Consider the following 51,967-nt stretch of genomic DNA (forward strand, 5'->3'; position numbering starts at 1 on the left):
CGATCCCCTGGAAAACCCGTTGGTCAAAGAGGCCAGCGCCAAGGCGACCGAGGCCATGGCCGGTCGCGGTCGAGTGCTGCTGCGCAAGTCCGGTACCGAGCCGTTGGTGCGGGTGATGGTCGAAGGTGATGACGAAACCCAGGTGCGCGGCCATGCCGAGGCCCTGGCCAAGCTCGTTGAAGAAGTTTGTGCCTGAAAGAGGCTTGCCAGCGCAGATCGGGTTGGGTAAGATCTGCGCCCACTTTGACCGACGAGGTAAAGCATGCGTCGCCCCATGGTAGCTGGTAACTGGAAGATGCACGGTACCCGCGCCAGCGTCGCTGAGCTGACTCAGGGGTTGGGCAAAATGCTCATTCCCGACGGTATCGAAGTCGCGGTGTTTCCACCGGCCCTGTTCATCAATGAAGTTGTTGATGGGCTGAAAGGCAAGGGGATCATCGTTGGAGCACAGAATTCTGCGGTACAGCCCGAACAGGGTGCACTGACCGGTGAAGTTGCACCGAGTCAGTTGTCAGAAGTCGGTTGCAAGTTGGTGTTGATCGGCCATTCGGAGCGTCGCCAAATTATCGGTGAAAGCGACGAAGTGCTGAATCAAAAGTTTGCAGCCGCACAGAAAAGTGGTTTGACGCCAGTGCTCTGTGTAGGGGAAACTCTCGCCGAGCGTGAAGCAGGCAAGACGCTAGAAGTTGTAGGGCGTCAACTAAGCAGTGTAATCGACGTGTTCGGTATCGCCGCTTTTGCCAATGCAGTAATTGCCTATGAGCCTGTTTGGGCCATTGGTACAGGTTTGACGGCCTCGCCCCAGCAAGCCCAGGATGTGCATGCAGCCATCCGCAAGCAGTTGGCGGAAAAGGACGCCGAAGTTGCCCGCAAGGTGCGGCTTCTCTACGGCGGCAGCGTGAAGGCGGCTAATGCGGCCGAACTGTTCGGCATGCCGGATATCGATGGGGGGCTCATTGGTGGAGCGTCCCTGAATGCAGACGAATTCGGTGCAATTTGTCGCGCCGCAGGAAACTGAAAAATGCTGGAAACAGTCGTAGTTGTTTTTCATCTGTTGGCAGCACTGTCACTGGTAGTCATGGTGCTGCTGCAACAGGGTAAAGGTGCGGAAGCAGGTGCATCTTTCGGCGCAGGTGCTTCAAATACTGTGTTCGGAAGTCAAGGTTCCGCTACCTTTTTGAGTAAAGTTACTGCTATACTTGCTGCCACTTTCTTTTTGACTGCACTTGGGTTAGGATACTTCGCCAAGCAGCAAGCACACCAGCTGACTCAAGCCGGTTTGCCAGATCCAGCAGTGCTGGAAGTCAAAGAGCCAAAGCCGGCAGTCAATGATGATGTACCGGTGCTCCAGCAGCAGAAGAGCGAAACCACCAACTCTGGTGATGTACCTCCTCCAGCCAAAGAGCAGCAGTAACGGGTTTCAAATGTAGTATTGCCGAGGTGGTGGAATTGGTAGACACGCAACCTTGAGGTGGTTGTGCCCATAGGGTGTAGGGGTTCGAGTCCCCTTCTCGGTACCAATTGAAGCATGAGAGCCCGCTTTAGCGGGCTTTCTTGCAGGTGGAGGTCGGATTGACCCAGCACTGGGTTCAGTCTTATACTTTCGCCCCAGCTTTGTCGCGGGGTGGAGCAGCTTGGTAGCTCGTCGGGCTCATAACCCGAAGGTCGTTGGTTCAAATCCAGCCCCCGCAACCAGCTTCAGCAGAGCCCCTTTTCAGGGGCTTTTTGCTAGCCGAACAGTTTTGGCGTCGTTGTCCAACGGCGCTTTCAGGGATGGGCGCTTCGCCCATTTTTTATTTGCACAGCATGCACGAGGGGGTTCAGGTGTCGAGCAAGCTAGAACAGTTGCAGGCCTTGTTGGCCCCGGTTGTCGAGGGCCTGGGCTACCAATGCTGGGGGATCGAATACGTCTCCCAAGGCAAGCATTCGGTACTGCGTATCTACATCGACAAGGAAGGCGGCATCCTGGTGGAAGACTGCGAAGCCGTCAGCCGTCAGGCCAGCGCCATCCTCGATGTGGAAGATCCGATCAGCTCTGAATATACCCTCGAGGTGTCCTCTCCAGGCATGGACCGCCCGCTGTTCACGTTAGAACAGTTTGCAGCGCATGCCGGCGAGCAGGTGAAGATCAAGCTGCGTACGCCCTTCGAGGGCCGTCGTAACTTCCAGGGCCTTCTCCGCGGTGTGGAGGAACAGGATGTGGTGGTGCAAGTGGACCAGCACGAGTTCCTGTTGCCGATCGACTCGATCGACAAGGCCAATATTATTCCCAGTTTTGACTGAGACGTGCCGGGCCCGGCGGATGTTCCGGGGCCAATGGCTTGCGCAAGGCGAGGCGTACGATGAGCAAAGAAGTACTGCTGGTTGTTGAATCGGTATCCAACGAGAAAGGTGTACCGCCAGGCGTCATTTTCGAAGCGCTGGAAGTGGCCCTGGCCACTGCAACCAAAAAACGTTTTGAGGACGAAGTCGACCTGCGTGTGGAAATCAACCGCCACACCGGTAGCTACGAGACCTTCCGCCGCTGGACCGTGGTCGACGAAAACGACCTGGACGATCCGGCGATCGAGACCTGGCTGGAAAAGATCCAGGACACGCACCCGGATGCCAAGATCGGTGACGTGATCGAAGAGAAGATCGAGTCGATCGAGTTCGGTCGCATCGCCGCGCAGACCGCCAAGCAGGTCATCGTGCAGAAGGTCCGTGAGGCCGAGCGCGCCCAGGTGGTCGATGCCTACCGCGAGCGCGTGGGCGAGATCATCTCCGGTACCGTCAAGAAGGTCACCCGCGACAACGTCATCGTCGACCTGGGCAACAATGCCGAGGCGCTGCTGGCGCGCGAAGACATCATTCCCCGTGAGACCTTCCGTGTCGGCGTGCGCCTGCGTGCGCTGCTCAAGGAAATCCGCACCGAGAACCGCGGCCCACAGCTGATCCTGTCGCGCACCGCGCCGCAGATGCTGATCGAGCTGTTCCGCATCGAAGTGCCGGAAATCGCCGAAGGCCTCATCGAAGTCATGGCCGCGTCCCGTGATCCGGGTTCGCGTGCCAAGATCGCCGTCCGCTCCAAGGACAAGCGCATCGACCCGCAGGGTGCCTGTATCGGCATGCGTGGTTCGCGCGTCCAGGCCGTATCCGGCGAGCTGGGTGGCGAGCGTGTGGATATCGTCCTCTGGGACGAGAACCCGGCGCAGTTCGTCATCAACGCCATGTCGCCGGCAGAGGTTGCCGCGATCATCGTTGACGAGGACGCCCATGCGATGGATATCGCCGTTGCCGAGGACAACCTGGCCCAGGCGATTGGCCGTGGTGGCCAGAACGTCCGCCTGGCCAGCCAGCTGACCGCCTGGACCCTGAACGTGATGACCGAGAAGGACATCCAGGCCAAGCAGCAAGCTGAAACCGGCGACATCCTGCGTAATTTTGTCGAGGAACTGGAAGTCGACGAGGAGCTGGCGCAAGTGCTGGTCGACGAAGGCTTTACCAGTCTCGAAGAAATTGCCTACGTACCGTTGGAAGAAATGCTCAACATCGATGGCTTTGACGAGGAAATCGTCAATGAGCTCCGCGCTCGAGCCAAGGACCGTTTGTTGACCAAGGCCATCGCTACCGAAGAAAAACTGGCAGACGCCCATCCGGCCGAAGACCTGCTCTCCCTCGAGGGCATGGACAAGGACCTGGCGGCGGAACTGGCGGTGCGCGGCGTGGTTAACCGCGAAGACCTGGCCGAGCAGTCGATCGACGACCTGCTCGACATCGACGGCATCGACGAAGAGCGTGCCGGCAAGTTGATCATGGCCGCCCGAGCCCACTGGTTCGAGTAATTAGGCGCGGCCTGAGGAGAGAAGTGCATGACGCAAGTCACGGTGAAAGAACTGGCCCAAGAGGTCGAGGCACCGGTAGAGCGCCTGCTGCAGCAGATGCGTGAGGCAGGTCTGCCGCACACCGACGCCGGTCAGGTAGTGACCGACAATGAGAAGCAGACCCTGCTGACTCATTTGAAGAGCAGCCACAAGAGCAAGGCGGAAGAGCCGCGCAAGATTACCTTGCAGCGCAAGACCACCAGCACTCTGCGTGTCGCCGGTAGCAAGAGCATCAGCGTAGAAGTACGCAAGAAGAAAGTATTCGTGCAGCGCAGCCCGGAAGAGATCCAGGCTGAGCAGAAGCGCGAACAGGAAGAGCGCCGTGCGGCTGAGAACGCAGCCCGCGAGAAAGTCGAAGCCGAAGTCCGCCAGCGCAACGAGGAGCAGGCACGCCGTCAGGCCGCTGAAGCTCCGACCGCCGCGCCAGCGGCCAAGGCTGAGCCTGTTGCCGTTGCCGCTCCGGTAGTGGCCAACGCGCCGGTATCCGAAGACGCCGCTGCGCGTGCTGCCGAACGCAAGAAAGACGAGACTCGTCGCAACGAGAGCCGTAGCCGTGATGACGATCGTCGCGGTGGTGGCCAGGCTACCGCCGGCCGCGGCGAAGCGCCGCGCATGTCGGTCAAGGTCAAGGTCAAGGAGAAGGAAAAGGCTCCGACTCCGCGCGCCGCGCCGCGTACCACCGATGAAGAAAGCGATGGCTTCCGTCGCCGCGGTGGCAAGGGTAAAGGCAAGAAGCGCAATGCCCATGGCTTCCAGAGCCCGACTGGCCCGGTTATCCGTGACGTGGCGATTGGCGAGACCATCACGGTCTCCGATCTGGCCAACCAGATGTCCGTCAAGGGCGCTGAAGTGGTCAAGTTCATGTTCAAGATGGGTACCCCGGTCACCATCAACCAGGTGCTCGACCAGGAAACCGCTCAGCTGGTAGCAGAAGAGCTGGGCCACAAGGTCACCCTGATCAGCGACACCGCCCTGGAAGACTCCCTGGCCGAATCGCTGAAGTTCGAAGGCGAGACCACTTCGCGTGCGCCGGTCGTGACCGTCATGGGCCACGTCGACCACGGCAAGACCTCGCTGCTCGACTACATCCGTCGTGCCAAGGTTGCTGCTGGCGAGGCCGGTGGTATCACCCAGCACATCGGTGCGTACCACGTCGAAACCGACCGTGGCATGGTTACCTTCCTCGACACCCCTGGTCACGCTGCGTTTACGCAAATGCGCGCCCGTGGTGCCAAGGCGACCGACATCGTCATCCTGGTGGTGGCGGCGGACGATGGCGTGATGCCGCAGACCCGCGAAGCCGTGCAGCATGCCAAGGCAGCTGGCGTACCGCTGGTTGTTGCAGTGAACAAGATCGACAAGCCAGGCGCAGACCTCGACCGCATTCGCAACGAGCTGTCCGTCGAAGGCGTGACCTCCGAGGAATGGGGTGGTGACACGCCGTTCGTCAAGGTTTCGGCGAAGATGGGTACCGGCGTCGACGAACTGCTCGAAGCGGTACTGCTGCAGGCCGAGATCCTCGAACTCAAGGCCACCCCGACCGCACCTGGTCGTGGTGTCGTGGTCGAGTCGCGTCTGGACAAGGGCCGTGGCCCGGTGGCGACCATCCTGGTTCAGGACGGTACCCTGCGTCAGGGCGACATGGTCCTGGTCGGCTCCAACTATGGCCGCGTGCGTGCCATGCTCGACGAGAACGGCAAGCCTGTGAAGGAAGCCGGCCCGTCGATCCCGGTCGAGATCCTCGGCCTGGATGGTACGCCGGACGCCGGTGAAGAGATGTCGGTGGTTGCAGACGAGAAGAAAGCGCGTGAAGTTGCGCTGTTCCGTCAAGGCAAGTTCCGCGAGGTCAAGCTGGCCCGTGCTCACGCCGGCAAGCTGGAAAACATCTTCGAGACCATGGGTCAGGAAGAGAAGAAGACCCTCAACATCGTCCTCAAGACCGACGTGCGCGGTTCCCTCGAGGCGCTGCAAGGTTCGCTCGGCGGCCTGGGCAACGACGAGGTTCAGGTTCGCGTCATCGGTGGCGGCGTCGGTGGTATCACCGAAAGCGATGCCAACCTGGCGCTGGCGTCCAATGCTGTACTGTTCGGCTTCAACGTGCGTGCCGATGCCGGCGCGCGCAAGATCGTCGAGCAGGAAGGTCTGGATATGCGTTACTACAACGTGATCTACGACATCATCGAAGACGTCAAGAAAGCCCTGACCGGCATGCTCGGCAGCGATGTTCGCGAGAACATCCTGGGTGTCGCCGAAGTCCGTGACGTGTTCCGTTCGCCGAAGTTCGGCGCCATCGCTGGCTGTATGGTCATCGAGGGTACCGTGTACCGCAACCGTCCGATCCGCGTTCTGCGCGACGACGTGGTGATCTTCGAAGGCGAGCTGGAATCGCTGCGTCGCTTCAAGGACGATGCCTCCGAAGTACGCAACGGCATGGAGTGCGGTATTGGCGTCAAGAGCTACAACGACGTCAAGGTCGGCGACAAGATCGAAGTGTTCGAGAAAGTCCAGGTGGCTCGTACCCTGTAAGGGCCGAGCGTGGTGCAGGACCCGCCCCAGGGCGGTTGCCTGAACCTCTGAAGGTAGCGCCCGGTCAGGCTTCGAGCTTGACCGGGCGTTTGCCGCTTTAAGATACAGGTAGCAAGAATGGCAAAAGAATATAGCCGTACCCAACGTATCGGTGATCAGATGCAGCGTGAGCTGGCAGAGCTGATCCGCCGTGAAGTCAAAGACCCGCGTGTCGGCCTGGTGACCATCACCGCCGTCGACGTCAGCCGTGACCTGGGCCATGCCAAGGTCTTCATCACCGTCATGGGTGAAGAAACCCCGGACGCTGTCAAGCAGTCGCTCAAGGCCTTGAACAGCGCCGCCAGCTTCCTGCGACTGCACCTGGGCCGCTCGATGCAGCTGCGCAGCGTGCCGCAGCTGCATTTCCACTTCGATGAAAGCGTGAGCCGCGGTGTGCATCTGTCAGCGCTGATCGAGCGTGCGGTGGCCGAAGACCGCCAGCACCAGGATGCCGACGCGCCGGACACCAAGGAGTAAGTGGTGGCCCAGGTCAAACGTATCCGCCGCAACGTCAGCGGCATCATCCTGCTCGACAAGCCGCTGGGGTTCACCTCCAACGCTGCCCTGCAGAAGGTCCGCTGGCTGCTCAACGCCGAGAAGGCTGGCCACACCGGCAGCCTCGACCCGCTGGCCACCGGCGTGCTGCCGTTGTGCTTCGGGGAGGCCACCAAGTTCTCGCAGTACCTGCTCGATTCCGACAAGGGCTACGAGACGGTTATGCAGATGGGCCAGACCACCACCACCGGGGACGCCGAAGGCGAAGTGCTGAAGACCCGCGACGTGACCGTTGGTCGCGCCGACATCGAAGCTGTCATCCCGCGTTTTCGCGGTGAAATCCAGCAGGTGCCGCCGATGTACTCGGCCCTCAAGCGCGATGGCCAGCCGCTGTACAAACTGGCGCGCGCAGGAGAGGTAGTGGAGCGTGAGGCGCGTTCTGTTACTATTGGCCGGTTGGACCTGCTGGAGTGCGAAGGCACCCGGGCACGCCTGTCGGTTGGCTGCAGCAAGGGCACCTATATCCGCACCCTGGTGGAGGATATGGGCGAGGCGTTGGGCTGTGGTGCCTACGTCGCCGAGTTGCGCCGCACCCAGGCCGGCCCTTTCGAGCTGGCCCAGACCGTCACGCTCGAAGAGCTGGAACAGGCTCACGCCGAAGGTGGCAACGAAGCGCTCGATCGCTTCCTGATGCCCTCGGACAGCGGCTTGCAGGACTGGCCATTGGTGGTATTGTCCGAGCACAGCGCGTTCTACTGGCTGCATGGCCAGGCAGTACGTGCGCCGGACGCACCGCAATTCGGCATGGTCCGCGTACAGGATCACAATGCCCGCTTCATCGGTATCGGTGAGGTGAGCGAAGACGGGCGCATTGCGCCGCGTCGACTGATTCGGTCGGAATGACCGATACCACAGGGCGAGGTCAACGCTTTGCCCTGCGGATTCGAGGATGGCTGTCAGTAGGCACGGTCATTACTCTTTTTATTAATACAGGGATCCAGTCCCTGGCCTATTGGACCCCGCTTGCGGGATCCGTTTATCAGGAGAAGCCAAATGGCCCTCAGCGTCGAAGAAAAAGCTCAGATCGTTGCAGACTATCAGCAAGCCGCCGGCGACACCGGTAGCCCGGAAGTACAGGTTGCCCTGCTGACCTTCAACATCAACAAGCTGCAAGGCCACTTCAAGGCCAACGAAAAAGACCACCACTCCCGTCGTGGTCTGATCCGTATGGTCAACCAGCGTCGTAAGCTGCTGGATTACCTGAAGGGTAAAGACACCACTCGTTACAGCGCCCTGATCGGTCGCCTGGGCCTGCGTCGCTAATAGCGGCCTGGCCAGTGGTGTTGCATGGTGTGTCGCATTCTTCGGCAACGCTGTCTATCAGCGCTGCCGTTGGACACGCCGCGCGATCTGCGAGGTTGGCAGCCTGGTGTGCCGAGCGGTTTATCCGCCCGGCGCCAGGCTCCCAGCCTCGTGTTGTATCTGGACGGTCAATGGGGCCGATTCCCCGTTCTGCCCAAGAATTCGCAAGAACCAGTTCCCCCAAGAGCCACTGAAAAAGGTAGGAAACCGTGAACCCGGTAATCAAGCAATTCCAGTTCGGTCAATCGACCGTTACCCTCGAAACGGGCCGCATTGCCCGTCAGGCCACCGGCGCCGTGCTGGTCACCGTCGACAACGATGTCACCGTGCTGGTGACCGTGGTCGGTGCCAAGCATGCCGATCCGAGCAAGGGCTTCTTCCCGCTGTCCGTGCACTACCAGGAAAAGACCTACGCCGCTGGCAAGATCCCAGGTGGTTTCTTCAAGCGTGAAGGCCGCCCATCCGAAAAAGAAACCCTGACTTCGCGCCTGATCGACCGCCCGATCCGCCCGCTGTTCCCTGAAGGTTTCATGAACGAAGTGCAGGTTGTCTGCACCGTGGTTTCCACCAGCAAGAAGACCGATCCGGACATCGCTGCGATGATCGGTACCTCGGCTGCCCTGGCCATCTCGGGCATTCCGTTCGAAGGCCCGATCGGCGCCGCCCGCGTTGCCTTCCACGAAAGCACCGGCTACCTGCTGAACCCGACCTACGAGCAGCAGGCCGCTTCGAGCCTGGACATGGTCGTTGCCGGTACCGAGTCGGCCGTACTGATGGTTGAATCGGAAGCCAAAGAGCTGACCGAAGACCAGATGCTGGGCGCCGTGCTGTTCGCCCACGACGAATTCCAGGCCGTGATCAAGGCTGTCAAAGAGCTGGCTGCCGAAGCCGCCAAGCCGACCTGGGACTGGAAACCTGCCGTTGCCAACACCGAGCTGTTCAACGCCATCCGCGCCGAGTTCGGCGAAGCGGTGTCGCAGGGCTACACCATCACCGTCAAGGCCGACCGCTACGCGCGCCTGGGTGAGCTGCGCGATCAGGCGATCGCCAAGTTCTCCGGTGAAGAAGGCCAGCCATCGGCCGGTGAAGTCAAAGACATCTTCGGCGAGATCGAATACCGTACCGTTCGCGAAAACATCGTCAACGGCAAGCCACGTATCGACGGTCGCGACACCAAGACCGTGCGCCCGCTGAACATCGAAGTCGGCGTTCTGCCGAAGACCCACGGTTCGGCCTTGTTCACCCGTGGCGAAACCCAGGCCCTGGTCGTCGCGACCCTGGGTACCGCCCGTGACGCCCAGCTGCTGGACACCCTCGAAGGCGAGAAGAAAGACCCCTTCATGCTGCACTACAACTTCCCGCCGTTCTCGGTAGGCGAGTGTGGTCGCATGGGCGGTGCTGGCCGTCGTGAAATCGGCCACGGCCGTCTGGCCCGTCGTTCGGTACAGGCCATGCTGCCGGCCGCTGACGTGTTCCCGTACACCATCCGCGTGGTATCGGAAATCACCGAGTCCAACGGCTCCAGCTCCATGGCTTCGGTCTGCGGTGCCTCCCTGGCGCTGATGGACGCGGGCGTGCCGATGAAGGCGCCGGTTGCCGGTATCGCCATGGGCCTGGTCAAGGAAGGCGAGAAGTTCGCCGTACTGACCGACATCCTGGGTGACGAAGACCACCTCGGCGACATGGACTTCAAGGTAGCCGGTACCGCCAAAGGCGTCACCGCGCTGCAGATGGACATCAAGATCAACGGCATCACCGAAGAGATCATGGAAATCGCCCTGGGCCAGGCCCTGGAAGCGCGCCTGAACATCCTCGGCCAGATGAACCAGATCATCGGCGAGTCGCGTACCGAGCTGTCGGCCAACGCACCGACCATGATCGCGATGAAGATCGACACCGACAAGATCCGTGACGTCATCGGTAAAGGCGGCGCCACCATTCGCGCCATCTGCGAAGAGACCAAGGCTTCGATCGACATCGAAGACGACGGCTCGATCAAGATCTTCGGCGAAACCAAGGAGGCCGCGGACGCTGCCAAGCAGCGCATCCTGGGCATCACCGCCGAGGCCGAGATCGGCAAGATCTACGTCGGCAAGGTCGAGCGCATCGTCGACTTCGGTGCCTTCGTCAACATCTTGCCGGGCAAGGACGGCCTGGTGCACATCTCCATGCTGAGCGATGCTCGCGTCGAGAAGGTCACCGACGTGCTGAAGGAAGGCCAGGAAGTCGAAGTACTGGTACTGGACGTGGACAACCGCGGCCGTATCAAGCTGTCGATCAAGGACGTTGCCGCTGCCAAGGCATCGGGCGTCTAAGCCTTTCAAGGCTAAAGGAAGGACCCCTCCGGGGTCCTTTTTTTATGCCCGCCGCAAAATAGTTGAGAGCATGCATCTTGCACGTGGCTTTTTTACCGGGATTGCAAAATGCACGGTAACGGCTTCCTCTATCTTTGCTTAACTCATTGATTTCAAAGGTTTTATAGGGCGTGCAAAAACTGGCACAGCCCCTGCAACTACCTTACTACCTGACGCCAGGACCCAAGGCGCAGACCTTTCGAAAAAACAGGAGTGACCCATATGAAGAAGTTCGCCATTGCTGCCGCTACTGCTACCGCTCTGACCCTGACCATGGCTAACGCGGCATTTGCTGCCCAGTCCACCCAGGCCCCGATGACGCTTGCGGCCGGTGAGGTGACCAAAGCCAAGGAAGCCACTTCCGACACCTGGATCACTACCAAGGTGAAGGCTGACCTGATGACCGAGAAAGGCGTGCCAGGCAGTGACATCAAGGTCGAAACCAACAAAGGCGTAGTGTCCCTGTCTTCGGACGTGGCCATTACCGATGCACAGAAAGACATGGCGGTTGCCATCGCCAAGAAGATCAAAGGCGTACAGGCCGTCTCGGCTGATGGCCTGAAAGCCGAATAAGGATTGTCCCGTCGGCCAAAAGGATTTGGCCACCCCTTCAAGCAAAAGCCCCGGCCATCGCCGGGGCTTTTCTATTGGCATTCAGGAAGGCCGCTTCAGCTCACCGGGTTGCGGGCGATCACATCGCTCTCGAAGCACACCTGCTCTTCGATCAGCGGCTCCACCAGGGGGCGGCTGTCGCGAAAATGTGCGGTCCGGGTATGCGCCTCGTACGCCTCATCGTCCTGGTAGATCTCGTACAGGTAGATGACTTCGGCATCATCCCGGTCCTGCGAGACATCGAATACCAGGCAACCCGGCTCGGTGGCGACCGACGCCGCTGCGTTGGCATTGATGGCTGCCAGGAAGGCATCGGCGGTACCGGGTTTCACCCGCGTCTTGATAAATAGGCAGTACACATGACGCTCCTTTTGTTTTAAATTCTATTATAAATTGTATACAAAAAAGGAGCCGCGCTCATGTCCGATCTACCTGCCCGCCCAGGCCGTCTCAATGGCCTGCGGCACATCGCCCTGCTGGTGCCCAACCTGGAGGAGTGCGAGCGCTTCTACGTGGATGTGCTGGGCATGGAGGTGCTCAACCGTGCCAACGAAGACCTGGTCTACCTCACTTGCGGCAACGACAACCTGTCGCTCGGGCGCGGCGCAGGCGCGGCCAACGGCCTACAGACCTTGGATCACTATGGTTTCATCGTCGACAGCGTGGAGGAACTGGAAGCCTGGTACCAGTACTTCAAGGCCCATGGCGTGACGCTGCTGGACCGCCCGTTCAATCACGGCGATGGCGCGCGCAGCTTCCATTTGCTGGACCCGGCGGGGAACAAGGTGCAGCCGCTGTATCACCCGGCGGTGTCGGGACAACGGCTGGCCTGACCGTATCTATCACTTGCGCTGCCCTTATCGCCGGCAAGCCGGCTCCCACAGAGGTACAGTGTGTATCTGTGGGAGCCGGCTTGCCGGCGATAAGGGCTACTCGGTCGAGAGCTACTCGGCATCCAGGTGCATCGGCGTCACCACGCGGCCATCGCTCTCGGCCTGGCCGAGGTTGGTGTCGATGAAGTACACGCGGTCATCTTCCAGCTGGCCCTTGTCCACCAGGTAGTCCTTGATGCTGCTGGCCCGCTCCTGGCCCAGGTTGCGCAGCAACACGGCGCTTTCGGCCCAGGACTTGATGACCGCTTCACGCAGCTTGGCGCTGCGCTCGTCACGGCCCAGGTTCTGCCAATCAGCTGGAGGCTGCTGTTTCAGGCGTGCACGATAGATGCCCTCGAGCATCGCCGGTTTGTCGCTGTCGTCCACCACCAGCAACGAGGCATTGGCTGGGACCTTGTCGCCCCGACGCTGTAGGATTTTGTACCAGGTGGCCTGGTACTCGCGCTCCAGGCGCTGCTGGGCGATCAGCGGGCCGTCACTGCTCTGGGCCGCCGTGCCTTCGATTTCCAGGCGCAATTCAGGGCGTTCCTTGAGGGCAGAGGCGAGCTTGTCCAGAGAGGCTTGCACATCCGGCGTGAGGTCGCTCGAGCCTGCGGCGAAAGACACGTTGCCGAGATCTTCCGCGCCACCACCGGAGACCAGCCCACCAAGCAGCTTGAAAGGCGCCTGGGCCGCGCGCAGCACCAGGTTGCGCAGCGTCTGCCAGACGATCGGCATCACGCTGAACTGAGGGTTGTTCAGGTCGCCCGAAACCGGCAGTTCGATGGAAATCTTACCTTCGGTATCCTTGAGCAAGGCCACCGCCAGGCGGATGGGCAGATCCACCGCGTCAGGGCTGTCGACTTTCTCACCCAGCTGCAGTTGCTCGACCACCACTTTGTTTTCGGCCTTGAGCTGGCCATTGGTGATCAGGTAGTGAAGGTCCAGGTTCAACCGCCCCTTGCGGATGCGAAACCCTGCGAACTTGCCCGAGTAGGGCGTCAGGGTGGTCAGCTCGACGCGTTTGAAGCTGGTGGCGATATCGAGACTGGCCAGCGGGCTGAACGGGTTTAGCGCCCCCTTGATGGTCACAGGCGCGTAACGGTCGACCTTGCCCTTGATGTCCACCTTGGCGGGTGTGGGCTTGCGGTTGTCGATGGTTCCGATCTGGCCGTTGAGCTGCTGTACCGCGGTGGCGAAGTTAGGCGTCAGGGTCAGGTCGGCGAAGTTGGCCGAGCCATCGTTGATGCCGATCTGGCCGATGCGGATGCCCAGCTCCTTGCCGCTACCGGCAGCGGCGGGCTTGCTCGGGGCCGAGGCAGGCTTGTCGGCGGGTTGCGGGATCAGCAGGTCGTCGACGTTGGTGGTGCGGTCTTCGTTGATGATGAAGCGCGCGTAGGGTTGCAGCAGGGTGACCTTGTCGATCGACAGGGCATCGCCATGCACGTACGACAGGCCATCGACGTTGACCTGTTGCCATTTGACGAAGTCGCGGTTCTTGATGGTGTCCAGGGTGTGCAGTTGGTTGGCCTGGGCCTTGCCGGTGATGGTGAAGGCCAGCGGCTCGGTGCTCTTGAGGTCGACCTTGAGGTCGCTGGAGAGCATGCCACTGCGCAGCTCCAGGCGGATGAACGGGCTGATGTAGGCCTGGGCCACCCGCAGGTCGATATCGCGGGTGGCAACGTCGAGCTTGGCCGAGACCGGTGCCAGGTTGACCTGGCCTGCGGCCTGCAGCTTGCCCTGCTTGCCCACGCCGGTGTCGAGCTTGAGGGTGAAGGGCGACTGGTTGAGGCTGTCGAAATTCTGCAGGTCGAGGTTGAGCGGGCCGACATCCAGGGCCACGGGCTCTTTCTGGCTACGATCGGTCAGGTGGACCATGTAGTTGCGCGCCTGCACGTCCTTGAGCAGGACCTGCCAGGGCTTGCTCGGCTCTTTGGCAGCCTGTTCTTCTGGGGTGGGTTCGGCGGCGGCGGGCTCGGCCTTTTCCTTTGGCGTGGCCTTGGCCGGCTGGCTGGCGAACAGCTTCTGCCAGTCGAGCTGGCCGTCCTTCTCCAGGGCTGCCCAGGTTTCCAGCTTGTCGCTGCGGATCTTGCCGACGGTGACCAACTGCTTGGCCAGGTCGATGGAGGTTTCACTGACCTCCAGGCTGGCCAGGCGCGCCAGTGGGCGGCCATCCGGTGCCTTGATGGCAAAGGGCGCGACCCGCACCGAGGTGTTGTCGAGCAGCAGCTCGGTTTCCTTGGAAAGGTTGAGCTTGTAGTGGGTGTCGAGGCTGACCATGCCGTCTTCCAGCACCAGCGGCACGGCGTCGCGCACGTAAGGCCAGAACAGCTTCATCTTGCCGTCGGTGACTTTCAGCGTGCCCTCGGAAGCGATCGGCGTCAGGCTGAGCGTGCCGCTCCAGTCGATACGCCCACCCGCCGGGCCGTTGGCCACCAGGGTCATGTCGGCGTTGTCGTCGGGGAGGGTGCTGAGGTTCTTCAGCTCCAGGTTCATCGAGTCGTAGAGAAACTCGATCGGCTCGCTCGGGCGTAGGTCCTGGAAGTGCAGGTAACCCTCGCTCAGCTTGATGCTGGCAATGCGCAGCGGGAACGGGTCGCTTGGCGGTTCCTCGGCCTTGGGCTCGCTGGGCGGGAGCTTGAACAGCTGGGCCAGGTTGAGGCTGCCGTCCTTGGCGAACAGCAACTCGGTACGCGGCTTGTCCAGCTCCACCGCGTCGAGGCGCAGGGCCTTGGTCCACAGGCTGTCGAGGGACAGGTTGGCGTAGAGACGCTCGAAGCCGACCTGCTCCTTGCCGGGCTCGCCGATCTGCAGGCCCCACAGGGTCAGTTCGAGGCTGAACGGATTGAGTTCGATGCGCTGCAGATGCGCCGGCACCGTGGCGTACTGCGCCAGTTGCTGGTTGGCGATGCGCAGGGCGATGCCGGGGAGAATGAAAAAGCCGAGCAGGCTGTACAGGGCCACGAGGGCCACGAGTGCGCCGAGGGCGCGGGTCAATCCTTTGGGCATGTGTCGCTTCGTCTGTATCAGGCTGGAGTGCTTGGAGTATGGCACGTTAAATCGGTTCCGATGAACGGACCAAAATACCTCATTCGACGCCCATGCGCCGCCTGGCGCGCTGCGCCGAGCCATTGCGCATGGCCCAGCGCAGCACCGGCGCGGTATTGCTCAGGCCCAGGCGTATCATGCGCCGCTCGACCGCGCCCTGGTGCAGGCCGAGCATTGCGCTGGCCCAGTCCGGCAGCAGGTCGATGCCGGCCTTGAGCATCAGCTTGCCCACCGGCTCGGCCAGGCGGCTGGGGGCCGGGGCCTTGAGCAGGATATCGACCACCTCGAGGCTACGCGCATCGCACTGCAACTGCGGGCGCATGCGCCGCAGGTAGGCATCCACCTCGGCACAGGAACGGGGTACGTCGCGCGCGCCAAGGCGTTCGGCGATCAGGGCGATCTCGTTGTAGTAGGCGTCCTGCGCGCTACGCGGCAGGTCAGGATTGCGGTAGCGCAGGTGGGCGGCGAGGAAGCTGCTGACTTCGGCCACATGCACCCAGGTCAGCAGGTCGGGGTCGCTGGCGGCATAGGGGCGGCCATCGGCCGCGGTGCCGACCACCTTGAGGTGGATGGTGCGGACCTTGTCGATCAGCCACTCGGCGTCACGGGTCGAACCGAAGGTGGTGCCGGAGATGAACTGGCTGGTGCGGCGCAGGCGGCCGAGCAGGTCCTGGCGAAAGTTCGAATGGTCCCAGACCCCGGCCAGGGCCAGTGGATGCAGCAGTTGCAGCATCAGCGCGCTGATCCCGCCCACCAGCATGCTGGGGAAGTCGCCGTGTACCTGCCAGCTGATGCTCTGTGGGCCGAACAGGCCGGGATCGCCCTTGGGCGACTCCAGGTCGAGCTGACCGAGGGCCAGCCCGGTGAGGCTCATGACTTGGGTTTCGATGCGGCGACGCAAGGCTTCCATGGCGACCTGTGCTGGCCGCCATGGCGGCCGTCTATGGGGTTGGGCGATTGTCGTCCAGTCGGGCACCGCCCGGGCTGGTGGGCGCGTGCGTTTCGAACGCGCCGCCCTGTACATGATAAACCGTGGGCTCCTCGGAAAAATATGGTGTCAGGTGGGCCATGAAGACCTGATGGTCTTCACTGGCCTCGAAACCCGGCGTGTGGTCCTCGAGTGTTTGCCATTGCACGATCAGGTTGAACTGATGAGGGCTCTCGATCCCTTGCGTGAGCATATGGCTGACGTGACCCTTGGCTCGGCTGAGCAACGGGGCGACCTCGGCGAATACGTGCGCGAAGGTATCGACGTGGGTCGGACGAATGGGAAGCAGGGCAATTTCGTAGATCATGGCGGTCCTTGAAGTCGAAAAGGGTGGCAGGTGCTTCAAGCGCTGGCGGGGTCGGCCAAGGGCACGACCGCAATGGCGATCTTCCCCTGCAGGCCATTGTTGGCGCTTTGCAGCCGGGCATGGGCGAGGGGAACCTCAGCGAGGGAGTAGACGGCGCCCACGTGTGGCTTCAGTTGCCCGCGTTCGACCAGCGCGCTCAACTCGTCGAGCTTGCCGCGGTGCTGCCGGGTGAAGACGAAGTGGTAACTCGCGTTGCGGCCCCAGGCCTGGATCAGGTTCTGCGGTTGCGCGATGTCCACGATCGACACCACGCGCCCCAGTTGCGCCAGGACGTCCGGGCTGCGTGCCAGGGTATCGCCACCGATGGTGTCGAAGACCACGTCGACGCCTTGGCCCCCGGTTTCCCGCTGGACGACATCGACATAATCCTGATGCTCATAGTCGATGACCACGTCCGCGCCCATTTGCCGCACGAATTCGGCATTGGCCTCGCGCACGGTGGTGAACACCCTTGCGCCCATGGCCTTGGCCAGCTGGATCGCCACGTGGCCGACACCACCTGCGCCGCCGTGAATCAGGATGCGCTCGCCCACCCTGAGCGCCGCACGCACTACCAGGGCCTCCCAGGCCGTGCCGCCGACCAGGCTCAGGCTGGCTGCCTCCAGGTGGCTCAGCGAAGGCGGCTTCAGGCCGATGATGTCTTCGGCGGCGACGTGGTACTCGGCATAGCTGCCCGCCCCGTCGAAGATCTGCGGCGTGTACCACACCTCGTCGCCCGGCCTGAACGCGGTCACACCCGGCCCGACGGCTTCGACCACGCCGGAAACGTCGTGCCCGGTAATGGCCGGGAGGGGCACCAGGTCGGGGTAGTCGCCACGCCGAACCTGGTAATCCAGGGGGTTGATGGAGGTGGCATGCACCCGGACCAGCACCTGTCCGGCCTGCGGCACCGGTTTGGCGACATCGCGATAGGCGAATGCGTGCGGGCCGCCAAAGGAATCCAGTATCAACGCTTTCATGGTGTTTCCTCGCTTCGATAAAAAGGGATATCGGGAAATGTCGATATATCAAGTAGAGTTAAGTTGCTGTTCTATGCCTTGGCACCTGCCAGGTGCCGCAGTTGTTGCCTCCTTGGGTTAGATAAAAGGGTTCGCTAAAACGGGATATCGGGAAAAGTCGATGTGTAGAGATAAAAGTAAAACCTACAACTCACTCCCGATCAGCTCGGCGAGCGCGCTGATGGCTGCTTCGTTGCGCTTGTAATAGGTCCACTGGCCAATTCGCCGGACTTCGACCAGGCCTGCACGCTGCAGGGTGGCCAGGTAGTCGGACACCGTCGACTGCGACAGCCCGACGCCTTCCTGGATGCTGCTCACACAGACGCCCACGGTATGAACGTCACCTTCGTCCTGGGGAGGAAAGTGTTTCACCGGGTCTTTCAGGCCTTTGAGGATCTCGAGACGGGTACGGTTCGAGAGTGCCTTGAATATGTCGAGCAGTTCCATGGCGCGATAATATCGGGATTTACCGATATGTCAATGCGGTAAAGGATGATCGGGGCGGCGGTGGCGGCCGCCCCAAGGGTTCTACTGGTTGAGACGTTTGTCGATCAGGCCCTGGACCACGCTGGGGTCGGCGAGGGTGGATGTATCCCCCAGGTTGTCCAGCTCGTTGCAGGCGATCTTGCGCAGGATGCGCCGCATGATCTTGCCCGAGCGGGTCTTGGGCAGGGCGGGCGCCCACTGGATCAGCTCGGGCTTGGCGAAGCTGCCGATTTCCTTGCTGACCAGGGCCAGCAGTTCGGCCTTGAGCGCATCATCCGGTTCTATACCGTTCATGGGGGTGACGAAGGCATAGACGCCCTGGCCCTTGAGGTCATGGGGATAACCGACCACCGCGGCTTCGGCGACGCTGTCGTGCAGCACCAGCGCGCTCTCCACCTCGGCGGTGCCGATGCGGTGGCCGGAGACGTTGATTACGTCGTCGATGCGCCCGGTGATCCAGTAGTCGCCATCGGCGTCGCGGCGGGCGCCGTCGCCGGTGAAGTAATAGCCGGGCATGGGCTTGAAGTAGGTGTCGACCATGCGCTGGTGATCGCCGTAGACGCTGCGGATCTGCCCGGGCCAGCTGGCCCTGATCGCCAGCAGGCCGGCGCCTGGCCCCTCGATGAGCTTGCCCTTTTCATCCAGCAGCACAGGCTGCACGCCGAACATCGGTTGGGTGGCGCAACCGGGCTTGAGCCTTTGTGTGCCGGGAAGGGGCGTGAGCATGATGCCGCCGGTCTCGGTCTGCCACCAGGTGTCGACGATGGGGCAGCGTTTCTGCCCGACCGCCTCGAAGTACCATTCCCAGGCCTCCGGGTTGATCGGCTCGCCGACGCTGCCGAGCAGGCGCAGGCTCTGGCGCGAGGTGCCCTGCAGCGGGCCGGAGCCTTCACGCATCAGGGCCCGCAACGCGGTGGGCGCGGTGTAGAAGATGTTCACCTTATGCTTGTCCACCACCTCCCAGAAACGCGAGGTGTCGGGGTAGTTGGGCACGCCTTCGAACATCAGCGAGATCGCGCCGTTGGCCAGCGGACCATAGACGATATAGCTGTGGCCGGTGACCCAGCCGACGTCGGCGGTGCACCAGAACACTTCGCCGTCGCGGTAATCGAATACCACTTTGAAGGTCATCGTGGCCTGCAGCAGGTAGCCGGCGGTGCTGTGCAGCACGCCCTTGGGTTTGCCGGTGCTGCCGGAGGTGTAGAGGATGAACAGCGGGTCCTCGGCGTTCATCGGTTCGGGCGGGCAGTCGTCACCGGCCTTTGCCGTTGCCTCGTGGTACCAAAGGTCACGGCCTTCGCTCCAGCTGACGTCGCCGCCGGTGCGCTTGACCACGAGCACACTGCTGACGGCCGGGCAGCTGGCCAGCGCCTTGTCGACATTCTGCTTGAGCGGTATGCGCTTGCCGCCGCGCACCCCTTCGTCGGCAGTGATCACGGTGCGGCAATCGGCGTCGAGGATACGGTCGCGCAGGGCATCGGGGGAGAAGCCGCCAAACACCACCGAGTGAATGGCGCCGATGCGGGTGCAGGCGAGCATCGCATAGGCGGCCTCGGGGATCATCGGCATGTAGATGCACACCCGGTCGCCTTTGTTCACACCCCGGGCTTTCAGGGCATTGGCCAGCCGGCACACCTGGCGGTGCAGCTCGCGGTAGCTGATGGCCTTGCTGTCCTTGGGGGCGTCGCCCTCCCAGAGCAGCGCGGTCTGTTCGCCGCGCGTGGCCAGGTGGCGATCGATACAGTTCTGGCTGACATTCAGCTGGGCGCCATCGAACCAGCGCGCCGTGCCGGTCTTCAGGTCGCATTGCTGCACGCTCGACCAGGGCTTGATCCAGTCCAGGCGCTTGGCCTGCTCGGTCCAGAAGGTGTCGGGGTCGTCCACCGACTGGCGATAGAGGCGGCGGTAGTCGTCGTCGGAGAGTGTGGCGGCCTGGCTGACGGCCAGTGCCTCGGGATAGTCGCGGATATCGAACATGGCGGGTGGTCCTGCTCTTGTTAGGGGCGAGGGACTGCAACGGCTATTCGATGGACAGTGTAGAAGGTGGGGGTGTTCCCGGGCCGAAAGCATCGCGGGGCAAGCCGCATCGGCGCACCGATGCGATTTGCCCCGCGATTGACGGCTACAGGGCGATCAGCCGCGGTGACGGCCGCGGAAGTAGTTGATCAGGCCTTGGGTCGAGCCATCCTCGGCGCTGTCTTCCTGGGCCCCGACCAGGCGCTGGTACACGCCCTTGCCCAGTTCCTTGCCCAGCTCCACGCCCCACTGGTCGAAGGCGTTGATGCCCCAGACCACGCTCTGCACGAACACCTTGTGCTCGTACATTGCCACCAGCGCGCCAAGGCGGCGCGGGCTGATGCGCTCGACCACCAGGGTGTTGCTAGGGCGGTTGCCTGGGATCACCTTGTGCGGCGCCAGCTTGGCGATGTCGTCCTGGTTCAGGCCCTTGGCGCGCAGTTCGGCCTCGGCTTCCTCGCGGGTCTTGCCGAGCATCAGTGCCTGGCTCTGCGACAGGCAGTTGGCGTACAGCCACTGATGATGGTCGGCCACCGGGTTGAAGCTCACCACCGGCACGATGAAGTCTGCCGGGATCAGCTGGGTGCCCTGGTGCAGCAGTTGGTGGTAGGCGTGTTGGCCGTTGCAGCCGACGCCGCCCCAGATTACCGGGCCGGTTTCGGTCTGCACCGGCGTGCCATCGGTCAGCACGCTCTTGCCGTTGGACTCCATGTCCAGCTGCTGCAGGTGCTTGGTGATGTTGCGCAGGTAGTGGTCGTACGGCAGGATCGCGTGGCTGCGGGCGCCCCAGAAGTTGCCGTACCATACGCCCAGCAAGGCCAGCAGCACCGGCATGTTCTTCTCGAACGGCGCGGTCTGGAAGTGCTGGTCCATGGTGTAGGCGCCGGACAGCAGCTCCTTGAAGTTGGCGGTGCCGATGGCCAGGGCGATCGGCAGGCCGATGGCCGACCACAGCGAGTAACGCCCGCCCACCCAGTCCCACATCGGGAAGATGTTCTCTTCGCGGATGCCGAAGGCCACGGCCGCAGCCTTGTTGCTCGACACGGCGATGAAGTGGCGGTACAGCTCGGCTTCCGAGCCGCCCTGGGCCAGGTACCAGGTACGCGCGGCCATGGCGTTCTTCAGGGTCTCGAGGGTGTTGAACGACTTCGACGACACGATGAACAGGGTGGTCTCGGCGCGCAGGTTGGCCGACAGTTCATGGAACTCGCTGCCGTCGATGTTCGCCAGGTAGTGGCAGCGCACGCCGCGCTGGGCGTAGGGCAGCAGAGCCTCGGAGACCAGCTCCGGGCCCAGGAACGAGCCGCCGATGCCGATGTTGACCACGTCGGTGATCGGCTTCTCGCTGTAGCCGCGCCACAGGCCATCGTGGATGCGCCCGACCAGTTCGGTGATCTGGTTGAGCACCTTGTGCACTTCGGGCATCACGTTGACGCCGTTCACGCTGAGCTTGTCGCCGACCGGGCGGCGCAGGGCGGTGTGCAGCACCGGGCGGCCTTCGGAGGCGTTGATGATCTCGCCGCTGAACATCGACTTGATGGCTGCTTCCAGGTCGACTTCCTTGGCCAGGTTGACCAGCAGGTCTCGGGTCTGCTCGGTGATCAGGTTCTTCGAGTAGTCGAGAAACAGGCCGCAGCTGCTCAAGGAGAATTGGTCGAAGCGCTTGCCGTCGGCGGCGAAGGCTTCGCGCATGCTGAAGCCCTGCATGGCGTCGCGGTGTTGCTGGAGCGCCTGCCAGGCGGGCAGCGCCGTCACATCGTGGGGGGTACGGTAATACGCCATTGCGGGTGGTTTCCTTGTTGCATGGTCAGGCTTGGACAGCGGCAGTCATTGCCGGTTGCAAGCTGGACATTATAGGCATTGGCGCCAAGGCGGGAATGGGGGGAGGCGGGCGGCGCGGATTAAAAATTGTCACCGGCCTGATACCCAAGGTACGCGTGGGGCGGCGTTGAGCCGCTCCCACGCGTCGAGCTCAGACGGTCTGCTCTTCCAGGTGCAGATAAAGATTGTCGATCAGCCGAGTGTTACCCAGGTAAGCTGCGGCGATCACCACCAGGTCACGGTCATCGACCTGCGCCGGGCGCAGGGTGACGGCGTGGCGCACTTCCAGGTAATCCTTACGGAACCCGGCGGCTTCGAGTTGCGCCTGGCCCTCGGCGATCAGCGCCGCGTAGTCGCGCTGGCCACGGCGCAAGGCCTCGACCATGCCGCCCAGCACACGGTACAGCGCCGGCGCGGCGGCACGCTGCTCCGGCGTCAGGTAGCCATTGCGCGAGGACAGCGCCAGGCCATCCTCGGCGCGCACGGTCGGCTCGCCGATGATCTGGATCGGCATGTTCAGGTCGCGGACCATGGCGCGGATCACCGCCAGTTGCTGGAAATCCTTCTCGCCGAACACGGCCAGGTCTGGCTGGACCATGTTGAACAGCTTGCTGACCACGGTCGCCACTCCCTCGAAGTGGCCAGGACGGCTGGCGCCGCACAGCCCTTCGGACAGTTGCGGCACGCTGACGCGGGTCTGCACGGTCATGCCGTCGGGGTACATCTCCTCGACGGTAGGGGCGAACAGCAGGTGGCAGCCGGCCTGGAGCAGTTTCTCCTGGTCGGCGGCGAGGGTGCGTGGATACTTGTCCAGGTCTTCGCCGGCGCCGAACTGCAACGGGTTGACGAAGATGCTGGCGACCACGAAGTCGGCGCGCTGTGCGGCCTTGGTCACCAGGGCGGCGTGGCCGCTGTGCAGGTTGCCCATGGTCGGCACGAAGGCGATGCGCTTGCCCTCGCCACGGGCGCGGGCCACGGCGGCGCGCAGCTCACGGACGGTCTTGACGGTATTCATGCGCTGAACCCATGTTCGCTGCCGGGGAAGCTGACGTCCTTGACCGCGCGGACATAGGCGGCCAGGGCACTCTGGATGTCCGGTTGGCCGACCATGAAGTTCTTCACGAACTTCGGCACGCGGCCGCTCAACGACAGCCCGAGCATGTCGTGCAACACCAGCACCTGGCCATCGGTGGCGCTGCCGGCACCGATGCCGATCACCGGAATGCTCACGGCCTGGGAGATTTCTGCGGCCAGCTCGCTGGGCACACACTCGAGCAGCAGCATGGCCGCGCCGGACTGTTCCAGGGCGATGGCGTCGGCGCGCATCTGACGCGCCTGGGCTTCCTGGCGACCCTGGACCTTGTAGCCGCCCAGCACGTTGACCGTCTGCGGGGTCAGGCCCATGTGCGCGCACACCGGCACGCCGCGTTCGGCCAGCAGGCGGATGGTTTCGCCCAGCCAGGCGGCGCCTTCGATCTTGAGCATGTGGGCGCCGGCACGCATCAGTTCGGCGGCGTTGGCGAAGGCTTGCTCGGGGGTGGCATGGGCCATGAACGGCAGGTCGGCGAGGATCAGCGACCCCTCGTTGCCGCGCTTGACGCAGGCGGTGTGGTAGGCCATGTCGCGATTGGTGACGGGCAAGGTGCTGTCATGGCCCTGCAGGACCATGCCCAGGGAGTCGCCCACCAGCAGCACCTCCACGCCGGCCTGGCTGGCTGCCTTGGCGAAGGTCGCGTCATAGCAGGTCAGCATGGTGATTTTTTCACCCTTGGCCTTCAGGCCGTGCAGGGTAGTCAGGGTTACTTCAGGCATGTAGGGGAGTCCTCGTTCAGGCGCTGTGAACAACAACTGCGTACAACGCGTGTATTCATCTTCCGGAGCGGCACATCATCGGTCGTGATGTTCGGGCACAGATCCGTCCGAGCCTAAATGGGTGATAGCGGCACAGTGGCGCCGCGGGACGCCTATAGTCGTGAGCGAGGTGGGGGAAGTCAACCAGCCGTGTTACCGCATTGTTACGGCGTGGGTGTTACTGGCGTTACCGCCGTCTGAAACGCCCGATTTACAGGCGTTCCAGGCCGACGAACGGGCAGCCCTCGAGCAATTGCGCGAGGGGGCGGCCGTCGGCAAGGCAGAAGCTTTCGGGAACCAACTCGGCGAGCGGGTAGAGCACGAAGGGACGGGCCTGCATATGGTAGTGCGGGACTTTCAGGCGTGGTACGTCGATGACCTGGTCGCCGAACAGCAGCATGTCCAGGTCGAGGGTGCGTGGGCCCCAGCGTTCCTTGCGTACGCGGCCCTGGTCGTTCTCGATGGCCTGCAGGGCGTCCAGCAGGTCCAGCGGTGCCAGTGCCGTGTCGATGGCCGCCACGGCGTTGGTGTAGCGTGGCTGGCCCGGCAGCAGCGAATCGCTGGTGTAGAGCGCCGAGGCCGCCGCCAGGCGGGTCTCGGCGATCAGGTCCAGCGCCTGCAGGGCGCTGCGCAGCTGCTCGGCGGGCTCATCCAGGTTGCTGCCCAGGCCGATGTACGCACGGGTGGTCATGCTCAGTCCCAGGCCTGCTCGTCGTCACGCTTGCGCTTGCCGCCACTGCGCTTGCGCTTGCGTGGGCCGGCACCCGCGCCAGCGGCGTCGTCACGGTTGCCCAGCTCGCGGATCATGTCGCGGCGCTGGCTGTCGTTGGCATCCTGGTAGTCGGTCCACCATTGGCCCAGCCCATCGGTTTCCTCGCCGGCGCTTTCACGCAGCAGCAGGAAGTCGTAGCCGGCGCGGAAACGCGGGTTGTCCAGCAGCATGTCGGCGCGCTTGCCGCTGCGCCGTGGCAGGCGCTCCTGCATGTCCCAGATCTCGCGGATCGGCAGGGTGAAGCGCTTGGGGATGGCGATGCGTGCGCACTGTTCGGCGATCAGGTCGTGGGCCGCGCCGTTCATGGCCGGAATCGGCGGCACGCCCTGGCTCTGCAGGTACAGTACGCGGCTTGGCAGGGCAGGCCAGAGCAGCGCGGCGAACAGGAAGGCGGGCGTCACCGGCTTGCCCTGCTTGACGCGCAGGTCGGTGTTGGCCAATGCCTGGCTGATCAAGCTGTGGGTGTAGCTCGGGCGTTCTTCCAAGGCATGGCTGCTGGCCGGGAACAACGGCTCGAACAATTGCAGGTCGACCAGCATCTCGAAGGTGATCGCCCCCTGGCCGTTGAGGAACAGCTTGAGGCTTTCCTCGAACAGGCGCGCGGGTGGGATGTCGCGCAGCATCGGCGCCAGCTCGCGGATCGGCTGCACGGTGTGCTTCTCGATGCCGAAGTCCAGCTTGGCGGCGAAGCGCACGGCGCGCAGCATGCGTACCGGATCTTCCTGGTAACGGTGGGTCGGATCGCCGATCAGGCGCAGCAGCCGGTTACGGATGTCGTGGACACCGTTGGCGTAGTCGAGGATGCGCTCGCTGACCGGGTCGTAGTACAGGGCGTTGATGGTGAAGTCGCGGCGTTGCGCGTCTTCTTCCAACGTGCCGTACACGTTGTCGCGCAAGATGCGACCGCTGGCATTGTGCGACGAACGGTGGCTATCGGACTGGTCTTCATCGGAGTGGGGCGCACGGAAGGTGGCGACCTCGATGATGTCACGGCCGAAATGCACGTGGACCAGCTTGAAGCGCCGGCCGATGATACGGGCGTTGCGGAACTCCGCGCGGACCTGCTCGGGGGTGGCGCTGGTGGCGACGTCGAAGTCCTTGGGCGTGATGCCCAGCAGCAGGTCGCGCACGCAGCCACCGACCAGGTAGGCCTGATAGCCGGCCGCCTGCAGGCGCTCGACGATGCTCACGGCATGGCGGCTGAACTGGCTGCGCTGCAGCGAGTGCTGGCTCTTGTTGATCACTTCAGGCGTGGTACGCCTGTGGTGCTGGCCACGAACGGGCGGGCGGAACGACTGGAACAGCTTCTTCAGCATGGGATGCACTGTTTGAAGGAATGATCGGCCAAGGATAGGAGAATGGCCGCATGATGGGCGGGGATTCTAGCATTTACTGGGGGAATGGTGTAGGCGGTGTGGCAAGGGTGATGCGAAGGGGAGAAACGACATGGGGAGCCGAAGCTCCCCATCAAGTCGTTGCGTGCTCTTATTGTTCTTCTGCTGGGCTTCTTGTTTTTGTTGAGTGCCCTGTCCACAAATCTTGAAGCTTGTGGACGACCCCCAAACCGGGGGTAAAGAGCAAACGGATTGCTTTGGTCGCCGAGTTGATGCTGATCTGTCGATCCAATCAGTTCAGGTGCTGCTTTTGAGTGCAGTTTTTGTTGTTCTCTGCCTGATCGTGGGGCAAGCCCCAAACACAACGCCTCTCCAAAAGAATCAGTTAGCTGCGCCTCCGCCGTCTTGTTTTTATTGTGCGTGAGCCGTTTCGTCTTGTTCTTATTCTGAGTTGCAGTGCTTGTTATTGTTCTTGTGCCAGAGATATAGCAGGTGCCGTGCCAACTTTTGAAGATCCAATGAAATCGGGGCTTTCAGCGTTCCAGGCAGCTTTTGCCGCGGGGCAAATGTAGAAATTTCGTTACCTTACGCCTCGGGGGATGTTACGCCCGCCAGGGTAGGTAACAGATTTTTGCGGTAACTGATGTGTTACCCCAAACAACCGCGGGGCAAGCCCGGCTCCCACGGACCAGGCAAGACTGGCGTGGAAGCGGGCTTGCCCCGCGATCGGATTACACAGAATCAGTTGTCGCTGGTGGCGTTGCTCTTGCGCCGCGGGATGCCCAGGCGCTGGCGGCGTTCCCACAGACATTTGCGGCTGACGCCCAGCTTGCGGGCCAGTTCGGTTTCGGTCATGTGGTCCTGGTGCTCGAGCACGAAGTGCTGGAAGTAATCCTCCAGCGACAGGTCCTCGGTCGGCTCATGGCTGGCGCTGTTGCTGCTGGCCAGCGCCGGCAGGTTGTCCAGCATGTCGTCGTCTTCCAGGTCGCTCAGCTCGATGTCGATGCCCAGCAGGTCGGCGGAAATTTCCGCGCTTTCGCTGAGAATCACAGCGCGCTCCACCGCGTTTTCCAGTTCGCGCACGTTGCCCGGCCAGCTGTAGTGGCGAATGGCTTGTTCGGCATCGTGGGAGAAATGCAGGTCGTCGCGGCCGATCCGTGCGCTCTGGCGGGCAAGGAAGGCATTGGCGATCTCGTTGACGTCGCTGCCACGCTCGCGCAGGGCCGGCAATTTCAGGGCGATCACATGCAGGCGGTAGTAAAGGTCTTCACGGAACTGCCCGGCCTTTGCCAGGTTCTTCAGGTCGCGGTGGGTGGCCGCGATCAGGCGCACGTCGACCTTCTGCGATTGTACCGAGCCTACCCGGCGGATCTCGCCTTCCTGCAATACGCGCAGCAGGCGGGCCTGGGCTTCCAGTGGCAGCTCGCCGATCTCGTCGAGGAACAGGGTGCCACCATCGGCGGCTTCGACTAGCCCCGCCCGGCCCGCGCTGGCGCCGGTGAAAGCGCCCTTCTCGTGGCCGAACAGTTCCGACTCGATGAGGGTTTCCGGGATCGCCGCGCAGTTCACCGAGATCATCGGTGCCTTCGCCCGGCGCGAGAGGTTGTGCAGGGCGCGGGCGACCAGCTCTTTGCCGGTGCCGGATTCGCCCTGAATCAGAACATTGGAGTCGGTTGGCGCGACCTTGCGAATCTTCACGAACATGTCCTGCATCGGCGGGCAGGAGCCAATGATGCCGATCTCGCCATTGGCGGCGGCGGGGCTGGTCTTCTCCGCGCTGGCCTTGCCATTGGCGGCCCGGGGCTCGCCGGCCGGCGCCGAGGCCGGGGCGTTCACCCGGTCGCGCAGGATACGCGCCACGGCCTGGAGCATCTCGTCGTGGTCGAAGGGCTTGGCGATGTAGTCCACCGCGCCCATTTTCATCGAGTCCACCGCCGAGCGCAGGCTGGCGTAGCTGGTCATGATCAGTACCGGCGTGCCCTGGCCGAGCTTGATCAGCTCGGTACCCGGGGCACCCGGCAGGCGCAGGTCACTGACGATCAGGTCGAAGGTGGCAATGCTGAAGCGTTCCTGGGCTTCCTGCACCGAGCCGGCTTCGCTGACCTGGTACTGGTTCCGCTCGAGCAGGCGACGCAGGGCCGAACGGATGATGGTTTCGTCTTCGACGATCAGAATATGCGGCATTGATTCAATTCTCTCGACGGTCTCGAATTTCAGGGGACGTCGCTACGACATGCCGGGGCAGGGTCACGCGGATCCGGGTACCACGTTGGCGCTCGATGTCGGCCGGGCTGTCGATGGTGATTTGCCCATAATGCTCTTCCACGATGGAATAGACCAGAGCGAGCCCGAGTCCGGTTCCTTCGCCCGGGTCCTTGGTGGTGAAGAAGGGTTCGAACAGGCGGTCCATGATGCTTTTCGGAATACCGCTGCCTTCGTCCTCGACCACCAGGTCGACGGTGTGCTCGTTGATTTCACTGCGCACGCGCACGGCGCTGCCGGGTGGCGAGGCGTCGCGGGCGTTGGAGAGCAGGTTGATCAGCACTTGGGCCAGGCGTTGCGGGTCGCCCTCGACCCAGTGTTGCGGGTCGCAGAGGTTGAAGAACTGTACTTCGAAATTGCGCCGGTTCAACGCCAGCAGACCAATGGCATCCTGCGCCACCTCGGCCAGGCACACCGGCTCTTCGCTGTTCTGCTGGCTGCCGCCGGCGTGGGCGAAACTCATCAGCGACTGGACGATGCGCGACACGCGCTTGGTCTGCTCGAGGATCTGGCTGGACAGCTCGATGATCTCGCCGTCGCCCTCGCGCTCCTCGCGCAGGTTCTGCGCCAGGCAAGCGATGCCGGTGATCGGGTTGCCGATCTCGTGGGCCACGCCCGCGGCAAGGCGGCCGATGCTCGCCAGGCGCTCGGAGTGCACCAGCTTGTCCTCCAGTGCCTGGGTCTCGGTGAGGTCCTCGACCAGCAGCACCAGGCCACTGTTGCCCGGGGCCAGCGGCTCGTCGATGGCGGCCTTGTGCAGGTTCAGCCAGCGCGGCTGGCCATCGAGGACCAGGCGCTGCTTGTGCAGGTGTTCGTCGGGCACGTTGATGAAGCCTTGCAGCAGGCCGCGCCAGGGTTCGGCGATGGTCACCAGGCGCGAGCCGACCACATGCTTGGCGGCGATGCCGGTGAGCTCCTCCATCGCCTTGTTCCACATCAGGATCTCCTGGTCCTTGGCCAGCGAGCACACGCCCATGGGCAGTTCCTGCAGGGTCTGGCGGTGGTAGCGGCGCAGGGCGTCGAGCTCGGCGGCAAGGCCGGTCAGGCGCGAGTGATAGTCCTCGAGGCGGCTCTCGATGAAGTGGATGTCCTCGGTGACGTAGTTCTCGTTGCCGGACTTGTACGGCAGGAAGGTCTCGACCATGTCCTGCGCCACGCTCGGCCCCATCAGGCCGGACAGGTTGGCCTCGATGCGGTCGCGCAGGCGCCGCAGCGCATAGGGGCGGCGTTCGTCGAAGGGCAGGTAGAGGTCGCGCAGGGCCTGCTCCACCTCTTTTTGCGCAGCCTTGGCACCCAGCGGCTTGGCCAGCTGGGTGGCGAACTCCTGGGGCGAGGCTGCGTGCAGTTCGCGGCGTTGCGGGCGGCGCACGTTATCCACCGCGCAGGCCTCGGCGGCGCTGACCTCTTCGCTGCTGGCATTGGTGAACAGCGAGATCAGGGTGAACAGCAGGACGTTGGCCGCAAGCGAGGCGATGGCCGCCATGTGCCAGCTGGTGTCGTCCAGCACGTAGATCATGTCCAGCAATGGGATGTAGAAGCCCTGCAGGTTGCCCAGCAGCGGCAGCAGCATGGTCACCATCCACACCAGCATGCCGGCCAGCAGGCCGGCGATGAACCCTCGTCGGTTGGCGGTCGGCCAGTACAGCACCGAAAGCACCCCGGGCAGGAACTGCAAGGTGGCGACGAAGGCGACGATGCCCAGGTTGGCCAGGCTCTGGTGGTTGTTCTGGGTGAGGTAGAAGACGAAACCGGCGGTGATGATGGCGACGATCAGCGCCCGGCGGGTCCACTTCAGCCAGCGGTAGATGTTGCCTTCGGCCGGCGGCTGGTACAGCGGCAGCACCAGGTGGTTCAGCGCCATGCCCGACAGCGCCAGGGTGGTGACGATGATCAGTCCGCTGGCGGCCGACAAGCCACCGACATAGGCCAGCAGCGCCAGCGCTTCGTTGTTGGCGGCGATGCCCAGGCCCAGGGTGAAGTACTCGGGGTTGGTGCTGGCGCCCAGGCGCAGGCCGGCCCACAGCACCAGCGGCACCGCCAGGCTCATCAGCAGCAGGAACAGCGGCAGGCCCCAGCTGGCGCTGACCAGCGAGCGCGGGCTGAGGTTTTCGGTGAAGGCCATGTGATACATGTGCGGCATGACGATCGCCGAGGCGAAGAACACCAGCAGCAGAGTGCGCCAGGGGCCTTCCTGCAGCGGCGTGTGCAAGGCGGCGAGGGCGGTCTGGTTCTGCAGCAGCCAGACTTCCAGCCCATGCGGGCCACCGAACACGCCGTACAGCGCATAAAGGCCGATACCACCCAGCGCCAACAGCTTGATCACCGATTCGAAGGCGATGGCGAACACCAGGCCTTCGTGTTTTTCGCGGGTGGCGATATGGCGTGAGCCGAAGAAGATGGTGAACAGGATGATCAGCACGCAGAAGGCGAACGCCACCCGCGCCTTGACCGGCTCGCCGGTGAGGATGCTGATCGAGTCGGCCACCGCCTGGATCTGCAGGGCCAGCAGGGGCAGCACGCCGATCAGCATGAAGATGGTGGTCAGCGCGCCGGCCCAGGTGCTGCGAAAGCGAAACGCCAGCAGGTCGGCCAGTGACGACAGCTGGTAGGTGCGGGTGATCTTGAGGATCGGATAGAGCAGCACCGGGGCCAGCAGGAAGGCCCCGGACACCCCCAGGTAACAGGCAAGGAAGCCGTAGCCATATTGATAGGCCAGGCCGACCGAGCCATAGAAGGCCCAGGCACTGGCGTAGACGCCCAGCGACAAGGTGTAGGTCAGGGGGTGGCGAATGATCGCCCGCGGGATCAGCCCGCGCTCGCTGATCCAGGCCACGCTGAACAGCACCAGCAGGTAGGCGGCGCTGATCAGGATCATCTGGGTCAGGCTAAAGCTCATCGGCATCTCGTTGGCTCTGCAGGATGAAGGTGACGACGATGAGGATCAGCCAGAGCAGGTAGGGGCGGTACCAGGCACCGGTCGGCTCGATCCACCAGTCCATGATGGCGGGGGAGAACAGGTAGATCCCCACCACCAGAAGCAGGACCAAACGATAGATGTACATGCTGGCCTCGAAGGGTTGGGCGCTGCGGTTTGGACTTATTATTGGCGCAAATGGCTGGGGCGATGCTAGCGGGAATCGGGGCTGTTAGCCAAGGGTTTGAATTTGTTGGGCTTTTGAGCCTGGTTTTGCTTGTTCTGGCCCTGTCGCGAGCCTGCGCATAGCCAGGCATCGTGGGCGCGGGCTTGCTCCGCGATAGGGCCGCTACTGCCTCAGCGCAAATCAGCCTCGGGCACGGTCATCTGCCGTGCAATGTGCTCCGGCCGCCACTGCTGGCGTGCCACCGCCAAAACCTCGGCCGGACTGGCTCCTGTCAGTGCCGGATCGATCTGCTGCCCCAATGCCCGCAACGCTCGCAGCAGCAAGGGCGTGGCCTGGTCCGCCTCAAGCGGCGGCGATCGATACGACTTGCCCAGCTTGTGCCCGTCAGGCTGCACGATCAATGGAATGTGCAGGTAACGCGGCTGCGAGAAGCCCAGCAACTCCTGCAGGTACAGCTGGCGGGGCGTGTTGTCCAGTAGGTCGGCGCCGCGCACGATGTCGGTGACGCCCTGCCAGGCATCGTCCAGCACCACTGCCAACTGGTAGGCGTAGAGCCCGTCGCGGCGCTGGATGACGAAGTCGCCCACCTCGCGCCCGAGGTGCTGTTCGAACGTACCCTGGACGCGATCCGTGAAGCGGTAGATCAATTCCGGCACGCGCAGGCGAATGGCCGCGTCTTGCCGAGGATGCCCGGCGTTACGGCAAAAGCCTGGGTAGATACCGTCGTACCCTTCCAGTTGCTTGCGCGAACAGGGGCAGGCATAGGCCAGGCCCATGCTGAACAAACGGTCGACCACGGCGGCATAGGCCTCATGGCGCTGGCTCTGGAACACTACCTCGCCGTCCCACTCCAGGCCGTAGCGCTCCAAGGTCTGCAGGATCGCATCGCGTGCCCCGGGCATTTCCCGGGGCGGGTCGGTGTCTTCCATGCGCAGCAACCAGAGGCCATCGACCGCGCGAGCGTCTAGCCAGGAGGCGAGGGCGGCCACCAGCGAGCCGAAGTGCAGAAAGCCGCTGGGGGTGGGGGCGAAGCGGCCGATGTAGCGGGAGTCGTTCATGGATTGCACAGCTATATAAATGAAGACGGGGCGTACCGATTGCAGGAGCGGGCAAGCCCGCCTCCACAACCAGTACGCCCCGTCTGCGAGGTTCTGGAATCAGCCTTTACCGACAGTCTTTTCCTTCTTCTCGGCAATTTCCTTGCAGTCGAAGCACAGGTCGGCGGTCGGGCGGGCTTCGAGGCGGCGCAGGCCGATCTCGATGCCACAGGAGTCGCACCAGCCGTACTCTTCGTCCTGAATCTTCTGCAGGGTCTTGTCGATTTTCTTGATCAGCTTGCGCTCACGATCGCGGTTGCGCAGTTCCAGGGCGAACTCTTCTTCCTGGCTGGCACGGTCAGCCGGGTCTGGGAAGTTGGCTGCCTCGTCCTTCATGTGCGTCACGGTCTGGTCCACGCTCGTCATCAACTCAAGCTTCCATGCTCCCAGAAGCTTGGTGAAGTGCTTGCGCATGGGCTCCCCCATGTACTCTTCGCCCTTGGTTTCTTTATAGGGCTCTACACCGTACATGGACTGACTGGTTTTTTGCTTTTCTACGGTGGACATGAATAGACCGCCTCTCACTCATCTGATCCAATGCGCAGGCTTGCTTCCATCGCCGGCACCCGCCGGCCCTGCGACTGCGAGCCGCCGAACTTACCAGATAGATCCGGGGTGCGCTACCCCGCCCTATGCCTGCTATTGACAGCAGGGCGGGCGGCACGTTCGCTGCGGTGCACAGGTAGAATCACCAGTTTACACCCAATTGAGAGAAGGCCCATGGCTCAGCCACACAGTGCGCGCAGTCGCGCCATCGAACCCTTCCACGTGATGGCCCTGCTGGCGCGTGCCAACGAGCTGCAGGCTGCGGGCCACGACGTGATCCACCTCGAGATCGGCGAGCCGGACTTCACCACCGCCGCGCCCATCGTCGCCGCGGGCCAGGCTGCCTTGGCCGCCGGGCACACCCGTTACACGGCTGCCCGCGGCTTGCCGCAACTGCGTGAGGCAATCGCCGGGTTCTATGGCCAACGCTACGGTGTGGACCTCGACCCGGAGCGCGTGCTCATCACCCCGGGCGGTTCCGGCGCGCTGCTGCTGGCCAGCAGCCTGCTGGTCGATCCGGGCAAGCACTGGCTGCTGGCCGACCCGGGCTACCCGTGCAACCGCCACTTCCTGCGCCTGGTGGAAGGCGGCGCGCAGCTGGTGCCGGTGGGGCCGGAGGTCAATTACCAGCTGACCGCCGATCTGGTCGAGCGTCACTGGGACAAGGACACGGTCGGTGCCCTGGTGGCGTCGCCAGCCAACCCGACGGGCACGGTGCTCGACCGCGACGAGTTGGCCAGCCTTTCCAAGGCTACCCGCGAACGCCATGGGCATCTGGTGGTGGACGAGATCTATCACGGCCTCACCTACGGCATGGATGCGCCGAGCGTGCTGGAAGTCGACGATGAGGCCTTCGTCCTGAACAGTTTTTCCAAATATTTCGGCATGACCGGCTGGCGCCTGGGCTGGCTGGTGGCGCCGCCGTCGGCGGTAGCGGACCTGGAAAAGCTGGCGCAGAACCTCTACATCAGTGCTCCGAGCATGGCCCAGCATGCCGCGCTGGCCTGCTTCGAGCCGCAAACACTGGCCATCCTCGAGGAGCGCCGCGCCGAGTTCGCCCGCCGCCGCGACTACTTGTTGCCGGCATTGCGTGAGTTGGGCTTCGGTATCGCCGTGGAGCCGCAAGGCGCCTTCTATCTGTATGCCGATATCAGCGCGTTCGGCGGCGATGCCTTCGCGTTCTGCCGGCACTTCCTCGAAACCGAGCACCTGGCATTCACCCCGGGGCTGGACTTCGGTCGTCACCAGGCCGGCCACCATGTGCGTTTTGCCTACACCCAGAGTCTGCCGCGCCTGGAGGAGGCGGTGCAGCGCATCGCCCGTGGCCTGAAAAGCTGGCAGGGCTGACGGATGCTGTTTCCGCAACTGGAGCAGGCGCGCCTGCTGCGCCGCTATAAACGCTTCCTGGCCGACATCGAACTGGCCACCGGCGAGCAGCTGACCATTCACTGCCCCAACACTGGCTCCATGCTCAATTGCATGCGCGAAGGCGGGCAGGTGTGGTTCAGCCGCTCCAACGACCCCAAGCGCAAGCTGCCCGGTACCTGGGAGATCAGCGAAACGCCCCAGGGGCGGCTGGCCTGCATCAATACCGGGCGCGCCAATGCGGTGGTGGAGGAAGCGCTGCGGGCCGGAGTGATCACGGAGCTGACCGGGTTCACCACGCTCAAGCGTGAAGTGGCGTATGGCGAGGAACGTAGCCGTATCGACTTCTACCTGGAGTTCGCCAATGGCGACAAGGCCTACGTCGAGGTCAAGAGCGTGACCCTCGGTTACCCCGATACTCCCGTGGCGGCGTTCCCCGACGCCGTCACCCAGCGTGGGGCCAAACACCTGCGAGAGCTGGCCGCCCTGGCACGCCAGGGCATCCGTGCGGTGCAGCTGTATTGCGTGAACCTGACCGGCATCGAGGCCGTGCGCCCGGCCCAGGAGATCGACGCCGCCTACGCCCAGGCACTGCGCGCCGCGGTGGCGGAAGGGGTCGAGGTGCTGGCCTACGGCACGCGCCTGGATGCCCAGCAACTGGTCATCGACCGGCCGCTGCCGGTATTGCTCAATCCGTAAGCCAGATGCCCTGGCTGTCTTCCCGGCAGTCCAGGGCTTCCAGCCATTCGCCCGCGCAGGGGCCAGTAATGCATTCGCCGCTTTCTATCAGGAACTGGGCCCCGTGATGGGCGCACTGGATCAGGCTCGCGCTGGCATCGAGAAAGCTGTCCGCCGCCCAGTTCAGCGGGATGCCCCGGTGCGGGCAGCGGTTGCGATAGAGGTGGACCGTGCCCTGGCGGCGCACGCCGAACAGCGCTATGCCGGCTACGCTGAAGGCGCGGCTGTGGCCCTCGGCGAGGTCGTTGGAGGCGCAGAGAAAATGCATCGCAGCGGAGTCTTCCGGTTAAGCCGTGTGACAAAGGGATGGCTTGACGCTTCAATGCGAATAATTATCAAATTGCCCGCATTCGTCGCGCCAGGCTGTCTATGGTGCGCACTTGTGCCGCCCGCCACAAGGTGTGCTGCCCGCCCTCTGCAAAGGAATCCGATGATGCGCCGTCCCGCTGCCTTGATTGCCCTGTGCGCCGGTCTTGCCCTGTCTACCCACACCATGGCCGCCGAGCTGCCACAGCGCTGGGTGAGCGCCGGTGGTGCCTTGAGCGAGTGGATCAGCGCCCTGGGCGGTGAGCAGCGCCTGGTCGGCGTCGACACCACCAGCCAGCACCCCGAGTCGCTCAAGGCGCTGCCCAGCATCGGTTACCAGCGCCAGTTGTCGGCCGAAGGCATCCTCAGCCTGCGCCCTGACGTGCTGGTGGGCACTGAGGAAATGGGGCCACCGCCGGTGCTGGCGCAGATCCGCAAGGCCGGGGTGCGGGTCGAGCTGTTCTCCAGCAAGGCCGAAGTGGGCGCGGTTGACGAGAATCTCAAGCACTTGGGGGCATTGCTCGGCGACGAGCACAAGGCCAAGACGTTGGCTGCCGATTACCGCCAGCAGCTGGAGGCGTTGCACAAACAGGTCGAGCAGGCCCAGGCCGGGCAGAAGGCGCCTGGCGTGTTGCTGCTGGTCGGGCATGCCGGCGCCAAGCCGATGATCGCCGGGCAGGGCACTGCCGGGGACTGGGTGCTGCGTCAGGCGGGAGGGCGCAATCTTGCCGACCACCAGGGCTACAAGAACTTCTCGGTGGAGGCCCTCGCCGCGCTTAACCCGGACGTGGTGGTGTTCTCCGACCGGGCCCTCAGTGGCGAACAGGCCTTGCAGGCACTGATCAAGGAAAACCCGGCCCTGGCGACGTCCCGTGCGGTGCGCGACAAGCGCCTGCTGTCGCTCGACCCGACGTTGCTGGTCGGCGGCCTCGGCCCGCGCCTGCCGGCCACCCTGCATGAGCTGGCCGCCAGCTTCTATCCCGCCGCCAAGGCCAACCTCAATCCATGATGCCGCGGGTTCGACCACGTACGTTGTTCATTACCCTGGCCTTGCTGTGCCTGCTGGCGGTGTGGTTGTCGCTGGCGCTGGGGCCGGTCAGCCTGCCGCTGTTCGATACCCTGCGCGCCGGCCTGCGCCTGGTCGGGTTGCCGGTCAGCGGCGAGGGCCTGGAGCAGGCCGAGATGATCCTCGGCCAGATCCGCCTGCCGCGTACCCTGCTGGGGCTGGCGGTCGGCGCGGTGCTGGCATTGTCCGGCGTGGCGATGCAGGGGTTGTTCCGCAACCCGCTGGCCGATCCGGGGCTGGTCGGTGTCGCCAGTGGCGCCGCCCTGGGGGCCGCGGTGGCGATCGTCGGCGGCAGCTGGCTGGGCGGCATTCCTGACTGGTTCGCGCCTTATCTGTTGTCGTTGTGTGCCTTCGTCGGTGGCCTGGGCGTGACAGCGATGGTCTATCGCCTGGGGCGCCGCGACGGCCAGACCAACGTGGCGACCATGCTCCTGGCCGGTATCGCGATGACCGCGCTGGGCGGCTCGGCGGTGGGCCTGTTCACTTACCTGGCCGACGACGCCACCCTGCGTACCTTGACCTTCTGGAACCTGGGCAGCCTCAACGGCGCCAGCTACGAGCGGCTGTGGCCCTTGCTGCTGGTGGCGGCGGCCGTGGCCTTGTGGCTGCCGCGCCGGGCGCAGGCGCTCAACGCCTTGCTGCTAGGCGAGTCGGAGGCCCGGCACCTGGGTATCGAGGTAGAAAAGCTCAAGCGCGAGCTGGTGTTCTGCACCGCGCTCGGCGTGGGGGCGGCGGTCGCCGCCGCCGGCCTGATCGGCTTCATCGGCCTGGTGGTGCCGCACCTGGTGCGGCTGGTGGCGGGGCCGGATCATCGGGTGCTGCTGCCGGCTTCGTTGCTGGCGGGCGGTACCTTGCTGCTGTTCGCCGACCTGGTCGCGCGCCTGGCCCTGGCCCCGGCAGAGTTGCCGATCGGCATCGTCACCGCCTTTATCGGGGCGCCATTCTTCCTGTTCCTGCTGGTGAAGGTGCGCAACTGATGCTCGACGTCCAAGGGCTGTCTCTCAAACGTGGTGGGAGCCAGGTGCTGCACGACATCAACCTCACGTTGCGGCCAGGGCAGGTGCTAGGTGTGCTCGGGCCCAATGGCGCCGGCAAGAGCAGCCTGCTCGGCGTGCTGTGTGGCGAACTGGCGCCCACTGCCGGGCGCGTGCACCTCGAGGGCCTCGGGTTGGACGATTGGCCGGGCCAGGAGCGTGCCCGGCGCCTGGCGGTACTGCCGCAGGCGTCCAGCCTTGGCTTTGCCTTCAGTGTCGCGGAAGTGGTCGGTCTCGGCCGCCTGCCCCATGCCAGCGGCCGTCAGCGCGACCGGGAAATCGTCGAGGCGGCGCTGGCGGCGGCGGATGCTCAGCACCTGGTCGAGCGCAGCTACCTGGCGCTGTCCGGGGGGGAGCGCCAACGCGTGCACCTGGCGCGGGTGCTGGCCCAGCTGTGGCCGGGCGAGCCCGGCACCACGCTGTTGCTGGATGAACCCACTTCTGCGCTGGACCCCCTGCATCAGCACACCACGCTGCAGGCGGTACGCAGTTTCGCCGACCGTGGCGCGTCGGTGCTGGTGATCCTGCATGACCTGAACCTGGCGGCGCGCTACTGTGACCATATTCTTTTGCTGGAGCAGGGCCGCGGCCATGCGCTGGGCACACCGCAACAAGTGCTGACTCCGACGGCGCTGCGGGCGGTGTTCGGCATCGACGTCCTGGTGCAACCTCACCCGGAGCGCGGCCATCCGCTGATCATCACTCGCTAGGAGGCATTCGCCATGCGCCATCCCTTGCTGTCCGGCTTGTCCATCTGTTTGGCGCTGGCGCTCGGCGGTTGCCAGGCGAGCCTGCCGCCCGTGCCGGCCTGGCAGGGTACCGAAGGCCGCGACAACGTCCAGCTGGGGCAGATCATCGAGTTGTCCAGCGGCCAGGTATTGAGCCCCGGGCAACTGGTCCAGCGCCTGGCCAATGCGCCACGGGTGCTGGTGGGTGAAAAGCACGACAATCCCGACCACCACCGCTTGCAGCTGTGGTTGCTGCGCGCCCTGGAGAGCCGCCGCGCGCAGGGCAGCCTGCTGCTGGAAATGCTCGAGCCGCAACAGCAGGCGCTGGTCGATGCGCAGAAGGGCAAGGCATCGCCTGCAGCCGACCTGCCGAAGGCGCTGGCCTGGCAGCCTGGCTGGGATTGGACGCTGTACGGGCCTATCGTGCGCGAGGCCCTTGGCCAGCCATACCCGCTACTGGCGGCGAACCTGTCGCCCGATGAAATCCGCCAGGCCTATCGCCAGCCGGCGACACCACCTGGCGACCGCTCCAATGCGCCGGCAGTGGTGCAGGCGCTGCTGGCTCAGGTGCGTGCCGGCCACTGCAACCTGCTGCCGGAAAGCCAGCTACCGGCGATGCTGGCGGTGCAGCAGCAGCGTGACCGGCGCATCGCCGAGCGCTTGCTGGCCGCGCCGCAGCCGGCGCTGTTGCTCACCGGCAGCTACCATGCGCGCAAGGATCTCGGCGTGCCGCTGCACCTGGCCGACCTCGACGCCAAGTCTGAAGACAAAGTGCTGTTGCTGGCGGAAGTGGGGGAAACGGTCGAGCCGGCCATGGCTGACTTCGTCTGGTACACCCCGGCGACACCGGAGCAGGACTACTGCGCCCAGCTGCGCAAGGGCCACTGAATCGCAGGCAAAAAAAGACCCGGCAAAAAGCCGGGTCAATAACCGTGATTAGCCTGATGAGGAGATAATCTGAGCGTCCGAACCAGGGAGCATTCAGGTTACCCAACCGGTCTCGCGACCAGTTGTGATAATCATAACGATTCTCATTTCGTAGTCAATGCCTTTCCGAGATTAATTTTCGTTCTTCTGGGATGGGGGTTGGCACTTGGCATCGAGCTGCTGGTTCAACGCCTGTTTGCGTTCGACCGGCAGGTCATTCCAGTGCATGTCTAGCAGGGCGCCCTCGATGGCATACAACAACACCTTCGAAGCCCGGAAACCTCGCGTTCTCACAGCCTGATAGGCACCCACCGCGCCGAGCCGGCGCAGGTCCGATGCACTGTGGATGCCGACAGCATGCAGCCATTGCGCGGAGGTTTTGCCAAGGTTTTTCAGATGCTGCAATTCATCGTTCATCGAGCCTCCTTGCGATGGCTGAACGGGTCGTGGGGATAAATCGCGAGCAGGTCAATGAGGAGTGTAGCGGGGGTTATGGATTACGCGGCCTTTTGCCATCGGCGCCGACGGGATGCAATACGGTTGCGGGACCTTGGGCTTCGTTGGGGCGGGCTTGCCCGGCGATGGCGATAGCAGGGGCTGACGCTATCGCGGGGCAAGCCCGCCCCCAAGTGTGTCCGATCCACAAGGTTCGTGGCCACCGCCTTGTGCAGGCCGGACGCTTACCCTTGGCGTGGGCTGCGATAACGCATCCGTGTCCCGAACTTCACCGACATCAGGATCTCGTCGGCGCTCAGCTCGGCCGGGAAATACGTCCCGGAGATCTGCGCATGGGCCAGGCTCGCCCCTTCCAGGCCGTTTTCCCGCAGGTCCAGCCCGCGCAGGTCGGCGGCACGGAAGTAGGCGTCGGCAAAGTCGATGCCGCGTACATCCAGATCGCGCAGGTCGAGGCCGCGGAAATCACCGCCGCGAAAGTCGATCGGCGCATCACTGGGCTTCTCGCGGTTGAACGCCGCGATCTTCTCGTCGCGGATCATCGAGTACAGGACGTTGTCCAGCTGACGGGGCTGATTCATGGCGGCGCCTCCTCCGTGGGGTGTGATGATATTGTAATGACATCACTGGAGAGGCGCCGGACTTCAGGCGTGAACTGTCGACTGCTTCACGCCTGAAGGCTCAAAAACCGGGGAAATGCTGGCGGATCTGTTCGATCAACTGGTCCATGCTGGCGCTTTCCTGGGTATTCACCCGCTTGCTGTGCTTTTGCTCCTCGGCATCGAGCGGATCGCGTGTCGCTTGTTGCGCCTTGACCACCTCCAGGGTGGCGTCCGACGGGTCGATGGCCTCGGCCTGGCGTTGCGCCAGCCAGCTGGCGATCACTGCGTCCGGGGCCTGGCAGTCGAGGATCAGGAACGGCACGCCGGTCTCGCTGGCGACCTCGGCCGCGGCCTTGCGCTGCTCATGCTTGAGGTAGGTGGCGTCGAGCACCACCGGGAACCCGGCGTGCAGGATGATCTCTGCAAGTTCGTGCAGACGCTGGTAGGTGGCAACGCTGGCCTGCTTGTCGTAGATGCCGGCCTCCAGATGACCGGCATCGGCCACCGATTGCTTGCCGAACAGGCGCTTGCGCTCCACGTCCGAACGCACGCGGACTGCGCCCAGGGCTTCGACCAGGCGCATGGCCACGTGGCTCTTGCCCACTGCCGAGACGCCCTGGGTGATGGCCAGCAGGCGCGAAGGGATGGCGCTGTAGCTTTCGGCCAGGTTGGCATAGTTGCGGTAGGTACGCAGGGTGGTGGCGCGCTGCACGCCGTCCGCCTCGGCCGGCATGCTGAACAGCGCGACCTTGGCCCGCACCAGTGCGCGGTAGGCCTTGTAGAAGTTCAGCAACTCCAGGCCCTGGTAGTCGCCGGTGAGCTCCAGGTACTGGCTGACGAAACGCCGCGACAGGCACTTCAGGCCGCGGTCCTCGAGGTCCATGGCCAGGAAGCCGACGTCGGCGTAGACGTCGGTCAGGCGGAAGGGTTCGTTGAACTCGATGCAGTCGAAGATCACCACCTTGCCGTCGATCAGGGTGGCGTTGCCCAGGTGGATGTCACCGTGGCATTCGCGAATGAAACCATTGGCCTTGCGCGCTTCCAGCAGACCGTGCAGGCGCTTGAAGCTGTCCTGGGCCCAGGCTTGCAGTGCATCGAGCTGCTGCAGGTCGGCCTTGTCGCTGAGGAACGGGCGGATCTGTTCGAAGTTCTGTTCCACCGGCGCCATGACCGCGTCCGGGGTGCCCAGCGGGTGCTCGACCGGCACCTTGGGCGCCTGCAGGTGGAACTCGGCGATCTGCCGCGCCATCTGGTCGATATGCCCGGCATTCAGCTCGCCGTTGGCCTGAAGGGTGCTGAGCATCTGGCCCTGGGGGAACTGGCGCATCTTCAGCGCGTACTCGATCGCCGGGCCTTCGCCGCCGATCTGCGGCGCTTCGACGCTACCGGTGATCGGCAGCACTTCCAGGTACAGACCTTCGGTCAGGCGCTGGTTCAGGCGCAGCTCTTCGTTGCAAAAATGCCCGCGCTGGTCGAGGCCGGTGAAGTCGAGGAAGCCGAAGTTCATCGGCTTCTTGATCTTGTAGGCAAACTCGCCGGTGAGCAGGACCCAGGAGATATGCGTCTCGATGAGCTCGAAGCCCGCAACCGGGTGCGGATAGAGGGCGGGGTTTTGCAGCGCGCTGATCAGGGCTTGGCTCACGGATCATCCTTTAAGGGGGTCAGGGAATTCGAATCGAACATTATGGTCAATGGTGCCGTCCCTGCAAACCGCCGAGGGGCGCCTGCCTCCCTTTTCCAATGTGCGTATAATCCGCCGCCATGACTCGTACCCGAAATTCCCGCACCCCAAAAAAACGCCCGACCGGCCGCGCCCGTGCCTTGCTGGGCTGGGCGCTCAAGCTCAGCCTGGTCGGCCTGGTACTGATAGCCGGCTTCGCGGTCTACCTCGACGCCACTGTCCAGGAGAAGTTCTCCGGCAAGCGCTGGACCATCCCGGCCAAGGTGTATGCCCGGCCGCTGGAGCTGTTCGTCGGCCAGAAACTGAGCCGCAACGACTTCCTCACCGAGCTCGATGCCCTCGGCTACCGTCGGGAAAGCGCGGCCAACGGCCCGGGCGCGGCGTCGGTCAATGGCAACACCGTCGACCTCAATACCCGTGGCTTCCAGTTCTACGAGGGCATGGAACCGGCGCAGTTCGTGCGCGTGCGCTTCTCCGGCGATTATGTCGCGGGCCTCAGCGGCGCCAATGGCGGCAAGCTCGACGTGGTGCGCCTTGAGCCGCTGATGATCGGCGGCATCTACCCGAAGAATCTCGAAGACCGCATCCTGATCAAGATCGATCAGGTGCCGCCGTATCTGGTGGAAACCCTGATCGCCACCGAGGACCGCGACTTCTACAGCCACTTCGGTGTGTCGCCCAAGTCCATCGCCCGCGCGGTGTGGGTCAACACTTCGTCCGGCGCCATGCGCCAGGGCGGCAGTACCCTGACCCAGCAGTTGGTGAAGAACTTCTTCCTCACCAACGAGCGCAGTCTCAGCCGCAAGCTGACCGAAGCGATGATGTCGCTGCTCCTGGAAGTGCACTACGACAAGCACGAGATCCTCGAGGCCTACCTGAACGAAGTGTTCATCGGACAGGACGGCCAGCGCGCCGTGCACGGCTTCGGTCTGGCCAGCCAGTTCTTCTTCAGCCAGCCGCTGCAGGAGCTCAAGCTGCACCAGATCGCCCTGCTGGTGGGCATGGTCAAGGGCCCGTCATACTACAACCCGCGCCGCCACCCCGAGCGCGCCTTGCAGCGGCGCAACCTGGTGCTCGACCTGCTCGCCGAGCAAGGCGTGGCCACTCAGGACGTGGTCGACGCGGCGAAGAAGATGCCCCTGGGCGTGACCAAGCGCGGCAGCCTGGCCGACAGCTCGTTCCCGGCCTTCCTCGACCTGGTCAAGCGTCAGTTGCGCCAGGACTACCGCGACGAAGACTTGACCGAAGAAGGCCTGCGCATCTTCACCAGTTTCGACCCGATCCTGCAGATGAAGGCCGAAACCGCCATGAGCGAGACCTTCAAACGCCTGGCCGGGCGCAAGGGCGCCGACGAAGTCGAGTCGGCGATGGTCGTCACCAACCCGGAAACCGGTGAGGTGCAGGCGCTGATCGGCAGCCGCCAGTCGGGCTTCGCCGGTTTCAACCGCGCCATCGATGCAGTGCGGCCGATCGGTTCGCTGGTCAAGCCGGCGGTCTACCTGACTGCGCTGGAACAGCCGAGCAAGTTCACCCTCACCAGCTGGGTGCAGGACGAGCCGTTCTCGGTCAAAGGCGCCGATGGCCAGGTATGGCGGCCGCAGAACTACGACCGCCGGCCCCATGGCACCATCTACCTGTACCAGGGCCTGGCCAACTCCTACAACCTGTCCACCGCCAAGCTGGGCCTTGAAGTGGGCGTGCCCAACGTGATCAAGACCATCGCCCGGCTCGGCGTGCAGGTCGACTGGCAGGCGTTCCCGTCGATGCTGCTGGGCGCCGGCGGCATGTCGCCGATGCAGGTGGCGACCATGTACCAGACCATCGCCAACGGCGGCTTCAATACGCCGATGCGCGGCATCCGCAGCGTGCTCACCGCCGAAGGCGAGCCGCTCAAGCGCTACCCGTTCCAGATCCAGCAGACCTTCGACCCGGGCTCGATCTACCTGGTGCAGAACGCCATGCAGCGGGTGATGCGTGAAGGTACCGGGCGCTCGGTGTACAGCACGCTGCCGAGCTCGCTGACCCTGGCTGGCAAGACCGGCACCAGCAACGACTCGCGCGACAGCTGGTTCTCCGGTTTCAGCCAGGACCTGCTGGCGGTGGTCTGGCTGGGCCGCGACGACAACGGCAAGACGCCGTTCACCGGTGCCACCGGCGCGTTGCAGGTGTGGACCAGCTTCATGAAGAAGGCCGACCCGCTGCCGCTGGACATGCCCCAGCCGGACAACGTGGTGCAGGCCTGGATCGACCCTTACAGCGGCCAGGGTTCCGACGGCAGCTGTCCGGGAGCGGTGCAGATGCCGTATATTCGCGGCAGTGAACCGCCCGCAGGCGCCGCCTGTGGCGGCGAGCAGAACCCGGCCGAACAGGTGATGGACTGGGTCAAGGGCTGGATGAATTGAGCGCGAGCTTCTGAAGAGGGTGTGAAGTGAACAAGTGGTGGATTCCTGCCGTGGCGGCAGTGACCGTTCTGCACGGCTGTGCCAGCGTCCCGCGTGGCAACATTCCGGTGGTCGATTCGAGCACCCGGGTCTCCAACAGCGAGCGCGTCTCGGCCAACCGCACGTCGGCCTATCCGACCAGCGGCGGCAGCAGCCAGGCCCAGTCATTGCCGGAAGACTCCGGCGTCACCGTGATGATCCCGCAGGGGACAGGCGGCGCGCCGATCCAGTCGTTCCCGGCAGGCACCGGGCCTGCGCCGATCAGCACCGGCCCGATCACCCCGGGCCCGGTCAGCAGCGGGCCGATCACGACCAATCCCAACCCGATTGCCGACGAACCGTTCGACATCGCCTCGATGAGCAACCCGGCGCCGGTGACCAGTGCCCCGACTGGTATCCCGCGTGGCAACGCCTCCAGTGGCGGCCTGTCGGCCGATGAGCAGCTCGACGGCCCGGTGCTGGCCTTGCTCACCACTGCCCAGCAGCAGCAGGGTAGCGGCGACTTCAACGGCGCCGCGTCGAGCCTGGAGCGTGCCCAGCGCATTGCCCCGCGTGAGCCGCAGGTGCTGTTCCGCCTGGCCCAGGTGCGCCTGTCCCAGGGCGATGCGGCGCAGTCCGAGCAACTGGCGCGCCGTGCCCTGACCTACGCCAACGGTCGCCCAGACCTGCAGGCCCAGCTGTGGAACACCATCGCCCAGGCCCGTGAAAAGCAGGGTGACAGTGCAGGGGCGGCCCTGGCGCGGCAGAAGGCGCGGGTCAACCTGTGATGGAACAGCGCATTCTCGATATCGCCGACCAACTGCTGCTGATCGAGCAGGAGCTCAAGGTCCAGGGCTGGTGGAGCGACGCCACCCCCAGTGCCGAGGCGTTGGCCAGCGTGGAGCCGTTCGCGGTGGACCGCATGAGCTTCGAGCAGTGGCTGCAGTGGATCTTCCTGCCGCGCATGAAGCTGATCCTCGAGCACGGGCATCCGTTGCCCAACGCCTCGGGCATCCTGGTGATGGCCGAGACGGTGTTCGTCGACCGCCCGGAACAAAGCCGCGAGCTACGGCGTTTGCTCGCAACTTTCGACCAATTGATCGCGCCTTGCGCCTGATTTCTACCGTTTTTCCTTCAAGGGCCGCAGATTGTGGCCCTTTTTTATGGAAATCTTATTTTTCCTGCTGCTGCTCGCGCCATTAGTGGTGGTGAGAATTCATCTTGAAGAAAAATTGGCAATAATTTCTCTTGACTTGTGAGCGCCGAATCACAAGAATCCAGATTCCGCTGTAGAGGGACTGCCAGAAGCAGACCCGCTAAGCAGATCATGAGGCGCACACCCGCGCCGACTTGTAACACCCCGCAACGCGTTACCTCGCGCTGGGTGGGAAGGCCCGCAACACACCAGGGTATTCCCAATACTTGCTCAGTCAGTGCTGACGTTCGCTCATGCTCTGCTTGGCAGTAAACCTAATAAGACCCGCTCAGTGAGGGCGGTATTCTGGCGTTTTAGAGGTGAACAACGTGGAGCTCTTATCCGGCGCTGAAATGGTCGTCCGCTTTTTGCGCGACGAAGGCGTTAAGCACATCTACGGGTACCCTGGCGGTGCTCTCCTTCATGTTTACGATGCCTTGTTCAAGGAACCGGAAGTCCAGCACATCCTGGTTCGTCACGAGCAGGCTGCCACCCATATGGCGGACGGTTACGCCCGTGCCACCGGCAAGGCCGGCGTGGTACTGGTGACTTCCGGCCCGGGCGCGACCAATGCCATCACCGGCATTGCCACCGCCTACATGGATTCCATCCCGATGGTCATCCTGTCTGGCCAGGTGCCCAGCACCATGGTCGGCACCGATGCGTTCCAGGAAACCGACATGATCGGTATCTCCCGGCCGATCGTGAAGCATAGCTTCATGGTCAAGCACGCCTCGGAAATCCCCGAAGTCCTGAAAAAAGCCTTCTATCTGGCGCAGTCCGGCCGTCCCGGCCCGGTCGTGGTCGACATTCCAAAAGATATGACCAACCCGGCCGAGAAGTTCGAGTACATCTACCCGAAAAAGGTCAAGCTGCGTTCCTATAGTCCGGCCCTGCGCGGCCATTCCGGGCAGATCCGCAAGGCAGCCGAAATGCTCCTCGCGGCCAAGCGCCCGGTGGTCTACTCCGGTGGCGGCGTGATTCTCGGCGGTGGCTCCGAAGCCCTGACCGAAATCGCCAAGTCGTTGAACCTGCCGGTCACCAACACCCTCATGGGCCTTGGTGGCTTCCCAGGCACCGACCGCCAGTTCCTCGGCATGCTCGGCATGCACGGCAGCTACACCGCCAACCTGGCCATGCACAACGCCGACGTGATCTTCGCTGTCGGTGTGCGTTTCGACGACCGCGTGGTCAACGGTCCGGCCAAGTTCTGCCCGAACGCCAAGATCATCCACATCGACATCGACCCGGCCTCGATCTCGAAGATGATCAAGGCCGACGTGCCGATCGTCGGTCCGGTCGAGAGCGTGTTGAGCGAAATGCTCGGCATCCTCAAGGAAATCGGCGAGCAGCCCGACAAGGCTGCGCTCGATGCCTGGTGGAAGCAGATCGATGAATGGCGTGGCGACGGCGAGCTGTTCCCCTACGACAAGGGCGACGGCAACATCATCAAGCCGCAACAGGTCATCGAGACCCTGTGCGAAGTGACCAAGGGCGATGCCTTCGTCACCTCCGACGTGGGCCAGCACCAGATGTTCGCGGCGCAGTACTATCGCTTCAACAAACCCAACCGCTGGATCAACTCCGGTGGCCTGGGCACCATGGGCTTCGGTTTCCCGGCGGCCATGGGCATCAAGCTCAACTTCCCCGACCAGGATGTGGCCTGCGTTACCGGTGAAGGCAGCATCCAGATGAACATCCAGGAGCTGTCCACCTGCATGCAGTACGGCCTGCCGGTGAAGATCGTCAACCTGAACAACGGTGTGCTGGGCATGGTTCGCCAATGGCAGGACATGTCCTACAACGGTCGCCACTCGCATTCCTATGTCGAGTCGCTGCCGGACTTCGTCAAGCTGGCCGAGGCCTATGGCCATGTGGGCATGCGCATCACCAGCCTGAAAGACCTCAAGCCGAAACTGGAAGAGGCTTTCGCGATGAAGGACCGCCTGGTGTTCATCGACATCGCGGTCGACCGGACCGAGCACGTCTATCCGATGCAGATCAAGGACGGCTCGATGCGTGACATGTGGCTGAGCAAGACGGAGCGTACCTGACATGCGGCACATCATCTCCCTGCTGCTGGAAAACGAACCCGGTGCCTTGTCTCGCGTGGTCGGCTTGTTCTCCCAGCGCAACTACAACATTGAAAGCCTGACCGTGGCGCCGACCGAAGACCCGACCCTGTCGCGTCTGACGCTGACCACCGTTGGCCATGACGAAGTGATCGAACAGATCACCAAGAACCTCAACAAGCTGGTCGAAGTGGTCAAGCTTGTCGACCTGTCGGAAAGCGCCCACATCGAGCGCGAACTGATGCTGGTCAAGGTCAAGGCCACGGGTGCCCAGCGCGCCGAGATCAAGCGCACCACGGATATCTTCCGTGGCCAGATCGTCGACGTGACCGCCAGCGTGTACACCGTGCAGCTGAGCGGCACCAGCGACAAACTGGACAGCTTCATCCAGGCCATCGGCACCGCATCGATTCTCGAAACCGTGCGCAGTGGCGTCACCGGCATTGCCCGTGGCGACAAAGTGCTCAGCATCTAACTTCAAAAATAGCGATGGCTCCGCAGGGGCCGAGATATAACCAGGGGTATTTTCATGAAAGTTTTCTACGACAAAGACTGCGACCTCTCCATCATCCAGGGCAAGAAAGTCGCCATCATCGGCTACGGCTCCCAGGGTCACGCCCAGGCGTGCAACCTGAAGGACTCCGGTGTGGACGTTACCGTCGGTCTGCGTAAAGGTTCGGCTACCGTTGCCAAGGCTGAAGCCCACGGCCTGAAAGTGGCCGACGTGGCCAGCGCCGTCGCTGCCGCCGACCTGGTCATGATCCTGACCCCGGACGAGTTCCAGGGCCAGTTGTACAAGAACGAGATCGAGCCGAACATCAAGAAGGGCGCCACCCTGGCCTTCTCCCACGGCTTCTCGATCCACTACAACCAGGTCGTGCCGCGTGCCGACCTCGACGTGATCATGATCGCGCCGAAGGCCCCGGGCCACACCGTGCGCTCCGAGTTCGTCAAAGGCGGCGGCATCCCTGACCTGATCGCCATCTACCAGGACGCTTCGGGCAACGCCAAGAACGTCGCCCTGTCCTACGCCGCTGGCGTCGGTGGCGGCCGTACCGGCATCATCGAAACCACCTTCAAGGACGAGACCGAAACCGACCTGTTCGGTGAGCAGGCCGTTCTCTGCGGCGGTACCGTCGAGCTGGTCAAGGCCGGTTTCGAAACCCTGGTCGAAGCGGGCTACGCCCCGGAAATGGCCTACTTCGAGTGCCTGCACGAGCTGAAGCTGATCGTTGACCTCATGTACGAAGGCGGCATCGCCAACATGAACTACTCGATCTCCAACAACGCCGAGTACGGTGAGTACGTCACCGGCCCTGAAGTCATCAACGAAGAATCCCGCAAGGCCATGCGCAACGCTCTGAAGCGCATCCAGGACGGCGAGTACGCGAAGATGTTCATCAGCGAAGGCGCCACCAACTATCCTTCGATGACCGCCAAGCGCCGCAACAACGCCGCCCACGGCATCGAGATCATCGGCGAGCAGCTGCGTTCGATGATGCCGTGGATCTCGGCCAACAAGATCGTCGACAAGACCAAGAACTGAGTCTTGCGTCGATAATGAAAAACGCGGCTTCGGCCGCGTTTTTTCGTTTGCGCGGTCAGCTTCTGGTATAAAGCGACCAGTGGCTCGCTGTCAGAACCGTTTTGCAGAGCCCATGTCGAACATATTCCACCCTGTTGCAAGGTACTTTTCATGAGCGAACGTCCCGAAGAGCCGAACAAGCCCTCCGACGCCGAAAGCCTGCTACCTGTCGATGAGCACGTTGAAGAAGGCCACGACGCCGAAGGGCGCAAGGTGCGTCACCGCGGTATCTATCTGCTGCCCAACCTGTTCACCACCGCGAACCTGTTCGCCGGCTTCTATTCCATCATCAGCTCGATGAGCGCGCAGAGCGCCCTGAGCGCGGGTGATCCACGCGAGGCGAGCAAGTACTTCGCCTTCGCCGCCATCGCCATCTTCGTCGCCATGGTCCTCGACGGCCTCGACGGCCGCGTGGCGCGCATGACCAATACGCAAAGCGCCTTCGGTGCCGAGTACGACTCGCTGTCGGACATGGTCGCCTTCGGTGTGGCCCCGGCGCTGCTGGCGTTCGGCTGGGCCCTGGGCGACATGGGCAAGGTCGGCTGGATGGTCGCCTTCATCTATGTGGCCGGCGCTGCGCTGCGCCTGGCGCGCTTCAACACCCAGGTCGGCACCGCCGACAAACGTTACTTCATCGGCCTGGCCAGCCCGGCGGCGGCCGGCGTGGTGGCCGGTACCGTCTGGGCGTTCAGCGACTACGGCATCCAGGGTTCCAAGCTGTCGTTCCTGGTGGCGCTGCTGGTGGCGGCCGCCGGCATGCTGATGGTCAGCAACATCAAGTACAACAGCTTCAAGGAGCTCGACCTCAAGGGCCGCGTGCCCTTTGTCGCGATCCTCGCCGTGGTGCTGGTGTTTGCCGTGGTGTTCAGCGATCCGCCGCGCATCCTGCTGCTGATCTTCCTCGCCTATGCTGCATCGGGGCCGATCCAGTTCCTGTTGCGGGCGCGCCGTCGCAAATCCTGACAAGGATTTAATCGCGGAATAACCTGCCGGCTCCATAGTCTTACGTGTACATCAGTTACCCGTACTGTGGAGCCGCCATGCTCATCAAGCTTCCCCGATCCAGCGACTGCAAGTCGTCCGAGATCACCCCCGAAAGTTTCTACCTCTCCCGTCGCAAGCTGCTGGGCGCCAGCCTTGCAGGTGCAGCCCTGGGCGCCTTGCCCCGGTTGGGCGCCGCGGCGGAGGTTTCCCGCTATGCCGATGTCGAGGCGGGCAGCGCGCCAGGCTGGTTCAGTGACAAGCTCGGCGCCACGCGCTGGCAGGCGGTCACCGTCAGCGGCGAAGCCATCACGCCGTTCAAGGACGCGACCCACTACAACAACTTCTATGAGTTCGGGCCCGACAAGGGCGACCCGGCGGCCAATGCCGGCAGCCTGAAGACCGAGCCGTGGAGCCTGGTGGTCGATGGCGAAGTGGCCAAGCCCGGGCGTTATGCGCTGGAAGACTTTGTCAAACCGTACCAGCTCGAGGAGCGCATCTATCGCCTGCGCTGTGTGGAGGCCTGGTCGATGGTGATTCCCTGGCTGGGCTTCCCGTTGGCCGAGGTACTCAAGCAGGTCGAGCCAACCTCCAAGGCGCGCTATATCCGTTTCGAAACCCTGGAAGACCCCAAGCGCATGCCTGGGCAGCGCTCCGGCTTCGCCCTGATCGACTGGCCCTATGTGGAAGGGCTGCGTCTGGATGAGGCGATGAACCCGCTGGCGATCCTGGCGGTGGGCATGTATGGCCGTGAACTGCCCAACCAAAACGGCGCGCCGCTGCGCCTGGTGGTGCCCTGGAAGTACGGCTTCAAGAGCATCAAGTCGATCGTGCGCATCAGCCTGGTGGCAGAACAACCTGCGACTACCTGGCAGGGGTTGGCGCCGGACGAGTACGGCTTCTATGCCAACGTCAACCCGACGGTGGACCACCCGCGCTGGACCCAGGCCCGCGAGCGGCGCCTGCCCAGCGGGCTGTTCAGCCCCAATGTGCGCGATACGCTGATGTTCAACGGCTATGCCGATGAAGTGGCGTCGCTGTATACCGGCCTCGACCTGCGGAAGAACTATTGATGCGCTATCCGTGGCTGCGCCTGGCGATCTTCGTGATCGGGTGCCTGTTTCCCGTGTGGTGGTTGTATGAGGCAGCCATGGGGCTGCTCGGCCCGGATCCGGGAAAGATCATGGTGGATCGCCTTGGCCTGGGGGCACTGGTGTTCCTGTTGATTACCCTGAGCATGACACCGCTGCAGCGGTTGACGGGGTGGGCGGGGTGGATCGTCGTGCGGCGCCAGCTGGGGCTGTGGTGCTTTGCTTATATAGTGCTGCACCTGACGGCGTACCTGGTGTTCATCCTGGGGCTGGACTGGGGGCAGTTCGGCGTTGAGCTGCGCAAGCGGCCCTACATCATTGTCGGTGCATTGGGTTTTCTTGGCTTGCTGGCGCTGGCGGTCACGTCCAACCGGTATAGCCAGCGCCGCCTTGGGGCGCGGTGGAAGAAGCTGCACCGGCTGGTCTATGTGATTCTCGGGCTTGGGCTGCTGCACTTCCTGTGGATCGTACGCTCGGACCTGAAGGAGTGGGCGGTGTATGCCGCTATCGGGGTGTTTCTGCTGGTGTTGCGTATACCCCCGGTGTGGCGGCGTGTTCCACGGCTGGTGGGGCGGGGGAGGGCGGCCTGAAATCTTTCTTTAATAAAAGGTTGACGCCCTCTCAGATCCCCTTATAATGCGCCCCACTTCCAGCGACATCGGAACGAAAAACTCCTTGAATATCAATGAGTTGATCGATCAAGAGGGTTGCGGAGGTGCTTCGGTCGTCAGATCGGCAGCGGTGAAAAAGGCAGTTGACAGCAGGTTGTAACGCTGTATGATTCGCCTCCCGCTACGAGAGATCGCAGCGAGTCAAGTGTTTGAAGTTGAACGGGTTTCTCGCAAAATACTTCAAAATAAACGCTTGACAGCCAATGAGGAAAGCGTAGAATGCGCGCCTCGGTTGAGACGAA

At 63.4% G+C, this 51,967-nt stretch carries 48 protein-coding genes and 2 tRNA genes (1 of these 50 only partly in view); 29 read left to right on the forward strand and 21 right to left on the reverse strand.

The genetic code is table 11. The features are described from left to right. The 13 genes from glmM to BMY03_RS21765 all read left to right on the forward strand — a co-directional run. Positions 1–196, forward strand: partial view of a phosphoglucosamine mutase gene (gene glmM, locus BMY03_RS21705; RefSeq protein ID WP_077418147.1) — the end only. 1,145 nt of this gene lie to the left of the window's left edge; 196 of the gene's 1,341 nt are visible here — the last part of the coding sequence; its start codon lies beyond the left edge, outside the window; its stop codon occupies positions 194–196. 66 nt (positions 197–262) lie between these two features. Then, the gene (gene tpiA, locus BMY03_RS21710) at positions 263–1,018 is read left to right on the forward strand and encodes a triose-phosphate isomerase (protein WP_077418144.1); all 756 of its coding nucleotides are present in this window, start codon (positions 263–265) and stop codon (positions 1,016–1,018) included. A 3-nt stretch (positions 1,019–1,021) separates the two neighbouring features. Beyond that, complete coding sequence (gene secG / locus BMY03_RS21715; protein WP_077418140.1) at positions 1,022–1,414, forward strand: preprotein translocase subunit SecG; 393 nt, start codon at positions 1,022–1,024, stop codon at positions 1,412–1,414. A gap of 20 nt (positions 1,415–1,434) precedes the next feature. After that, a tRNA-Leu gene (locus tag BMY03_RS21720) sits at positions 1,435–1,520 on the forward strand. Between the two features lie 98 nt (positions 1,521–1,618). Continuing rightward, a tRNA-Met gene (locus BMY03_RS21725) sits at positions 1,619–1,695 on the forward strand. Between the two features lie 129 nt (positions 1,696–1,824). Then, on the forward strand, positions 1,825–2,283 hold the full coding sequence (gene rimP, locus BMY03_RS21730) for a ribosome maturation factor RimP (RefSeq protein WP_038707604.1): 459 nt from the start codon (positions 1,825–1,827) through the stop codon (positions 2,281–2,283). A gap of 59 nt (positions 2,284–2,342) precedes the next feature. After that, complete coding sequence (gene nusA / locus BMY03_RS21735) at positions 2,343–3,824, forward strand: transcription termination factor NusA (RefSeq protein WP_038706865.1); 1,482 nt, start codon at positions 2,343–2,345, stop codon at positions 3,822–3,824. Positions 3,825–3,851: 27 nt separating this feature from the next. Further along, complete coding sequence (gene infB / locus BMY03_RS21740) at positions 3,852–6,389, forward strand: translation initiation factor IF-2 (RefSeq protein ID WP_023629338.1); 2,538 nt, start codon at positions 3,852–3,854, stop codon at positions 6,387–6,389. A 117-nt stretch (positions 6,390–6,506) separates the two neighbouring features. Continuing rightward, positions 6,507–6,905 (forward strand): 30S ribosome-binding factor RbfA, encoded by a 399-nt coding sequence (gene rbfA, locus BMY03_RS21745; protein ID WP_023629337.1) that lies wholly within the window; start codon positions 6,507–6,509, stop codon positions 6,903–6,905. Between the two features lie 3 nt (positions 6,906–6,908). Then, on the forward strand, positions 6,909–7,826 hold the full coding sequence (gene truB / locus BMY03_RS21750) for a tRNA pseudouridine(55) synthase TruB (protein ID WP_046854068.1): 918 nt from the start codon (positions 6,909–6,911) through the stop codon (positions 7,824–7,826). Between the two features lie 150 nt (positions 7,827–7,976). Next, a complete protein-coding gene (gene rpsO, locus BMY03_RS21755) occupies positions 7,977–8,246 on the forward strand; it encodes a 30S ribosomal protein S15 (RefSeq protein WP_023629335.1) in 270 nt (89 codons plus the stop codon). A 248-nt stretch (positions 8,247–8,494) separates the two neighbouring features. Next, positions 8,495–10,600: a polyribonucleotide nucleotidyltransferase gene (gene pnp / locus BMY03_RS21760; protein ID WP_023629334.1), complete on the forward strand. Its 2,106-nt coding sequence runs from the start codon at positions 8,495–8,497 to the stop codon at positions 10,598–10,600. A 261-nt stretch (positions 10,601–10,861) separates the two neighbouring features. After that, complete coding sequence (locus BMY03_RS21765) at positions 10,862–11,212, forward strand: BON domain-containing protein (protein WP_046854069.1); 351 nt, start codon at positions 10,862–10,864, stop codon at positions 11,210–11,212. Between the two features lie 95 nt (positions 11,213–11,307). Here BMY03_RS21765 and BMY03_RS21770 read toward each other — a convergent pair whose 3' ends face one another. Then, the gene (locus BMY03_RS21770; RefSeq protein ID WP_023629332.1) at positions 11,308–11,610 is read right to left on the reverse strand and encodes a heme-binding protein; all 303 of its coding nucleotides are present in this window, start codon (positions 11,608–11,610) and stop codon (positions 11,308–11,310) included. Positions 11,611–11,670: 60 nt separating this feature from the next. On the opposite strand from BMY03_RS21770, the gene BMY03_RS21775 reads away from it, so the two are divergent. Further along, complete coding sequence (locus tag BMY03_RS21775; protein WP_046854071.1) at positions 11,671–12,084, forward strand: VOC family protein; 414 nt, start codon at positions 11,671–11,673, stop codon at positions 12,082–12,084. Between the two features lie 111 nt (positions 12,085–12,195). Here the strand turns inward: BMY03_RS21775 and BMY03_RS21780 are convergent, their stop codons facing one another. The 16 genes from BMY03_RS21780 to dksA form a co-directional block, all read right to left on the reverse strand. Continuing rightward, complete coding sequence (locus BMY03_RS21780) at positions 12,196–15,132, reverse strand: DUF748 domain-containing protein (protein WP_094012250.1); 2,937 nt, start codon at positions 15,130–15,132, stop codon at positions 12,196–12,198. Positions 15,133–15,211: 79 nt separating this feature from the next. Then, positions 15,212–16,081 (reverse strand): oxygenase MpaB family protein, encoded by an 870-nt coding sequence (locus BMY03_RS21785; RefSeq protein ID WP_094012251.1) that lies wholly within the window; start codon positions 16,079–16,081, stop codon positions 15,212–15,214. Between the two features lie 31 nt (positions 16,082–16,112). Beyond that, positions 16,113–16,466, reverse strand: coding sequence for an antibiotic biosynthesis monooxygenase family protein (locus BMY03_RS21790; protein WP_094012252.1), 354 nt, complete (start codon positions 16,464–16,466; stop codon positions 16,113–16,115). 35 nt (positions 16,467–16,501) lie between these two features. Beyond that, the gene (locus BMY03_RS21795; protein WP_094012253.1) at positions 16,502–17,485 is read right to left on the reverse strand and encodes a zinc-dependent alcohol dehydrogenase family protein; all 984 of its coding nucleotides are present in this window, start codon (positions 17,483–17,485) and stop codon (positions 16,502–16,504) included. Positions 17,486–17,668: 183 nt separating this feature from the next. After that, positions 17,669–17,971 (reverse strand): ArsR/SmtB family transcription factor, encoded by a 303-nt coding sequence (locus BMY03_RS21800; RefSeq protein ID WP_023631021.1) that lies wholly within the window; start codon positions 17,969–17,971, stop codon positions 17,669–17,671. An 81-nt stretch (positions 17,972–18,052) separates the two neighbouring features. Continuing rightward, positions 18,053–19,987 (reverse strand): acetate--CoA ligase, encoded by a 1,935-nt coding sequence (gene acs / locus BMY03_RS21805; protein ID WP_094012254.1) that lies wholly within the window; start codon positions 19,985–19,987, stop codon positions 18,053–18,055. Between the two features lie 156 nt (positions 19,988–20,143). Continuing rightward, positions 20,144–21,808, reverse strand: a complete 1,665-nt coding sequence (gene pgi / locus BMY03_RS21810; RefSeq protein ID WP_038706862.1) for a glucose-6-phosphate isomerase — start codon at positions 21,806–21,808, stop codon at positions 20,144–20,146. Positions 21,809–21,998: 190 nt separating this feature from the next. Beyond that, positions 21,999–22,862 (reverse strand): pantoate--beta-alanine ligase, encoded by an 864-nt coding sequence (gene panC / locus BMY03_RS21815; protein WP_094012255.1) that lies wholly within the window; start codon positions 22,860–22,862, stop codon positions 21,999–22,001. Beyond that, complete coding sequence (gene panB, locus BMY03_RS21820; protein WP_094012256.1) at positions 22,859–23,659, reverse strand: 3-methyl-2-oxobutanoate hydroxymethyltransferase; 801 nt, start codon at positions 23,657–23,659, stop codon at positions 22,859–22,861. Before panB ends, panC begins: the two co-directional genes overlap by 4 nt. 250 nt (positions 23,660–23,909) lie before the next feature. Continuing rightward, entirely contained in the window at positions 23,910–24,389 is a 480-nt protein-coding gene (gene folK, locus BMY03_RS21825) for a 2-amino-4-hydroxy-6-hydroxymethyldihydropteridine diphosphokinase (RefSeq protein WP_023632696.1), read from the reverse strand. A gap of 2 nt (positions 24,390–24,391) precedes the next feature. Next, positions 24,392–25,786, reverse strand: coding sequence for a polynucleotide adenylyltransferase PcnB (locus tag BMY03_RS21830; protein ID WP_094012257.1), 1,395 nt, complete (start codon positions 25,784–25,786; stop codon positions 24,392–24,394). 759 nt (positions 25,787–26,545) lie between these two features. Next, complete coding sequence (locus tag BMY03_RS21835) at positions 26,546–27,988, reverse strand: sigma-54-dependent transcriptional regulator (protein WP_038706859.1); 1,443 nt, start codon at positions 27,986–27,988, stop codon at positions 26,546–26,548. 4 nt (positions 27,989–27,992) lie between these two features. Next, a complete protein-coding gene (locus BMY03_RS21840) occupies positions 27,993–30,968 on the reverse strand; it encodes a sensor histidine kinase (protein WP_172670868.1) in 2,976 nt (991 codons plus the stop codon). Continuing rightward, positions 30,952–31,128 carry a hypothetical protein gene (locus BMY03_RS21845; RefSeq protein WP_003250005.1) on the reverse strand — a complete coding sequence of 59 codons (177 nt, stop codon included), beginning with the start codon at positions 31,126–31,128 and terminating at the stop codon, positions 30,952–30,954. The genes BMY03_RS21840 and BMY03_RS21845 overlap by 17 nt, the downstream gene beginning before the upstream one ends. 209 nt (positions 31,129–31,337) lie before the next feature. Further along, on the reverse strand, positions 31,338–32,225 hold the full coding sequence (gluQRS, locus tag BMY03_RS21850; RefSeq protein WP_094012258.1) for a tRNA glutamyl-Q(34) synthetase GluQRS: 888 nt from the start codon (positions 32,223–32,225) through the stop codon (positions 31,338–31,340). A gap of 99 nt (positions 32,226–32,324) precedes the next feature. After that, entirely contained in the window at positions 32,325–32,771 is a 447-nt protein-coding gene (dksA, locus tag BMY03_RS21855; RefSeq protein WP_046854085.1) for an RNA polymerase-binding protein DksA, read from the reverse strand. Positions 32,772–32,984: 213 nt separating this feature from the next. Between dksA and BMY03_RS21860 the strand changes: the two genes are divergently transcribed. Next, positions 32,985–34,157 (forward strand): pyridoxal phosphate-dependent aminotransferase, encoded by a 1,173-nt coding sequence (locus BMY03_RS21860; protein WP_038706857.1) that lies wholly within the window; start codon positions 32,985–32,987, stop codon positions 34,155–34,157. A gap of 3 nt (positions 34,158–34,160) precedes the next feature. Further along, positions 34,161–34,874, forward strand: a complete 714-nt coding sequence (gene sfsA / locus BMY03_RS21865; protein WP_094012259.1) for a DNA/RNA nuclease SfsA — start codon at positions 34,161–34,163, stop codon at positions 34,872–34,874. Here the strand turns inward: sfsA and BMY03_RS21870 are convergent. Continuing rightward, a complete protein-coding gene (locus tag BMY03_RS21870; RefSeq protein ID WP_094012260.1) occupies positions 34,864–35,181 on the reverse strand; it encodes a Rieske (2Fe-2S) protein in 318 nt (105 codons plus the stop codon). The two genes, sfsA and BMY03_RS21870, sit on opposite strands and share 11 nt — an antisense overlap. A gap of 162 nt (positions 35,182–35,343) precedes the next feature. Here BMY03_RS21870 and BMY03_RS21875 point away from each other — a divergent pair, with 162 nt between their 5' ends. From BMY03_RS21875 to BMY03_RS21890, 4 genes are read left to right on the forward strand one after another with little or no spacing between them, the layout of a single operon-like run. Continuing rightward, entirely contained in the window at positions 35,344–36,228 is an 885-nt protein-coding gene (locus tag BMY03_RS21875) for a heme/hemin ABC transporter substrate-binding protein (protein ID WP_094012261.1), read from the forward strand. A 50-nt stretch (positions 36,229–36,278) separates the two neighbouring features. Next, entirely contained in the window at positions 36,279–37,262 is a 984-nt protein-coding gene (locus BMY03_RS21880) for a FecCD family ABC transporter permease (protein WP_172670917.1), read from the forward strand. Next, a complete protein-coding gene (locus BMY03_RS21885; RefSeq protein WP_038706854.1) occupies positions 37,262–38,029 on the forward strand; it encodes a heme ABC transporter ATP-binding protein in 768 nt (255 codons plus the stop codon). The genes BMY03_RS21880 and BMY03_RS21885 overlap by 1 nt, the downstream gene beginning before the upstream one ends. Before the next feature lie 12 nt (positions 38,030–38,041). After that, a complete protein-coding gene (locus BMY03_RS21890; RefSeq protein WP_094012262.1) occupies positions 38,042–38,935 on the forward strand; it encodes a ChaN family lipoprotein in 894 nt (297 codons plus the stop codon). 171 nt (positions 38,936–39,106) lie between these two features. Here the strand turns inward: BMY03_RS21890 and BMY03_RS21895 are convergent, their stop codons facing one another. The 3 genes from BMY03_RS21895 to BMY03_RS21905 all read right to left on the reverse strand — a co-directional run bounded on the left by BMY03_RS21895 (position 39,107) and on the right by BMY03_RS21905 (position 41,671). After that, positions 39,107–39,391: a TfoX/Sxy family protein gene (locus BMY03_RS21895; protein ID WP_023631425.1), complete on the reverse strand. Its 285-nt coding sequence runs from the start codon at positions 39,389–39,391 to the stop codon at positions 39,107–39,109. Positions 39,392–39,654: 263 nt separating this feature from the next. Continuing rightward, entirely contained in the window at positions 39,655–40,008 is a 354-nt protein-coding gene (locus tag BMY03_RS21900; protein WP_094012263.1) for a pentapeptide repeat-containing protein, read from the reverse strand. 100 nt (positions 40,009–40,108) lie between these two features. After that, positions 40,109–41,671 carry a bifunctional aminoglycoside phosphotransferase/ATP-binding protein gene (locus tag BMY03_RS21905; RefSeq protein ID WP_094012264.1) on the reverse strand — a complete coding sequence of 521 codons (1,563 nt, stop codon included), beginning with the start codon at positions 41,669–41,671 and terminating at the stop codon, positions 40,109–40,111. Between the two features lie 119 nt (positions 41,672–41,790). Here BMY03_RS21905 and mrcB point away from each other — a divergent pair, with 119 nt between their 5' ends. The 9 genes from mrcB to msrQ all read left to right on the forward strand — a co-directional run bounded on the left by mrcB (position 41,791) and on the right by msrQ (position 51,644). Continuing rightward, the gene (mrcB, locus tag BMY03_RS21910; protein ID WP_094012265.1) at positions 41,791–44,112 is read left to right on the forward strand and encodes a penicillin-binding protein 1B; all 2,322 of its coding nucleotides are present in this window, start codon (positions 41,791–41,793) and stop codon (positions 44,110–44,112) included. 26 nt (positions 44,113–44,138) lie between these two features. After that, positions 44,139–44,918: a tetratricopeptide repeat protein gene (locus tag BMY03_RS21915; RefSeq protein WP_046854095.1), complete on the forward strand. Its 780-nt coding sequence runs from the start codon at positions 44,139–44,141 to the stop codon at positions 44,916–44,918. Next, positions 44,915–45,247 (forward strand): YqcC family protein, encoded by a 333-nt coding sequence (locus tag BMY03_RS21920; protein WP_038706850.1) that lies wholly within the window; start codon positions 44,915–44,917, stop codon positions 45,245–45,247. Before BMY03_RS21915 ends, BMY03_RS21920 begins: the two co-directional genes overlap by 4 nt. Positions 45,248–45,654: 407 nt before the next feature. Then, positions 45,655–47,379 carry an acetolactate synthase 3 large subunit gene (locus tag BMY03_RS21925; RefSeq protein WP_094012269.1) on the forward strand — a complete coding sequence of 575 codons (1,725 nt, stop codon included), beginning with the start codon at positions 45,655–45,657 and terminating at the stop codon, positions 47,377–47,379. A 1-nt stretch (position 47,380) separates the two neighbouring features. After that, entirely contained in the window at positions 47,381–47,872 is a 492-nt protein-coding gene (ilvN, locus tag BMY03_RS21930; protein ID WP_003250040.1) for an acetolactate synthase small subunit, read from the forward strand. 54 nt (positions 47,873–47,926) lie between these two features. After that, positions 47,927–48,943, forward strand: a complete 1,017-nt coding sequence (gene ilvC, locus BMY03_RS21935; protein ID WP_038706849.1) for a ketol-acid reductoisomerase — start codon at positions 47,927–47,929, stop codon at positions 48,941–48,943. 150 nt (positions 48,944–49,093) lie between these two features. Continuing rightward, positions 49,094–49,945, forward strand: coding sequence for a CDP-diacylglycerol--serine O-phosphatidyltransferase (pssA, locus tag BMY03_RS21940; protein ID WP_028691215.1), 852 nt, complete (start codon positions 49,094–49,096; stop codon positions 49,943–49,945). Positions 49,946–50,022: 77 nt separating this feature from the next. After that, a complete protein-coding gene (gene msrP / locus BMY03_RS21945) occupies positions 50,023–51,036 on the forward strand; it encodes a protein-methionine-sulfoxide reductase catalytic subunit MsrP (protein ID WP_094012266.1) in 1,014 nt (337 codons plus the stop codon). Further along, entirely contained in the window at positions 51,036–51,644 is a 609-nt protein-coding gene (gene msrQ / locus BMY03_RS21950; RefSeq protein ID WP_094012267.1) for a protein-methionine-sulfoxide reductase heme-binding subunit MsrQ, read from the forward strand. The genes msrP and msrQ overlap by 1 nt, the downstream gene beginning before the upstream one ends. The last annotated feature ends 323 nt before the right edge of the window (positions 51,645–51,967 follow it).

This window comes from Pseudomonas soli, assembly GCF_900110655.1.
Classification (GTDB): Bacteria; Pseudomonadota; Gammaproteobacteria; order Pseudomonadales; family Pseudomonadaceae; genus Aquipseudomonas; species Aquipseudomonas soli.

Bases quoted from the DNA above. Each gene is read 5' to 3' on its own strand.
- BMY03_RS21765 (WP_046854069.1), top strand. From the start codon at position 10,862: ATGAAGAAGTTCGCCATTGCTGCCGCTACTGCTACCGCTCTGACCCTG.
- BMY03_RS21870 (WP_094012260.1), bottom strand. From the start codon at position 35,181: ATGCATTTTCTCTGCGCCTCCAACGACCTCGCCGAGGGCCACAGCCGC.
- BMY03_RS21860 (WP_038706857.1), top strand. From the start codon at position 32,985: ATGGCTCAGCCACACAGTGCGCGCAGTCGCGCCATCGAACCCTTCCAC.
- BMY03_RS21795 (WP_094012253.1), bottom strand. From the start codon at position 17,485: ATGAAAGCGTTGATACTGGATTCCTTTGGCGGCCCGCACGCATTCGCC.
- msrQ (WP_094012267.1), top strand. From the start codon at position 51,036: ATGCGCTATCCGTGGCTGCGCCTGGCGATCTTCGTGATCGGGTGCCTG.
- panC (WP_094012255.1), bottom strand. From the start codon at position 22,862: ATGAATACCGTCAAGACCGTCCGTGAGCTGCGCGCCGCCGTGGCCCGC.
- BMY03_RS21845 (WP_003250005.1), bottom strand. From the start codon at position 31,128: ATGTACATCTATCGTTTGGTCCTGCTTCTGGTGGTGGGGATCTACCTG.
- rpsO (WP_023629335.1), top strand. From the start codon at position 7,977: ATGGCCCTCAGCGTCGAAGAAAAAGCTCAGATCGTTGCAGACTATCAG.
- pssA (WP_028691215.1), top strand. From the start codon at position 49,094: ATGAGCGAACGTCCCGAAGAGCCGAACAAGCCCTCCGACGCCGAAAGC.
- BMY03_RS21775 (WP_046854071.1), top strand. From the start codon at position 11,671: ATGTCCGATCTACCTGCCCGCCCAGGCCGTCTCAATGGCCTGCGGCAC.
- tpiA (WP_077418144.1), top strand. From the start codon at position 263: ATGCGTCGCCCCATGGTAGCTGGTAACTGGAAGATGCACGGTACCCGC.
- dksA (WP_046854085.1), bottom strand. From the start codon at position 32,771: ATGTCCACCGTAGAAAAGCAAAAAACCAGTCAGTCCATGTACGGTGTA.
- pgi (WP_038706862.1), bottom strand. From the start codon at position 21,808: ATGGCGTATTACCGTACCCCCCACGATGTGACGGCGCTGCCCGCCTGG.
- BMY03_RS21780 (WP_094012250.1), bottom strand. From the start codon at position 15,132: ATGCCCAAAGGATTGACCCGCGCCCTCGGCGCACTCGTGGCCCTCGTG.
- panB (WP_094012256.1), bottom strand. From the start codon at position 23,659: ATGCCTGAAGTAACCCTGACTACCCTGCACGGCCTGAAGGCCAAGGGT.
- gluQRS (WP_094012258.1), bottom strand. From the start codon at position 32,225: ATGAACGACTCCCGCTACATCGGCCGCTTCGCCCCCACCCCCAGCGGC.
- acs (WP_094012254.1), bottom strand. From the start codon at position 19,987: ATGTTCGATATCCGCGACTATCCCGAGGCACTGGCCGTCAGCCAGGCC.
- secG (WP_077418140.1), top strand. From the start codon at position 1,022: ATGCTGGAAACAGTCGTAGTTGTTTTTCATCTGTTGGCAGCACTGTCA.
- msrP (WP_094012266.1), top strand. From the start codon at position 50,023: ATGCTCATCAAGCTTCCCCGATCCAGCGACTGCAAGTCGTCCGAGATC.
- BMY03_RS21785 (WP_094012251.1), bottom strand. From the start codon at position 16,081: ATGGAAGCCTTGCGTCGCCGCATCGAAACCCAAGTCATGAGCCTCACC.
- nusA (WP_038706865.1), top strand. From the start codon at position 2,343: ATGAGCAAAGAAGTACTGCTGGTTGTTGAATCGGTATCCAACGAGAAA.
- BMY03_RS21875 (WP_094012261.1), top strand. From the start codon at position 35,344: ATGATGCGCCGTCCCGCTGCCTTGATTGCCCTGTGCGCCGGTCTTGCC.
- BMY03_RS21830 (WP_094012257.1), bottom strand. From the start codon at position 25,786: ATGCTGAAGAAGCTGTTCCAGTCGTTCCGCCCGCCCGTTCGTGGCCAG.
- BMY03_RS21790 (WP_094012252.1), bottom strand. From the start codon at position 16,466: ATGATCTACGAAATTGCCCTGCTTCCCATTCGTCCGACCCACGTCGAT.
- infB (WP_023629338.1), top strand. From the start codon at position 3,852: ATGACGCAAGTCACGGTGAAAGAACTGGCCCAAGAGGTCGAGGCACCG.
- BMY03_RS21890 (WP_094012262.1), top strand. From the start codon at position 38,042: ATGCGCCATCCCTTGCTGTCCGGCTTGTCCATCTGTTTGGCGCTGGCG.
- ilvC (WP_038706849.1), top strand. From the start codon at position 47,927: ATGAAAGTTTTCTACGACAAAGACTGCGACCTCTCCATCATCCAGGGC.
- mrcB (WP_094012265.1), top strand. From the start codon at position 41,791: ATGACTCGTACCCGAAATTCCCGCACCCCAAAAAAACGCCCGACCGGC.
- BMY03_RS21895 (WP_023631425.1), bottom strand. From the start codon at position 39,391: ATGAACGATGAATTGCAGCATCTGAAAAACCTTGGCAAAACCTCCGCG.
- ilvN (WP_003250040.1), top strand. From the start codon at position 47,381: ATGCGGCACATCATCTCCCTGCTGCTGGAAAACGAACCCGGTGCCTTG.
- BMY03_RS21900 (WP_094012263.1), bottom strand. From the start codon at position 40,008: ATGAATCAGCCCCGTCAGCTGGACAACGTCCTGTACTCGATGATCCGC.
- BMY03_RS21840 (WP_172670868.1), bottom strand. From the start codon at position 30,968: ATGCCGATGAGCTTTAGCCTGACCCAGATGATCCTGATCAGCGCCGCC.
- rbfA (WP_023629337.1), top strand. From the start codon at position 6,507: ATGGCAAAAGAATATAGCCGTACCCAACGTATCGGTGATCAGATGCAG.
- sfsA (WP_094012259.1), top strand. From the start codon at position 34,161: ATGCTGTTTCCGCAACTGGAGCAGGCGCGCCTGCTGCGCCGCTATAAA.
- BMY03_RS21885 (WP_038706854.1), top strand. From the start codon at position 37,262: ATGCTCGACGTCCAAGGGCTGTCTCTCAAACGTGGTGGGAGCCAGGTG.
- folK (WP_023632696.1), bottom strand. From the start codon at position 24,389: ATGACCACCCGTGCGTACATCGGCCTGGGCAGCAACCTGGATGAGCCC.
- BMY03_RS21800 (WP_023631021.1), bottom strand. From the start codon at position 17,971: ATGGAACTGCTCGACATATTCAAGGCACTCTCGAACCGTACCCGTCTC.
- BMY03_RS21835 (WP_038706859.1), bottom strand. From the start codon at position 27,988: ATGCCGCATATTCTGATCGTCGAAGACGAAACCATCATCCGTTCGGCC.